Here is a 57671-nt window from a genome sequence, read left to right as displayed (position 1 = left end):
TGCGGGAATGGGCGATTGTGACTGTCGCGTTTTCGTTCATAAGCATGATGGACATCGGTTTACCGACGATATTGCTGCGGCCGATTACCAATGCTTTTTTACCTTCAAGTTCAATGTTGTATTCTTCCAAAATCTTCATGATGCCGTACGGTGTGCAAGGCAAAGCCGATTCATTGCCGAGGAAGAAGTTCCCGACATTCATCGGATGGAAACCATCCACGTCTTTCTCATAACGGATGGCGCGCAAAACTTTTTGTTCATCTATGTGTTTCGGCAAAGGCAACTGGACCAGAATGCCGTGCATGCTGTCATCTTGGTTCTGCTTTTCAACTTCTGCCAGGAGATCTGCTTCGGAAATATCTGCCGCAAGACGAACGACACGCGAATTCATACCCATTGCTGCGGACTGCTTCTCTTTATTGCGGACATAAACTTGACTCGCTTTATCCTCGCCGACCAAAATGACGCAAAGACCCGGGGTTTTCCCTTCTGCTGTCAATGCTGCTACCTGTTCTTTCATCTGATCCTGCATTTTTTTGGCTAAGCCTTTTCCATCCATGATAATCGTTTCCATTAATCAATCTCCTTTTCCTTGGTGTTACCGTCTATTTTAACATATTATCTTTGATTACGGTTAGAAAAGCGGGTCCGGCATGCCCATATTCACCGACGTGAAAAAAAAAGAAAAACCCTTATGCCGAAGCATTAAGGATTTTCCGTTTTAGGAATGAGGTTGGACAATACGCCATTGATGAATTTGCTCGATTGTTCATCGCAATAAAGCTTCGAAATTTCGATTGCTTCATTCAACGCTACCCTTTGAGGTACTTGTTCCGTATCTCCCAACAGCATTTCATAAGCAGCAATCTGCATGATCAAAGCGTCTGCTTTGGCCAATCTGCCCACAGTCCAGTTCTTCAGGTAAGGTTGGATCGCTTCATCGATCGCCGCTTGATTGTCCAACACGCCATGCACTAATGTGACCAAATAAGGATAATCCTGAATTTCGACATCCTCTTCGCTGTTCCATTCCTCTGAATCGCTCAAAACTGCTTGTTTAATGGCTTCTTCAGGGGTCAATTCTTCGTTCGTTTTCAATTGGAAAAGGGCTTGAAGCGCCTTTTCCCGGATTTCTCTTCTGGTTAAATGGGAAGTGCTCACGCATTCTCCCCCAATTCTGTATCTAAATCAAGATAGGCATTATCTTCGGATTTCGGTGCGACAAGGCCGACCACATGGACGTTCACTTGCGACACTTCGAGATTGCTCATGTAAAGGACTTGTTCCTTCACTTTTTCTTGCATATCCAAAGCGACTTTCGGCACGGAGGTCCCGTATTTGATGTAACAGTACACGTCAATCGCCAAACCATTTTCATCGACTGTCAAATGTACACCTTTGTTATGGGCAGTGCGTCCCAATAATTCATTGACGCCGGTCTTGAAAGACCCTTGCATCGCATAAACACCTTCTACTTCATTCGCTGCAATACCCGCGATCACCTCAATCACTTCAGGAGCAATTTCAATCTCTCCCAGCGGAGCCGGACCGTTTGCTAAAGGAATATTTGTTTCTTCCATCATCTGTCATTCTCCTTTCTTGGGAATCATTATGCGCGGGATACGTACGAACCGTCCGTAGTGTTGACGATAAGCATATCATCCGCATTCACGAAGAATGGTACGTTGACCATCAATCCAGTCTCCATTTTAGCCGGTTTTGAACCGCCTGAAGCGGTATCGCCCTTAATCCCTGGCTCAGTTTCCTCCACTCGCAGGATTACTGTATTCGGAAGATCGACACCGATTGTTTCTGTTTCGTACATCAGGATGTTGACTTCCATATTTTCTTTCAGATAGTTCAATTCATATTCGATTTGGCTTGCATTCAATTCAATCTGTTCATAGTTTTCAGTGTCCATGAAGACGTAAGCACCGGCACTCTCGTAAAGAAATTGCATTTTACGGTTCGCGATATGCGCTTTTCCGACTTTTTCACCCGCACGGAAAGTTTTTTCCTGTACAGCTCCTGTGCGAAGATTTTTCAATTTTGAACGGACGAAAGCCGCACCTTTACCTGGCTTTACGTGTTGGAAATCGACAACTTTCCATAACCCTCCATCAATTTCGATCGTTAGGCCTGTCTTAAAATCATTTACTGAAATCATTAATAATTCCTCCTGTGGCAACTCATTTGAAATAAGTTTACCATTAATTTAGTTCGGATTCTATTTTTTTATAAAATAATCAATTCTTTTGGAGAATGTATCAAAATATCGTTGCCACCATCCCTGATAACAAGATCATCTTCAATCCGGACGCCGCCAAGACCGGCGAGATAAATGCCCGGTTCATTTGTAATGACATTTCCTGGCACAAGCACTTTCCCGGCTTTCTGCGATGTATTTGGTCCCTCATGTATCTCCAAACCGATACCGTGCCCATTGGAGTGTCCGAATGCTTCCCCGTACCCTAGTTCCGAAATATAATCGCGTGCGACACTATCGACTTCGATGCCTGTCATGCCGGCTTTGGCCGTTGCATTCACGCGTAATTGAGCGGCCAGAACGATATCGTAGATTTCCTTCAACTTTTCGTGCGGTTGGCCCACTGAAACCGTGCGGGTCATATCCGAAACATAGCCATTGTAATAGCAACCGAAATCCAGCGTCACGAAGTCGCCTTTTTCGATCAACTTCGGACTGGCAACACCATGCGGCATAGCGGAACGCATGCCGCTGGCGACAATCGTTTCGAAAGAAACGCCGCTAGCACCCAATTCGCGCATGTGGAAATCCAGGCGATTGGCGATCTCTATTTCCGAAACCCCCGGACGGATGTGGTCAAGGATGAACATGAAGCCGGCATCCGCAATTTCACAAGCCCGTCTGATGGTCTGAATTTCTGTTTCGTCTTTGACTTCACGCAATTCCTCGATGATGCCTGAAGCAGGAAGCAGATCGCACGTCACCAGGTCTTCCAAATCCTCGACACTGCGGAAAGACATGATGGCGTCTTCGAAGCCTAGAGACGAAAGTCCCTTTTCTTCCACAATCTTTTTCACTTCATCGAATATCGGCCCTTTATTCTGAATAATCTGAAACCCTTGCGCCTGTGAAGCGGCTTGCTGGGTATAACGGAAGTCGGTCACAAAAAAAGCTTCCTCTTGAGTGATGACCGCCAGACCGGTCGTACCCGTAAAATTGGAAACATAACGTAAGTTATATTGACTTGTCACCAGCATTGCATCCATCTTCTTCGCTTTGATGGCGGCCTGCAATTTTGAGACTCTACTCATTTCACATACTTCCTTCCAAAAAAAATAGCCTGTTTGTTTACAAACATACCTATCAAGTATATCAAAAAAGAGCCCGCATAGATAGAGGAAATATCGACCTCGCGCATGACAGCGTCGATCCACAGCAATTCCCCAAACAGCCAGCACGCAAAAACGCACAAACAAGCCGGCAGGTTATCGGCTTGTTTGTGCATCTCGATATAATGCATGGCTTCTCGTTCGTCGTAAAGCACGACTATCCCTGCTTATCACTCCGGAGACAGGATTTCCAACACCAATGTTTCGCTATAGGCATTTTGCAGGGTCACGGTCGCAGTGACTTTTCCGGTCGCATCTGCTACGCAGTGCACGATTCCTTCTTCGAAAGAAAGGACGGCTGGTACGGTCAGATTTTCCGGAGTCGATGCTTCATTTCGATTCTTCAGCCAATAGTCAGTGTAGGCCAACAAAGTTTGCGCTTTGTAGTGGTTTTCCGTCAATCTGTACAGATAGAACTGATTCTCATATACCCGGATAATCCCGAAAAGCATCATTTGTGAAAGGAACAGGTAGAAAATAGTGATCGGCAAAATGGAGCCGCCTTTTCTCCGAGAACGATCACTCTTAAATGGGTACCTTCGGTAAGATGAGATGCGCTCTGCGCATCTGGTTGTCCGAAAGCGTAGCCTGGATAGAAATCCCTTCATTGGTCACCTCATATTTCAGCGCTTTGACATGCAGCAACATCGGATGATAGCCTTCCCCATTTTTGTAACGGAGGACTTTATTGATTCGGAATTCATAGGTGTAGGCAGCCGTATCGGCCGGATTTTTCGATTTGGTGCGGATGGTCGTGCTGGTCTTTTGCACCAGCAACTCATCCTCCAACTCATGCTCGAGTTGAATCAGGAAAAGATGCCATTCCGCCTCCTGGGTCTTCTCCATCTGGATATTCGCAGTGCGGATCACCTCCATGCCTCCCATCATCAGCAGGAGCACCATCGTATTGACTGTCAGTGCAAACGCCGCTTCCAACAAAGTGAATCCGGCTTGCGATTGTTTATGGACTTTCCGCTTGGATTTCTTCGGCACGCACCGTCACCCTTTCTGTCCCATCACCCCCGCTCACTATAAGCTTCGCGGTTTCCGGATTCCAAGTAGCCGTGAAGAGCATCCCTCCGGAAGTCTGACTTCCGATTGGGCTGCCTCCCTTGGCGATGACCTGCATCTGGTCCTGCGCGACCCGCCAATAGGCAACTTCGGTTCCCGCCGCTTTTAAATTCGTGAAAAATTGAACGGAATGTGGAAGCAGCACATAGAGCGAGATGCTGACCATAGCCAAGGCAATCAGACTTTCGAAAAGCATATAACCGCTGTTATCGTTTAGCTTTGTTGACTTCATAACGACCGCTCCCCAATTGGATTGTGATGGAATAACGATGTCGGGCCGTTTCCATGATGATGGTGTTAGGCTGCAGATACCCGCTGCCCCCTTTGATGAACCCGGTGTAGCCTTGAATCACTCTTGATCCTTCAGGCAACAGCAGCTTGCGGTTGATGTAACGATCCGATCCGGCCCCGTCTTTGAAAACAGCGTAATGCGTTGCCCCAATCGGACGCACGACATCCATATTGACGCCGTTCCCGGTGATGATCGCATAACACTGAGCCGTGTGCAGCTCCGTCAGAAAATCGTCCAAAAAAAGATTGAACGCGAATTCATCCGTCGCGGTTTCCAATTGCGGACTCAGCAGTAGAATCATGGATGCGATCATCAGCACCAATAAACTTTCAAACAAAGTGAACCCGTCCTTATGCATCGTTCAACTCGTCATCACGGCGTGTCTTCTGTTACGATTGGTACCACTTCGCCGGCGGTTATCGTCAGTTTGGCGCTCGCTTCGTTCATTTGTTTCGCACTGATGTACCCTTTCGAATTCAATTCAGTGAAACTCGCCGCCTCTGTCCCCGTATCCAATTCGTACATGTTGGCCTGCGTCTGCACGACGACCGCCAGAGCGTCCGTGCCTTTAGTCTCGACGCTTTTCTTCGTGTTCGCCACGTTCGGGATAATCATCAGCATCAGCACAGAGATGATGAATAGAACCAGGACCATTTCCATAAGAGTAAAGGCTTCTTTATTTTTCAGTGTTTTTTTGATCGATTTCATTAATACATTCCTCCTAATGAGCTTAGCATCGGCATCAACAATATTAGATAAATCGCCATCACGATAACGGCCACCATGAGAAATAATATGGGCTGCAGCCAGCCGATTTTCTGTTCGATGTCCGCGATCAGCAGCCGGAAACATTCTTCGCTGTACATACTCAACTTGATCGGCAATTGACTAGTGAGCTCGCCGTGATAGATGATCCAGCCCATCTCCTCTTTGAAGATGGGATAACGCGTGATGATAGTCGTCAGGCTGTCGCCTTGCATCAGCCCTTCCTCCACCAATCCGGATATTTCCTTCATCCAGGCAGTCCCTTCATCGCCGCGCATCAACGAAACGATTTGGTTCAACTGCATACCGTTGCGGAAGAAATAAGCGTATTCGCGACTGAAGAAAAAGGAATAGTAGAGCTGGACCCATTTGCTGAAGAGCGGAATCCTGCAGAACAACAACGACTTTTGAAAAGCTGACTTCTTCTTCAAATAACTTTTTGCCAACAGGAACAAACTGGCGCCTAAGGCTAAATTTCCCAATATGATGAGCGGCAGGTTCTCCAGGTAAATCAAAATGATGCGGACCATCACGCCGGAACCTTGCTCCGAGGGCACCAGCATCGTTTCTAAACTGGGAAGCAGGACCTGCCTGATTGCAATCAGCATCCCGTTCGCGAACACCAGCAAAAACAACGGGTAGATCAAGACTTTTCTGAGCTTATGCAGCTGTTTGTCCTTTTCCGTCAGGAAGTCTGAACAAAACAGCAAAGTTTCCGTCAATTTCCCGTGAAGGAATGAAAGCCGCAGCTGCGAAACCACCTGCTCCGAAAAGCCGCATCCAGCCAATGCGTCCGCAAGATTGATGCCTGTTTCCAGTTTGGCCAGCATGCGCTGGATATCATCCACGCGCTTCGGCTGCATCATCTTCAGAAAAGCAAGCCCTTCGGACAACGAAAAGCCTTCCTTCAGCAATTCACCCAAGCGCCTCAGAAAATAAGCCTGCTCTTTTGCCTGCCAACGTTTTTCAGACGATATTCTCCAGGTAATTCTTTTCCGTAATGTATCCACATGCATAGGCTTTGCGCAATTTATCATTCAGTGTGACAAACCGCTTTCCATCCTCCTTGTTCTGCAGATGATTCTGCAGTTGGTTGCCTGCCAATATTTCGTAGATGGCAGCCGATTTTTCATTTACCTGATAATGGGAACAGTGAATCGTGCACTTACCGCAGCATAACGGACAATATTTTGCAATCAGACGTTGGGAGACGACAGCAAGCAGCGTCTGCTTCATTTGTTCGGAAGAAATCGCCAGTTCCCGCAGCCTTTCCAATACCCCGAACGACTCTTTGGCATGAATCGTTGCGATCACCAAGTGCCCAGTCAATGCGCTTCTCACAACCATTTTGGCTGTTTCCTCATCCCGGATTTCGCCTATGACAAGTATGTCCGGATGATGGCGCAGGCATTGGCGGATGAGCAAGTCGTATGTGATGCCCGCAGCTTCGTTCACTTCCGCCTGCAGAAACAGCGGTTCTTCAATTTCGACCGGATCTTCCATCGTAATGATCTGCAGCGGTTCATCGGCGTATTTCCTGCGCAGCAAATGATAGATGGTGGTCGTTTTTCCGGATCCGGTGGGTCCCGAAAACAGTACCAGCCCGCTCTTGTGGTCCAACAATTCGAGCAACTCAGCCTCCTGGGCCGGGAAAAATGCGTGTAAACCCGGATCTGAACCCGGATTGGCATACAGCATGCGGATCACAAGCGACTCTTGGTAGCGGAAATTGGCGATGGTGGACAGCCTCAGTTCAATTTTTTTGCCGTTCAGCCGGTACCTGACTGCACCGGATTGGGGTTTCCGCCTTTCGCCCACATTCATGTTCGAAAGGAATTTGAAATAAGAAATCAATCGTTCACCCTTTTCGATGGAATACACCGATACTTTCGATAATCCGGTGCTCACGCGGAAAAAGAGTTCATAGTGGTCTTCATAAGGGAGCAGATGGATGTCGGAAACACCCAGCCGCATCGCATCGGCCAACAGGCTCTCTGCTTTTTCTTCCATATCATCACCTCATTTCTATTTTGCCGTCACTTATAGCTTCTGCAAAATCCTCGAGTCCGCTCTTTATCGGACAGGAAACTTAGTATAAAATATGTTATATTGGCGTGAACAGCGGTCTCATACGCAGATACTTGAAGGGACCACTCAATGCAAGGGAGGTGAATTGTTTGAAAAAGAACGTTACTGGATCGATTTTTTTGATTGCAATCGGAACATTTCTGTTCGCGTTGGGCATCAATATGTTTTCCGTTGCGAACCATCTTGGTGAAGGCGGTGTGACCGGCATTAGTTTGTTGGCCTTCTATACGATGGATATCCCGGTAGCCATCACGAGTTTCCTATTGAACGCCATCATCCTTGTCATCGGATTCCGTTTTTTGGAAAAATCGACCATGAGACTGACGCTTTTGGCCACGCTGCTGATGTCGGTGTTTCTCTATCTGACGGCGGCTTGGCGCTATCCTATGGAAACTATCATTTTGGCGCCGCTCTGCTCCGGATTTTTGGTCGGCACAGGACTGGGCCTCGTGATGCAAGCGGGAGGTTCCACGGCCGGGACCGATATCATCGCCTTGATTTTCAATAAATATCTCGGCTGGAGCACCAGTGTCGCACTGGTCATATTGGACCTGTTTGTGGTCGGACCTTCCATCTTCGTAATCGGCCTTGAGAATGTCGTTTTGACTGTCGTGCATCTCTATGTGCAAACGAAAGTGCTGGATTTCATCCTGGAAGGGTTCAATCCGAAGAAACAAGTCCTGATCATCTCGGAGCGGCATCAGGAAATCGCGGAGGCAATCGATAAAAAGATCGGCCGTGGAATGACCTTTTTAGCAGGCGAAGGCTATTACTCCAAAAGCCAGAAGAAGGTCATCCTGATTGTCGTCAACAGACAGCAATTGATGCCGCTGAACCGGATTGTGACAGCCATCGATCCGAAGGCTTTCTTCACCATCAGCGAAGCCCAAAGCGTCATCGGCGAAGGATTCTCTTATCTGATTTCGGATGAGCAGTATCAGCAAAAAATCAACGATTTCATCGACGAACAGTCGGAATGATCACAAAACGACTGCATAACGAAAAAGACCGGAAAGGGACCATTTAAAATGTCCTTGCCGGTCTTTTTCGTTATGAACGCTATCTTATTTGTAAAAATTACCCATTCAAGAAAGCAGAAAAACGACGGTCTTCATGATGTCCATCTTCTCCACTGCGGCGTTGTAGCTCAATCTGGCAATCTTCAGGTTCTGTTCTTCCTCGCGCATAACGGCAAGGTTCTTATCCGAATTGTCTTTGATCCATTCGCCTTTCAAATCCGCTAGGGCGATTTCATGCAGTTCCACTGCTTTCTTCGCTTCCAGCAGCTCGAACCTCAGTAATCCGTACTTCCTTTCCAGGTCCTGCATTTTGACGGGATCCTGTCCCTTCAACAGCTCGATTCTGGTTTTCAACTCTTCCATATCCTTTGCCGCCTCCAATTCCTCAAAAACAGCCGTTCTTCCGATTTATCCCGCCAAATAGTTGCAAATTTCTAATCCAAATTGTTTTGCTTTATCCGGACCGCTTGCTGTAATGAGATTGCCGTCGACTGTCACACCAACCTCAGTATAAATAGCCCCTTTGGCTTCGATAGCCGGAACCTCGGATTCGAAAACAGTCGCATTTTTCTTCTTCAGCAAACCGGCATTCGCTAAGATGACCGGCGCGATGCATATGGCCGCAACCATTTTGCCTTGCCCATGCATCGCCTGTGCCAGCATCCAAGCATGCGGATCGTCGAAGAAAACGCGGCTTCCCTTGCCTCCAACGAACACAACACCATCAAAACTGTTCGTGTCGACATCCTCAACCAACAGATCCGACTGCGCAATTCCGCCATGCACACCGATACAGGTCCCGGTCTTGTGGCTGGCGATCCACATCTCATGTCCGCATTTTGCAACTTCTTCCTGGGTCATGAATAACTCTTCATCGCGGAAATCTTCAGGTGCAATCACAAATATTATTTTTGCCATACTGCTGTTCCCCCATTCGTTGTTTATCCCGATCGGATAATGATAGCTTCTCTTTAAGAGCCTTGTTCGAAAAGTCCTTGGAAAAATCGACTTCGGCTAACTAAATTATACTACAAGGCTCCGAAGAAAGCGATTGCAGGAACGGGGTTGTCGCCCAGCGGACAGGCCGAATCCAAAAAAACCGATTGCCCACCACTGTCTATCGACAAGGTAGGTAACCGGTTTTGATTATCTGAAAAATGTTATTCTTCTTCGTCCAGATCAGCATTGTGGAATACTTCGGAGACATCATCGTCTTCGTCCAGTTTTTCCAGCATCGTTCTGAATTGGATTTCTTTGTCCTCAGCGATTGTCGACAAAGTTTGCGGAACCATCGTGACTTCCGCTTCAGCCAGCACGTAGCCTTCTGCCTTCAAAGCTTCGGAAACGGCATCAAAATCGGTAGGATCTGTGTAGATCTCGAATACTTCATCGCTTGTCTGCAACTCTTCCCCACCAGCTTCCAACACACTCATCAACATCGTGTCTTCATCCACTTCCAAGTCTTCACGCTCAATCGCGATATAGCCTTTGCGGTCGAACATGTAGCTCACTGAACCGGATTCGCCCAAAGCCCCTCCATTTCTGTTGAAAGCGACTCTGATGTTTGTGGCGGTACGGTTGCGGTTATCTGTCAAAGCATGGACCAAGACAGCCACACCGTTCGGGCCGTAACCTTCGTAAGTGATTTCTTCATAGTTTTCGCCTTCTCCAGCAGATGTAGCTTTTTTGATGGCGCGGGTGATGTTGTCGTTCGGCATGTTCGCTGCTTTCGCTTTATCGATCATCAAGCGCAGGCTCGGGTTAGATGAGGGATCCGGACCGCTGTTTTTTGCAGCCATATATATTTCTTTCGATAATCTCTGGAAAATTTTACCTCGTTTTTGATCCGCAGCGCCTTTTGCGCCTTTGATTTTACTCCATTTTGAATGTCCTGACATTCAGATCCCTCTTCTCATCTATTAATTTACTCAATCATTTTATCAAAAGTAACCGCTTATGGCAATTCACTTTCTGCCTTTTCTGGCAGTCAGGAAGAACCAACCGGCGATTATTGCCATAATTACTGCTATGCTTGCCAAAATGACGTCTTCCTTCAACGCAAATGCAGGGGATACAAACGACTGGTGAAATTCATCCGCAGCCGCGTAGCTCACGGAAAGCAACAGCGCCACAACGAAAGGCGTAAAGGCATCCCGCATCTTCCCGGAAAGCCCGCCGTACCAAAGATAAGCCAGGATGGAATAGGAAAGGAACAACCAGATTTTGCTGCCGAAGAATCCCAGAAAGCCGAAGTAGCCCAATGCCTCCATGCTGATAACCTGCTCCCCGTATCGGAAGGTGAACGTTGCGAATAACCCGGAAAGCGGTTGTGCCTGCAGAAGGTTCGCAATGATGTTCGGCAACGCATATAAATCTTGTTGGAAGGTGGCGCGGTAATAGAGGTAACCCATGATCAGAATGGCGCCTACTATGTATGAATTGCTGTTTTTTTCTCGTTGCATATAGTTTTTTTCCTTTCCTGATGAGAATTCCTTATTTATTTTTGACGGAAATGGATATAATGTATTTATGGCATTAAGTTAGACAATTCAGCCTGAGAGGATGAAAAGCATGAAATATAGCCTTACCTGGGATTTGGACTCATTTTTTGAAGGAGGCAGTTCTTCGCCCGCACTTCAAGAAAAGATAAAGGCGATCCAAGATGGATTGAAGGATTTTGAATCCGCAGCAAACGCTTGGGAACCCGAACGCGATAAACCGGAATATCCTGTTTTTCAGGATTTGCTTCATTATGAGGAACTTTACGCAAAAGCTTTGATGCAATGCAACAGTTTCATAACGGGTGTGCAATCAGCCGATGTCTCGGATTTGGATGCAAGCGCAATCCATGCGCGAATAATTCAATTGTACAGCAAATTAACGATTATTCAAACGACTCTGAAGAAAAAAATAACCGCAGTCAAAGCAAGCGATTGGGAGCTGTTGATTGAAAAGCCTGCCTTTTCACCGCTTGCTTTCGCTCTGTCGGAATGGCGCCAACAAGGCCGCCGACTCTTATCAGACAGGGAAGAAGCCTTGCTGGCAACTTTGCGTGTCGATGGTTTCAATGGTTGGAGTGCGCACTATGACACGCTCGTATCCTTCATCAAAATTTCCTTTGAGGAGGTTGACGGAACTTTGAGTGAACTGTCCGCCGGCCAAGCGATAAACCGGATGTATGCCGACCCTGATCCGAGCGTGCGCAAAAAACTATTTGTCGAATGGGAAAAAGCTTGGAGATCCCTTGCGCCTGCATTCGCCGATACACTGAATCACCTGCAAGGATTTCGTTTGGCGGATTTCGAGGCGCACCAGGATGAGGATTTCTTGGCAGAGCCTTTGCGCTACAACCGCATCAAACGCGAGACCTTGGATACGATGTGGCAAGCCATCAGCGCCAACAAACAGCCGTTCCTTTCGTTTTTGGGCCGCAAAGCCGCGCTGATGGGCAAGGATAAGTTGGCTTGGTATGATGTCGATGCCCCTGTTTCGCTCGGCAGTTTCCGATCAAAAACCTTCAGCTTCGACGAAGCAGTCGATTACATCATCGAACACTTTGCCAGTTTCGGTCCCAAATTGGCTGACTTTTCCTTGGATGCCGTCAAGAACCGATGGATTGAAGCCGAAAACCGATCCGGGAAAAGACCTGGCGGCTATTGCGAAGATTATCCGGAATCAAAAGAATCACGGATTTTCATGACCTTTACAGGTTCGGCAAGCGATATGAGCACGTTGGCCCATGAGCTTGGCCATGCCTTCCATTCTCACGTGATGCGCGACCTGCCTGACCTCAACACGCGCTACGCCATGAACGTCGCCGAAACGGCATCGACTTTTGCAGAAACCATCATCAGCGCTGCTACTGTCAAAGAGGCAAACAGCGATGAGGAAAAAATTTCCTTGCTCAATACGAAGCTCGAAAATGCGACGGCCATGTTCCTCAATATCCATGCTCGTTATCTTTTCGAAAAGTCATTCTACACCGAAAGGAAAAACGGTTTTGTCACTGCGGAACGTTTGTCCGGTCTGATGGAGGCTGCCCAGAAGGAGGCTTACCAAGAAACTTTGAGTGACTATCACCCCCTATTCTGGGCGAGCAAACTACACTTCTTCATTGATGATGTGCCATTCTACAATTTCCCTTACACGTTTGGCTTCCTGTTCAGTCTGGGGATTTACGCACAATCGCTGAAGCAGACTGGAAATTTTGAAGAAACCTATATTTCGCTGCTGCGGGATACCGGATCTATGACGACGGAAGACCTGGTGATGAAGCATCTGGGTGCTGATATCACGCAACCGGAGTTCTGGAACCAAGGTTTGGAGATCATGGCGGGAGACGTGGAAGAATTCATGCGTTTGACTGAAAACTATATCTGAAGGCAAAATAAATCCCTACGACCCGAATAACATCGGTCGTGGGGATTTATTTTTATTCAAATGGCTGCCGGCCCGTAAACTTTGATGAAGGAAGGCAGTATCTCGATTTCTAGAGGAAATGAAGGGCCTTTGTCACCGTCGACATTGGTGATCAAACTATCGCCATCTTCAAGAGCGATAGTGGCCTGTTTGAAGGATTTGTAGATGACAGAATCCGAATTTTTGATTTCGCCTCTGATGAGCTTCGGCAATAATTTCACCGAATCCAGCAGGTTAAACTCCTTGAAAACGACCATTCTGATTTTGCCGTCATCGACTTTTGCTTGTGGCATGAAACTTTCGAAGCTGGCGATAGAATTCGTCAGAGAAATCAGAATGAGTGGCGATTCCTGTGTAAAAGTCTCTCCATCCACTGTAATGCGGAAACGATGCATGGTCTGTTTCGCTAATGCTTTTCCTCCTTCTATGAAATAAGCCAGCGGACCATACTTTGTTTTTTCTTCTGCGCTGACCCCTTCGACAGCCTCGGGGATCGCGCCAGCAGCGACATTAGAAACAAAATAGCGATCATTGATCTTGCCGATGTCCAGATCTACCAAGGCTGCATTGTCCAACATTGCGATAGCCTGTTCCGGTTCCAAAGGGATACCAATCGCTCTTGCAAGGTCATTGACGGTGCCTAATGGAACAAACCCGAAAGACACGGTTTTTCCGGCAGCCGCCAACCCATTGATGGTTTCATTGACTGTTCCATCGCCACCCATGCAGAAAACTGCGTCATGGCCGTGGGTTGCCGCTTCATACGCAAACGCTTCGGCATCTCCCTGTTTTTCGGTGTCTTTAACGGTGACCTCTTCAAACATTTCGCTCAACTGCGTCCGCATCAAGTCCAAGTAGCCAGTAGCTTGTTCGCCGCCGGACGACGGATTTACGATCAGTGTACAAATGCCCATCTTATTTTCCCTCGCTTTCTTTAAACGTCCACCGTAAGTTTAGCATGCAACGCCTCCCCAATAAAGCGTGACGCTCTTTTTTCGTCACTGAGCATATTCTTGGCTTTCCGCTTACAAAATGTGTATAATTTCATAACGTTCGAAGTAAACCACATTGAATTAGGGGGAGCAGTATGACAAAAGATTATCGTGTCCTACTCTATTATAAATATACACCGATAGAGGATGCAGAAACATTCGCGCAAGAACATCTAGAATTCTGCAAAGAGATCGGCTTAAAAGGAAGAATTTTGGTCGCACCAGAAGGCATCAACGGGACCGTTTCCGGGACCATTGATCAGACGCAAGCGTACATCGCGCACATGAATGCAGATTTCCGATTCAACGACATCACATACAAAATTGACGAGACGGACGGCCATGCTTTCAAAAAGATGTTTGTCCGCCCTCGTCAGGAAATCGTATCGTTGCACCTTGGCGGAGACGACCTTGATCCAAATGAAATGACTGGCGCATATTTATCTCCGGAAGCGTTTCGCGATGCAATCCTTGACGAAAACACAGTCGTGATCGATGCCCGCAACGACTACGAGTTTGATCTCGGCCACTTCCGAGGGGCTGTCCGTCCGGATATCGCAAACTTCCGTGAATTGCCGCAATGGATTCGCGACAACAAAGAAAAATTTATGGAAAAACGCGTCGTAACCTATTGCACCGGCGGCATCCGCTGCGAAAAATTCTCAGGATGGCTCGTCAAAGAAGGTTTTAAAGATGTCGGCCAACTGCACGGCGGCATCGCTACCTACGGAAAAGACGAAACGGTCAAAGGGGAGCTATGGGATGGAAAAATGTATGTATTTGATGAGCGTATCGGTGTCGATATCAATCGCGTCGAACATGTCGTAGTCGGAAAAGACTGGTTCGACGGTACGCCATGCGAACGCTACGCGAATTGCGCCAATCCAAGTTGCAACCGCAGAATGCTGTGTTCCGAGGAGAATGAACACAAGTATTTGCGCAGCTGCTCGCATGAATGCCGCGTTCACCAGCCAAATTATTATGTGCAGCGCAATCAATTGACGGAGTCTGACGTGGCAGAGCGTTTGGCCGCCATCGGAGAGACATTAGAGAGTTCAACCGCAACAACAGCATAACAGCAATGGAATCAGCCAGGAGACTATTCCTTGCTGATTTTTTGGTTTCCTCGGACTTAGTGATTGTTCATGCTATGTAATAGTCAGGGCAAAGCTTTTTTGTTATACTAATAAGTGACCACCTGAAAAGGAAAGAGGGAATATATGAACAATCCAGATGGAAATAAAGCGGAAAAATGGCTGAAAAAGACCGGGGAATTTTTTAAACGTCTTGGGCAATCGATAAATGGCAGCCTCCAGCGGATTTTTACAAAAGAAAATGCTGCAAAAACAAAGGAAAAAGCCTTGCTTTGGGAGCAAAAGACCCACAAACGTATGGATCAAAGCAAAGTAACTTTTCGGAGAATGAAACGCAAACTGGACACGGAAACAAACATGAAGCCTCTTCTTTCAAAAGGAGCTTTCGGTTTCAATGTTTTTTTTGGTGTTATCCGGAACATTTTAACCGGAATCATACTATTGGGCCTCCTGTTGGGCATATTTGGCGGTGGCGCCGGATTGGGGTACTTTGCCAATTTGATTTCAAAAGAGACTGCCCCAACATACGAAAGCATGGCGGAAGACATCGGTAATGTTGAACTTGTTTCGACTATGTACTACGCAAACACCGAAGCCATTTCAGAAATACGCACCGACTTGGTCAGGACCACTATCGGATCGGAAAGCATCTCTCCGATTATCAAAGAAGCGCTCATCGCAACGGAAGACGAAAATTTTTATGAGCATGACGGGATCGTACCGAAGGCTATCTTAAGGGCATTGGTGACTGAATTGACTGGATTGGGCAGCCAAAGCGGCGGTTCTACCCTGACGCAGCAACTCGTCAAACAGCAGATATTGACGAATGAAGTGACCTTTTCCCGCAAAGCCAATGAGATTTTATTGGCCCTACGGCTCGAAAATTTCTTTACAAAAGATGAAATACTGACTGCTTACCTGAACGTCTCACCTTTTGGACGAAACAGCAGCGGTTCCAATATCGCAGGAATAGAGGAAGCCGCCAACGGAATCTTTGGCGTCCATGCATCCGATGTTTCCTTGGCTCAGGCGGCATTCTTGGTGGGTATCCCGCAGAATCCTTATACCTATACTCCTTTCACGCAATACGGCGAAAGAAAAGAGGATTTGACCGCGGCCCTTAACCGCAAAAACACTGTACTGTTCCGGATGCTCAGCGAAGGCTACATCACTCAAGAAGAATATGATGCTGCAATCGCCTACGACATAACTCAAGATTTCGTAGCTGCCTATGCCACGCAAGAGGACAGGAACAGTTACCTATATCAAGCCGTCGAACGCGAGGCAATCCTGGTACTGATGAAGCAAGCTGCTGCCGGGAATGACCTCACCTTGGAGGATCTGGAAGCAGACACCGAACTGTACAACGAATATTACGCAAATGCGGATAATGCGCTACGTTTATCAGGATATAACGTATACAGCACAATTGATAAAGACATCTATAACGGCATGCAGGAAGTCGCATCCGAATACGGGCAAACCTTGGGAGAAACATTCGTTGATACCTATGTTGATGCAGATGGGGTCACGCAAGAAGTTACTGAGCTTGCCCAAACAGGTAGTGTATTGATCGAGAACCAGACAGGTAAAATCATCGGATTCATCGGAGGCCGTGATTTTTCGGTCAATCAAGTGGACCACGTGTTCAGCACTAACCGCTCACCGGGCTCAACGATCAAGCCGTTGCTGGTCTATGCTCCGGCGATCGAACAAAACCTTATCTACCCTGCTTCGATGGTGCCTGATACAAAAATAAGCATCAAACAGCCCGATGGCACACTATGGGAGCCTACGAACTTCGGCGACACCATTTCCAATACTTACATGACCGCTCGCCAAGCGCTCTACCAATCAAAAAACAACCCCACAATCAAGCTCTATGTCGCCATGAACGACAAAGGTATGAATCCGGGGCAATATCTGGAAAAAATGGGCATCACCTCGATCGACGAATCGGAATACGGCAATCCATCCTTAGCGATCGGAGCCACAAATGATGGCCCTACCGTTTTGGAACAGACCAGTGCCTTCACGACCTTCGCAACCGGAGGCGGGCATGTTTCGCCCTATCTGATCGAAACGATTACGGACAAGCACGGGAATGTCATTTATCAGCACGAGTCCGAAACGACGGAAGTATTCTCGCAAGACACCGCTTATCTGACTTTGGACATTCTGCGCGACGTCATCACCGATGGCACAGGCAGGTCGATCAACAATTATCTGAATTTCAGCGCCGATTGGGCCGGAAAGACCGGAACATCGGAAGCTAACCGTGACATCTGGTTCATCGCCAGCACCCCCACCGTCACGCTCAGCTCTTGGATGGGGTATGACAATTACAAAGGGGAACATGTCTTCTATGACCCTAACAATCAAGGACTACCAACCGGGCGAAATCTGAATTACTGGTCCCAAATCGCCAACAAGATCTATAGCATCAATCCGGGCATCCTCGGAACCGATCAGACACATCAGCAACCGGAAGGGATTGTCGAAAAATCGGTCCTGGCTGAAACAGGAACGTTGGCGGGAACCGTTTCGTTTGCGAACGGATTGTCTGTCACCCTTAACGGAAGCACAAGGACTGATTTGTTCAAAGTTGATGATTTACCAAAAACAATCTCCTACTATTTCTCTCCCGGCGCCACCGATAAAGATCTGGAAGACTTTTGGGACAGCTATTTGGCTGAAGCAACAGCGAGACGTAATGCGGCCGCAGCTTCGTCTGCCCCCGCGGCAAACCGAAATAACGCTACCAATGATGCTGCTGAAGAAGAAGCACCTGCTGATCCGGAGACCGACGATACAACTGAAGAAACAGAAGCGGAAACAGAAACCGGAGCGGAATCCCCGCAGACTGAAGAACCCTCCGCAACTGAGTAATAAGATAGTGGCTGTCCCATTCGGGACAGCTTTTTCATTTGCTGCCCCTACTTATTTGTCCTGTCGAAACAAAGGTGCTTCCAGGCGATCCTTTTCTGCAAGGGACAGAAAAAAGCCCTGCATCCGAAACAGATGCGGGGCTTTTTGGGCTTGATTGTCATTCGGAAGGACCAATTACTTTTTAGGTAATGTTGTTCCTCTGTTGACGATTTTGTAAGGAAGGATGATGGATTTTTCATCAATGTCTTCTTTGTTCATGATTTTAGTCAACAAACGCATCGCAACAGCACCGATATCATACAGCGGCAACATGATGGACGTCAATTTCGGACGCGCCATTTCAGTTATGCGGGAATTGTTGCTGGCAGTGACTTCAAACGCCTCAGGGACGTTGACACCTGCATTAATGATAGCATTCAGCAGGCCGATGGCAAGTTCATCACCAGCTACATATGCTGCATCCACTCCAGCTTCAAGTAATTGTTCAGCCAATAGTTCACCATTTTGAAGAGTCGGCTCACATTCGAAGACAAGAGCCTCATCAAAAGCAATGTTTGCATTGACCAAAGCATTCTTGTATCCCTTCAGGCGATGCTGACCATTGATTGGATTGGAAAGCGATGCTGATACGAAAGCAATATTCTTCTTGCCGTTCGCAATCATGTTCGCTACAACTTCTTCGGTTGCGCCGATGTAATCGATATTGACGCTTCCAACTTGTTGTTCAGGATCGATTGTTCCCGCCAAAACGACCGGCGTTTTGGAACGGGAGAATTCTGCGCGCAACTCATCGGTGATCTTATTGCCCATGTAGATGATGCCATCCACTTGTTTGGCAAGTAAGGTGTTCAATACTTGAATTTCTTTCTGGTCATTCTGATCGGAGTTCGCTAAAATGATATTATATTTGTACATTGTAGCGATATCATCGATTCCGCGTGCCAAAGATGCGAAGAACAAGTTAGTGACATCAGGGACAATAACCCCTACTGTAGTTGTTTTCTTGCTTGCCAAACCACGGGCAACAGCATTCGGTCTGTAATCCAAACGTTCAATGACTTCCAATACCTTTTTCCTTGTGGATGGTTTTACGTTGGGATTACCGTTCACTACGCGGGAAACAGTTGCCATGGAGACATTTGCTTCGCGAGCGACATCGTAAATTGTAATCGTTTGTTTTTCCATTTATGTTGCTCCTTATCTCAATTGTTTTCAATTTTTTATTTTCCATTATTCAACATAATGTTGTAAATATTGATTGTTTTACAAGCTTATAAAGAATTTACCATTGTTTCATGAGATATGCAAGCGTTTTATAAAAGTTTTCATGAAAATTTCACATTGCAAATATCAAAAATCGAACCCTCATTATATGCTATAATACTAAAGAAAGGAAGGTGTCATATTAAAAATGCCTTTAAACTCCGTTATCAATTTAATGAAAAAACAAGATATCGATATCGTATTTCTCAATGATCCTAAAAATGTCTTTTACGTTTCTTCATACAGGAGCGATCCACATGAAAGGATTTTGGCGGCCATTCTATTTAAGGATGCAAAACCCCTGCTGTTTGTCCCTGCGCTGGAAGAAAATGATGCGCGGAATACCGCTGCTGATTTTGATGTGGTCAGCTACACGGATACGCAAGATCCTTGGACTGTACTGGCAACCAGCATAAAGGAGCGTCATTCGCCGCTATCGGACTGGTCCATCGAAAAAGATTTCTTGACTGTTGAACGCATGGAAGCTTTGCGGACACATTTCCCGACAGCAACTTTCGGGCATAACATCAGCGAAACGCTTCAAAAAATGCGCCTGATCAAGACGGAACAAGAGCTGACCTTCATGAAGGAAGCGGGCCAATGGGCTGACGAAGCACTCAAAATAGGCGCCAATACGCTGCGCGAAGGCATCACTGAACTGGAAGTCGTAGCAGAAATTGAATACCAACTGAAAAAAGGAGGCGTAGCCGAAATGAGCTTCACCACCATGGTGTTGTTCGGTGAAAATGCAGCCAGTCCGCACGGCGTTCCCGGCGACACCAAACTCAAGCTAAACCAGTTTGTGCTGTTCGATCTGGGAACCATGCACGAGGGCTATGCCAGTGATGTGACACGCACGCTCTTCTTTGGTGACAGGCCATCTGTGCGCCAACAAGAGCTCTACGATTTGGTGTTGGCAGCCCATGATGCAGCGATGGCTGCAGTTCGCCCTGGCATAACCGCCGGCGAATTGGATGCCGCAGCGCGGAAGATCATTGCGGATGCGGGCTACGGCCGCTACTTCAACCATCGTCTGGGTCACGGTTTGGGTCAAGGCGTGCATGAATACCCATCCATCATGGAAGGCAATGAATTGGCCCTTACGGAAGGCATGTGTTTTTCCATCGAGCCAGGCATCTATATCGAAGGGGATATCGGGGTCAGAGTCGAGGATTGCGGATTTGTGAGTGCGGATGGTTTTGAATCCTTCACGCATACGCCCACTGGCATCGACGCCTATTCAAAACTGATCAATTAGTTGGTTATACTTGCACAACGGAATAACTCGTCAAACAACACAAAAAAACAGGCAGCAAGCCTGTTTTTTTTGTGTTGCTTTTAGATATTTTCCACGTTGTCTTTGACTTCTTCAACTTTTTCTTCCACTGCGGCTTTTTTCTCTTCCGTAACAGCTGCAGCTTCTTCTTTGCCTTCCTCAGCGATGACGGATGCAAATTCTTTCACATCAGTGGCTTTCTCTCTGATCTCGTCCTTCGCTTTCTTTAAATCGTCACCGACATGTTTGGTCGTTTCCGTGAATTGCGTTTTGATGGATGAAGTGGTATCCTTCAAGTTGATTTTAATGTCTTCCGACGTTTCTTTGGCAACATCCATGAACTCATTGCCCTTCTCGACAGCGATGTCTGCATAATCGCGTGCTGTATCAAGCAGATTATTGACTTCCTCAGTGATGTCATCGCGCAATTCTTTGCCTGGTTTTGGCGCAAACAATAGTGCAGTTATAGCTGCCGCTGCCCCACCGATGATTGCCCCTAATACAAATCCGCCTTTATTTTTTGTCATAATATTCATTCTCCTTTTCGTTTATGATTTGGTTGGCTCTTTAGTAAGTTTTGAACTTTGTATCCTTTGTTTCTTTCTTCGCTTGCCGCTGGCGGGCAATTGCCATTGCCGTCCGGCCAAGCTTTCCGACAGTAGAGGAACCCGATGTGCTTTTTACGCCTTTTCCTCCGCCTTTAAGTGATACTGCCAAATTTCTGGTTGATTGGTTCACATCGGAAACGGTCACACCCAAATCGCCGATTGCGGTGAATAAAGGATCTGTCTTGCTGATTTTTCCGTTCAGGTCGTCCACCAACGTGTTGGCTTTATTCAGTAAGCCTTCAACTTCGATTGACAAGTGATCGACATCTTTTGTGATGACCGCCAGGCTTTTATTGGCTTCCTGGGTAACTTTTTCAACTTCGCCTAAGATGTCAGTGACTTTTCTCAATGCCAAGATGATGAAAACCACCAATACCGCAAAAGCTAGTGCAGCAATCAAAGCTGCAATTTCACCATATCCCATTATTTGTACTCACTCCTTCTTAATTCATACTCACATCTGTCAAAGCATTGTACGAATTTTTATAAGATTTATTTCATTTATAATAAAATGATACCATAGACATTTCCGATATGCTATTGAAACCCCTTTAGATAATGTCAAATCGTCTGAATATGGATTTCTCCGCTTTAGACATGCTTTCTTCAAAGAAACGTAATCCTATCTTCATTTTCATAAACCTTGTAATTTGATACAATGGAAACAGCTGTTTTAGAAATGAGGGATATAAATGATTGATGCAAGTATACAAGACAGTGCTCTTGCGCAAGATTTGATAGGGGAAGTGGTGACGAATCCAAACATTTTTGTCAAATGGTGGAACAGCATCGCCTGGGAAGAGATTGTGGGCCTGTTTATTTCGAAAGGCATAACCTTAATTTTTTTGTTGCTCATCTTTTTTGCTTTAAAACGTTTATCCAATTACGTGTTGCACCGGACTTTCGAAAAACAAATATTGACCAAACATATCACGCAGAATCGCGCTACCACCATCTATAAAATAGCGGAGAATGGTTTGCGTTATCTTCTGTTTTTCTTTTTGACCTACGGAGTTCTCTCCATTATGGGTGTTCCGATCGCTACATTGGTTGCCGGTGCCGGTCTTGCGGGTCTGGCTATCGGTCTGGGCGCACAGCAGTTCATCAATGATATCGTCAATGGATTCTTTATTATCCTGGAATCCCAATTTGATGTCGGCGATCATGTTGTCATCGGCGGAATCGACGGCACTGTCGTAAACGTAGGGCTGCGAACGACACAAATCAAGAGTTTTGATGGAACATTGCATTTTTTGCCGAACCATACCATAACGACCATCAGCAATCTGTCCCGAAATGATATGCGAGCAATGATTGATATTCTCTTGTATCCGGATACCGATTTCGAAACCGTCGACCAGGTCATCCATGCCGTCAACGAGCGGATTGTGCCTGAACATCCGGAGATCGTCAAAGGTCCGAATGTTGTCGGCATTACCGATAAAGGGAATGGTCAACTTGCCTATCGGGTGGTTTTTTATACATTGAATGGGCAGCAGTTCACCATTCAAAACCTGTTCCTGGGAAGCTACCGCTCAGCCCTGTTGGAAGCCGGCATCCAAATTCCGGCTATGCCGTACACCGCGCCGAAAGCATAAGCTGCCTAAAAAAGTGCGCACCGCCAAATCATTGGGCGGTGCGCACTTTTTTTTGTTGTGGGGTGGGTGCTGAAGGAGACAGCGGCATCTATCTTTCGGATGCCACTTCTTCCTTCTCCTCGATTTTCTCAAACTTGTAGAGGCGGTGGAGGCCGTGCACCAGGTGATTTACTCTCGTCAGAATTTCTTTGCGCGTGATGATGCCGATAAACTTGCCGTCATCTTCGGTAACGCACAAGAAATTGTGATCGATCAGATAATTCAAGATATCCTCAAGATCCGTCCATGGGCGGATGGTCTGTACATTACGGTCCATCACTTCTTGGACCGTAAGTGTCTCAAGCTTGTCATAGCGGATTGCATCGATTTCGGTAATGGCTTTGATGATCATCGGTATGGAAATCAGACCTTTGATGCGGGACTTCGAATCCAATACGGGAATGACAGAATACTTCACTTGGGACAGTACTAGAAACGCATGGTTCAGGTTATTTGAAGAATGCACATTGGCGACATTTTCTCCATGGATCATCAGATCCCCGCACGCGTCATTGTCCAGTAATAACCCGGCTACTTCGCTACTAATCATTTTTAATTCCTCCTAAAAGGTGTTCATCCGGCGCCTAAGCCGTCAGTGCCACCTTTATTGCATGTGATCAAAGTAATTGAAATTGTTTGTTCAGATCGACCATTTCCTGATGGTGGTCATTGTAATAGGTTACAATGGCCGTTTGATCATTCAACGTGACGATGCAATAAGTCTTTTCAGTCAGTGTGCCTCGTGGTTGACTGATGCTGCCTGGGTTGATGAACAGGATGCCATCCCCCTGTTCCGCTTTGGCAATGTGGGTATGCCCATAAAATACCAGCGAAGCGTTCGCTTGCTGGGCTGCTACTTTCAAACCAGCTACGGAGCCTCTCACAGAATGACGATGCCCGTGAACGACCAGCACATTTTTGTCGCCGGCCTGGAATCGGTATTCGTCGTTCATTTGATAATCATAATCGCAATTCCCCATCACGGTGGACATGACCCCCCAGATCAGATCGGTACTGTTCAATTCCGAATCACCGCAGTGGATAAAATGATCGACCTGATTCGAATATCGCAAAATCAACTCATTGAGAATGTCTTTTTTACCGTGGCTGTCACTGACTGCAAGTATTTTTATCATCTAGTCCGCTTCCTTTTCCAGCCAAGCTGCCCAACTTTTTTCGAGATTTTTCAGGGCATTCGCACGATGGCTGATCTGATTTTTTTCGACATCGCTCAATTCCGCCATCGTCTTGCCTAAGTGAGGCAAATAAAACAAAGGATCATATCCGAAACCATTGTCTCCGCTCGGAAACTCGGCGATTTCACCTGCGATATCCCCTTCGACAACCAGACTCTCCCGATCAGGGTGGGCCAACACCAGCGTACAATGGAAGTGTGCTTTTCGGGACGGGTTCTTCTGGGACCCCAGCATCGCAAGCACCTTCGCATTATTGGCGGCATCGCTTTTCGCTCCACCGGCGAAACGGGCTGAAAACACACCTGGCTGACCATCCAACGCATCGATGCAGATGCCCGAATCGTCCGCCAAGACTGTCATACCCAATAATTCGGCGATTGTCTCAGCTTTCTTCCGTGCATTGGCTTCAAATGTATAGCCGGTTTCCTCAACATCCTCAATCTCCGGATAATCCAACAAAGTCACGACTTCATAGCCTTTTGGTTCAAATAGAACGGCGAAATCTTTGGCTTTTCCCGGATTTTTGGTTGCTATTACGATTTTCTTTTTTTCAGTTGCGTTCATCGTATCCCTCATTTCTCAATCATTCTCAATCAAATGTACCAAGTCAACTTTTTCGATCGTAAAATTGCCCTGTCCGAGCCAGTTTTCTGCAATGTCCGAAAATAGTTTGGGCGAACCAGTCGTATAAAATCGGTATTCGGATGCTTCCTTGTTGTGTGAGCTTTCCGCCAAACGGAAATAATCCAAGAGGGTGCTCACCTCAGATACCGTTTCAGCGCCGGAATCGATAAGGGTTACACAAGGCCCCATCACATTTTGGATGAGCGGTGTCAAAAGCGGATAATGCGTGCACCCCAGAATGAGGGTATCAACAGATTCCTTCAGTAAAGGTTTCAGCGTTTCCGCAACCACTTTTTTGGCGATTGATCCGTTGTATTGGTTGCTCTCCACAAGCGGCACAAATTTGGGGCAGCTCATGCTGATGACCGAAATACCCTTGTCTTTGTCCTTGATGGTTTGTTTATATACGTCGCTGTTGATGGTGCCTTTTGTGCCGATTACGGCAATGCGCTCATTTTTTGAATGTTTGATTGCCGCACGGCTCCCGGGATTGATGACGCCGATCACGGGAATGTCCACGCGGTCGCGGATGACATCCAAGGCAGCTGCAGTCGCTGTGTTGCAGGCGATTACCAGCATTTTGATATCTTTCTTCAGCAGAAACTGTGTCATTTCCCATGTGTATTGAATCACTTCTTCTTTGGGCCTTGGTCCATAGGGGCATCTGGCGGAATCCCCCAGATAATAAATGGATTCATTGGGAAGTTGTTTCATTGCTTGTTTCACGACGGTCAAGCCGCCGACACCAGAGTCAATAAAACCGATTGCTTTTTTGCTCATGCAGTAACTTCCTTTATTTGTTTTCGTATCTCTATTTTACCTTAAGATGCACTGATTTGGTGAAAATGAGGCAAATTTCATCCGAAATCGCTTCGCTTTTACGGAAAATAGGGTCTCTTTTTCCCAAGGCCACTGCCGATTATTGGCCGTTCAAAAATATCTATGCTACAATTGGCTCAATTTCAATAATCAGGAAAAGGAGTGGACACACAGATGAGTTATCAATCAATCGTAACCGTAGTCGACAAAGGAATGATCGACCGCGTATTCGAGAGCGCGCGCTGCGAAGAGTCCTACTGCGGTACCGTCATTGCCGGCCGCGGATCCGGTATGCACGAGAACAAGAAGCTGTTCAATTTGGCATTAGAACCGGAAAAAGAAATCCTGCTGGTGTTGACCCAGGAAGAATATTCCGAAAAAATCATCAGCCAAATCGAGGAAGCGGTAAACATTACTGCACCCGGGAACGGCATCCTTTTTGGGCTGAACATCAATAGAGTACATGGTATCAGGTCATAATCACAAACGAAACTCGTTATATCGCGTAATGCGGTATAACGAGTTTTCATTTTTGGCATGGATGGAGAAGCCTGTTCAGCCATTCAGCAAACGGCGTTGCTCCTCTTCTTTTTTCCAGTCCGAGATATATTTGAAGACCGGAATCAATAGCAGCATCAATCCCAAAGCTTTCTTAGCATTCCACATAAACATCTTCCTTTCAAGTTGTGTATTGGATTTCTTAACCCTATTATGCCTGATGTTGATAAAAAACGCCATTGATAGGCATCGCCTGAAAATAGGCTCTAGTCACTATTTAAAATACGTGTATAATGAAGTGTACAATTAAGGGGGAAAAATCACTTGAATCCTGAAAACGAAAATGCCCGTATTATCGATAACGAACACTTCTCCTATTTATTGATAAGGGATTACCTTCTGGGAAACATTCTTGGTGAACATACCAATGAAATATTGTATTGGGCCGGAAAAGATTTGGCTCGGCAATTCCCATTAAAAAGTCAGGAAGATCTGTATGAAGCGATGATTTATTGCGGTTTCGGACAGCTGGAACTACTCAAAAAAGAAAAAAATGCGCAACAATACCGTCTGGATAGTGATCTGGTCACTGTCCGCACCCAAAACGATCAGGCCTCCTTCCAACTGGAAGCTGGATTTTTGGCGCAACAAATCCAGATGACGACCGGCCTCCCCTGTGAAGCAAAAGCAGAAATCATAGTAGGAAAAGACAAGAAAAAAGAAGTCATCATCACCCTTCTCGTTGAATGAACAGGAACACCCAAAGAAAAAAGAGTTGCCGGATACCCTGAAATACCAGGACGACGGCAACTCTTTCTTATTGTTTAGATATATTTTTCAAGCGTTTCTTCAAGCATTTCTTTTGCATGGTAGCCGACTAATTTTTGTACGACTTGTCCATCTTTTTTTATCAACAACGTTGGGATCCCCATGATGCCGAATTGGCTTGGTGTTTGCGGATTAGCATCCACATCCATTTTGGCGAAGGTCACTTTATCGCCGATTTCTGCATCCAATTCATCGATGATTGGTGATTGCATGCGGCAAGGTCCGCACCAAGTCGCCCAGAAGTCCACTAGCACGACCCCATTTTTTGTTTCTGTCTCAAAATTTGCATCTGTTAATATTTTCACCATTGTGTTTGCTCCCTTCAAATGCTTTCTTTATGTTCCAATTATAGCAGAGGTTTTGCTCAGTACCAATCAATCTGCTCAGCCGCGGAATGTCACGATCGTCGCGCCGTTTCCACCGGCGTTCACCGCTGCATATTCGTAGGACAGCACTTGGGGATGACGCTTCAGCAAATCGCCCACACCTTTGCGGAGAGCGCCTGTGCCTTTTCCATGGACGATCGTTACTTGCGGATAGCCGGCCAATAAAGCGGCATCCAAATACTGATCGACCTCAGACAATGCTTCTTCGTAGCGTTGGCCTCTAAGATCAAGCTGCGTCGCCACGTGACTGGATGAAGCCGATTTGACAGTGGCGATCTGCCTTTGCCTGCTTTGATGCTGCGGCTCCTCTTTGATCAGCCTGAGATCCGATTCCGGCAGCTTCATCTTCATGATCCCCATCTGCACGACCCATTCGGCATTGCCTTTCTTTTCCACGAGTGTGCCGCGCTGGCCATACGTCTCCGTCATGACTTCATCGCCGGGTTTGAACATTTTTTTCTCTTTTTCTTTACGCAACACTTTGTTTTTGACCAAAGACTCCTCTTGACGCAGATCGGTGAATTGCTTGCGCAGATCGATCAGTTCGTGTTCTTTGATGCTGCCGGAATTCCCCATGTTCAGCTGCATTTCGCGGATTTCCTGCAATAGCAATTCCGCTTCTTCTTTCGCCGTGTCGACCAACTTGTTGGCCTCTTTTTTGGCATCTTCGATGGCTTTTTCCTTATTGGTTTCCAGCTTTTCGTTGGCGCGCTTCAGATCGGCCAACAGCTTATCGGATTCTTCCAACTGCGTTTGGAGTTGCAGGGATTCTTTTTCGGTGACGCGTCGCTTCTGTTCCAGATCCGCAATCATCTCGTTCAGGTTTTGGCTGTCCACATCAATGAAACTGCGCGCCTGATTGATGATGTTTGGGTTGAGCCCGAGTCGTTTCGAGATATCGAAGGCATTGCTTCGGCCGGGAACGCCTATCTGCAGACGGTAAGTCGGAGCCAACGTCTCTCCGTTGAATTCCATGCTGGCATTAATCGTTCCGGAGCGATTGTAACCGTAGGCCTTCAGTTCAGGGTAATGCGTGGTGGCCATGACATAGCTGCCGATGCCGCCGATGTAGTCCAAAATCGAAATAGCCAACGAGGCACCCTCTTGGGGGTCGGTACCGGAACCCAACTCATCCAAGAGCACGAGACTTTTGTCATCGATCTGATTAAGGATCGAGACGATATTCGTCATATGTGAAGAGAACGTACTCAGGCTCTGTTCGATTGACTGTTCGTCGCCGATGTCAGCAAAAATCTCCGTGAAAATGCCGATTTGGCTGTCCTCATCCGCCGGTATCTGAAGACCGGATTGGCCCATCATCTGGATGATCCCAAGTGTCTTCAGCATGATCGTCTTTCCGCCGGTATTCGGACCGGTAATAACGATCGCTTGGTACGCTTCGCCGAGGATCAAGTCGTTCGCGACGACATCATTCTGGTCGATAAGCGGGTGTCTGGCTTTCCAAATGGCGATATGATTCTCCTTGCTGATGATCGGGCGTGTCGCTTTCAGGGAATCAGCATAACGCGCTTTTGCGTTGATGAAATCCAGAGTCGCCAGCACTTCACTGTTCCCGTATAATTCCTGCGTAAATGGCTCGATTTCCATCGATAATTCATACAAGATCCGCTCGATTTCCGCTTTCTCCTGTGCCGCCAGCTGGCGCAAATGATTATTCAGATCCAGGATGGCTTGTGGTTCGATATAAAGCGTCTGACCCGTTGAGCTTTGGTCGTGGACAATCCCACCGAACTGATTACGGTATTCGATCTTGACCGGAATCACAAAACGGTCATTACGGATCGTGATGATGGCATCACTGAGGTAGGACGCTTTGTTGCCTCTGATGATATCATCCAGTTTGGTCCGGATATTCTGTTCGCCCTGCTTGATTCCTGTACGGATCCCCTTCAATGCAGGTGAGGCATCGTTCTGGATTGTGCCGTCCTCGTAAATGGTTGCTTGGATCTTTCTTGTGATTTCAGGTAATACGACCAGCCTGTCCACCAGTTCATCCAGGACAAAGAAGGTAATCTCGTTGTCATCGAACCATTGGAAGAATTGGATAATTTCTCTTGTAGTCGACAAAACCCGACCGATTTCGGCGATTTCTTTTCCGTTCAAGGTTCCGCCTATCTCCAGTCGCTTCAGATGGCTGCGGATGGACTTCAGCCTCGGCATCGGAATCCCACCCTTCAGGCGCAAAACTTTTCTTCCGTCTTCCGTTTCATCTTGCAAAGCAACGACTTTTTCTGGATCAGTTTCGGGCCGCAATGCCTGAATCTCATCTTTTCCTTGGTCGGTTGCGGCAAAATTCTGGAGTTGTTGTTTTATTTTTTCGAACTCTAATGTTTTACTTATTTTATTATTCATCTGATTCTCCTAAAAAGTGCTTCTCCAAAAAAACGGGACGATATAGTACACTATACAGTCCCTTCCGTTAAATTAACATTCTGTTACTGAATGATGCCGATCCACCAGTCATAGATCAACCGTGAGAAATATGGCGTTTCGGATACCATCCAAGCCGCAAGATCGCTTTCGACATAAAGTTGTTGGATGAAATCCAGCGGAATCATCGATGCGAGGGTCAGCAAAAGGAAGATTCCGATGTATTGCATCAGGAATCCGAGTATACCGCCGCCCAGCTCATTCAGCTGTTTGATGATCGGGAAGAACGCCAAAGAGTTCAGCATGCTCCCGATAAATCTCGTGACAAGCCAACCTGCGAACAACAACAGAATGAATGCTAATCCATTATAAAACGCCTGATCCAGGACAAAGGACACCTGTTCAGAGTAAAATATCAGTTCTTTGCCGAACTCTACGGATGGGTACGGGACCAACAGATCGATTTTTTCCGCAACGACGGCATAGTATTCTCTAGCGACCACGAAAGAAATGAAATATCCTACGGTGTAGACAACCTGCAGAATAAGCCCTCTTCTGACGCCAGTATAGATGCCCCACAATAATGAGAGCACTATTATCAACGTAAGCATTTTTTCACCTGATTTCTACAGTCTTTTTTCTACTTTTTCCCATCGTGTTCTTGATTTTTAGTGTAAGGCGGAATGGCATTCTCAGCATTCCTGTTGACACCCAAAGCCGAACGCACTTGCGTCCTGTGTTGAGCCCGTTTCAACGCTGCTTCGGAAGCAGTTGTCGTCTTCGTCAATTTTGAATTGGATTTTCTGGCCGGCAGGTCGTTGGCTTCACGGGCAGCTTGCTGCAATTCACTGATTGTCGCTGGCATAGAAGTCACGGTTTGGCTCTCGTTATCGCGCTTTTTCCCAGCAAAGTTAGTCAATGCCTTCTTTGTTGGAGCATTCCCGCTCATCTTTTCAGCAAACTGGACCTTTTCAGGCCTTTCGACGACTGTTGCTTCGGTTTCGCTTGCTTTTTTAGGTGCTTTCTCTTCCGCCAGAGGAACGGCATCTATTTTTTGTTCGACGTCGGCAACCGTTTGAGTGTGTGGCGCCTCGACTAAAGACATCTCTGCCTCGGCCTGTTCTGTTTCCTGAGTGGAAGCAGGTTCTGTAACGCTTCTGTTTTCCTGCAAAGCTTTCTCAAGCTCTGCCACCTTCAATAGTAACTCTTCCATCTCCAACTGTTTCGTGATCTGATCGGAAATGGCATTCACGGCCACGAGAATGCCGCGCTCCTCCCGTCCAAGCGCCGGGGCTGCCTGTTTGATCTGTTCCAACTGCGCATTGACCAATTCCGATACCGCAGTCAAATGCTCAGGTGCTTTATTTCCCACAATCGTATAGGTCTTCCCTGCTATGATTGTTTTGAATCTTCTTTTGTTTTCCGTCATATTCAAAGACCTCCATTAAAAAACTGTCTAATATATTTTAACATAAATCTTGCAGATTGCAGTATAAACCTCTTCCTGTTCGCAAACCTTCCATTTTGTCGAAAATAGCAGTTATTTTCCATCACATTTCACCATCAAGAATTGCCTCTCCTGTGATAGAATAAGGGATGCTACGATTAAGAAGTTGTACAGAAAAATTAAATAGAGCAAGGATGAGAATATGTCGAATGTCGTTTTGAAATCAACGACGAGCCAACTTAAAAAGATGGCCGTCTTTTATCAAGATTATGCTGTCAAACCAGTGCCCCACAGCCTTTTCACAGCCAAAAAGAACCAAACCACCATCACTGGTTATAATTCCGGAAAAGTGCTGTTCCAAGGCCAAAACGCCGAAAGCGAAGCGGCGCAGTGGCAATCCGCCAGCGAGAAGAATGGGAATTCAAAACCCACTGTCGCAAAAAACGGCGTTAACAAAGAGGCTCCGAGCAAAACCGGGCTCCCAGCAGGCTTTCCCGGCTGGTCCGTCATCGGCAGCGACGAAGTCGGTAACGGCAGCTATTTCGGCCCATTGACGGTCTGCGCTGTCTACGCGTCTGCCGAACAATTGCCCTTGCTGAAAAATATGGGCGTCCAGGACTCAAAAGCACTGACCGATGCCCGCATCATTACGATTGCAAAGCAATTATTGCAGTGTGTCCCTCACAGCGTCATCAACTTGATGCCCGAAAAATACAATGAAGTCCAGCCGACGATGTCCCAAGGCAAAATGAAGGCGTTGCTCCATAATCAAGTCCTCGATCAGCTTTTGAAGAAAATAGCTCCGGAAAAACCCAAAGCGATCTTGGTCGATCAGTTCGAATTGCCTTCGACGTATTTCAAGCATATTTCTGACCAAAAGGTGCAAGTGAAGGAGAACATTCATTTTCAAACAAAAGGCGAATCCCATCATCTGGCGGTGGCGGCGGCTTCCATCATCGCCCGCTACTACTTTCTGAAGACATTGGCTGACATGACCGCAGCCTCCGGTTATCCGATCCCTTCAGGCGCCGGCGCCAACGTCGACCTGATTGCTGCCGAAATGTACCGTGAAGGCGGCTTGGAACTGTTGGACAAATACACGAAGCTTCACTTTGCCAATACCCAAAAAGCCATCCGACTGGCGAACAGATAGTAAAAAAACGATTCACCTAAGAAAAGGCGAATCGTTTTTTTGTTGTTCAGTAAAATGAGGCAAGCTGGTTCCCTTAACGGATTGCTGCTCCGCATTCGGTTTCCAAAGCTGCGACCAATTTGGTGAAGGCCTTGTTGATGTCTTCATCGACAAGCGTCGCTTCAGGGTTCAGGAATGCCATGGAATAAGCAACCGACTTCTTGCCGTCCTCGATTCCTTTGCCTTGATAGATGTCGAACAGATGGACATCCTTCAAGAATTTCCCTCCGTTTTCCTTGATGGTCTTGACGATCTGCTGGTGTGTGACGGTTTCATCCACCAATAAAGCTACATCGCGAGTCACGCCGGGGAATCTAGGGATTGGCTGCTGTGTGATCACTTCCTTCGGTGCGGCGATGATTGCTTCAAAATCGATTTCGAAGGCATAGGTTTCCTTCAGGTCATAGGCATTTGCCGTTGCCGGATGAACCTGGCCGACATAACCGATATAGGTATCGCCCAGATAGACGGCAGCCGTTCTGCCTGGATGCATCCATTTCAGGTCTTTGGCAGCTTCAAAACGGATCTGATCGTTCAGGCCCATCGTCTCGAAATACCCGTCCAATACTCCTTTAGCATGATAAAAGTTGACGGATTCAGCAGCCATTTGCCAATCTTTTTGGTAGGCCATTCCTGTCATCACGCCGGCCAAACGCTCCGCTTCGATCGGCAAAACGCGATCAGCTGACGGGAAGAAGACGCGACCGATTTCGTAAAACTGGATATCCGTGTTCTTGCGGGCAACGTTGTAAGCGGCATTGTCCAGCAGCGTGCTCAATAAGTTCATCCGCAGCGTGCTGCGGTCTTCGCTCATCGGCCAAGCCAAACGGATGCCTTCCTTGTCTTCGACTGCGTATTCCCGCGCTTTTTCGGCGGTAGTCAGGACATAGCTGATGTTCTGGGTCAGTCCCGCACCTTCCATGAATCTTCTGGTGATGCGCATCGTGTGTTGTTTAGGCGTCAATGCAGTTGGCAAAGCCGGTGTGATCGGCAATGTTTCCGGAAGGTTGTCGTAGCCGTAGATGCGTGCGACTTCTTCCAGGATGTCCGCATAAATGGAAATATCCCATCTTCTCGGCGGTACAGCAACCGTGAAGGTTTCGCCGTCAAACGTCGAGGCAAAGCCCAACTGGTTGAAGATTGCAGTCACTTCGTCGCTGGAAATGGCAGTCCCTAACGAACGGTTGATTTTTTCCAAAGTGATGACCACTTCCGTGTCCTTCACTTCCACAGTATCGACGGAAGCCGTACCGGCAACGACAGTGCCTCCAGCCAACTCATGGATCAGTTCAGCCGCATGTTGTCCGGCTGTGCGGATCGTCGCTACGTTGATGCCTTTTTCAAAACGGGAACTCGATTCACTGCGCAAGTTGAACTTCCCTGCTGTTTTGCGGATCAAAACCGGATTGAACAATGCCGCTTCCAAAGCGACAGTCACGGTTTCATCGGTGATTTCCGAATCCAGACCGCCCATGACGCCCGCCATTGCAATCGGCGCAATGCCGTTCGTGATGACAATGTTATCCGTGTCGAGCGTTCTTTCGACTCCATCCAACGTCGTCATCATTTCGTTCGCTTTGGCACGACGGACGACGATTTCCTTTGAACCGATTTGGTCGTAGTCGAACGCATGCAAAGGCTGGCCGTATTCCAACAGGATATAATTCGTGATGTCGACTACGTTGTTGATCGGGCGGATGCCGCCGTTCATCAATTTGTTCTGAAGCCAAAGCGGGCTTTCCGCGATTTTTACATCTTTGATCACCTGGATATGGTAGGCAGGCGCATCGTTCGTGTCCTCAACGGCAACTTTGATGTAATCCGCAACGGAACCTGTCTTTTCGGAGACAGGAGCCTCCGGGAATTTTAGCGTTTTGTTGTAGATGGCTGCGACTTCATAGGCGGATCCGCGCATGCTCAAAGCATCGGCACGGTTCGGTGTGATATCGATGTCCAGGATCGCATCATCCAGTTCCAACAAGTCAACTACTTCCGTTCCGGGAACCGCTTCAGCAGGCAGTACAAAAATTCCGTCCGCATATTTTTTTGAAACCACACTCTCAGAGTAGCCCAATTCAGCCAACGAACAGATCATTCCATTCGATTCTTGGCCGCGCATCTTGCCCTTTTTGATTTTTGCATTGCCGGTGATCCGTGCGCCATGCAAAGCCACGATGATTTTCTGGCCGGCAGCCACATTTGGCGCGCCGCAGACAATCTGGATCGGTTCCTCAGCCCCGATATTCACTTGGCAGACATGCAGATGGTCCGAATCAGGATGGTCGACCACGGACAACGTTTCACCGACAACGATTTTGGACAAGCCATTGCCAGGATATACGACGTCGTCCACCTCGATACCCGTGCGGGACATTTTTTCAGCCAATTCTTCAGGTGTTACATCAGATAAATCTAAATACTCTTTTAACCATTTATAGGAAACTTTCATTATGTTACTCCTTTACATCGAATTGACTTAAGAATCGGATATCATTTTGGTAGAAGTGACGGATGTCATCAACACCATATTTCAACATCGCTACACGTTCTTGCCCAAGTCCGAAAGCAAAACCGGAATATTTCGTTGAGTCAATCCCAGACATTTCCAGAACATTGGGATGGACAATACCTGAACCCAAGATTTCAATCCAACCGGTTTGCTTGCAGACATTGCAACCGGACCCGCCGCATTTGAAACAGCTGACATCGACTTCGACAGATGGTTCCGTGAACGGGAAGTAGCTTGGACGTAAACGAATTTCGCGTTCTTCTCCGAACAATTTTTTGGCGAATACGGCAAGCGTGCCTTTCAGATCAGCCAAAGTGATGTTCTCGCCGATGACCAATCCTTCAATCTGATGGAATTGGTGTGAATGGGTCGCGTCATCGCTGTCGCGGCGGTAAACTTTCCCCGGGCTGATCATCTTCAATGGTCCTTTGGAAAAGTCGTGTTTCTCCATCGTGCGCGCTTGTACCGGCGACGTATGCGTACGCAACAACAATTCATCGGTGATGTAGAAAGTGTCCTGCATATCGCGGGCCGGATGATCCTTAGGAAGATTCATCTTTTCAAAATTGTAGCTGTCCTGTTCCACCTCTGGACCATCCACGATTTTGTACCCCATTCCCAAAAACAAATCCTCGATTTCTTCGTTGATCTGCGTCAAGACGTGTGTCGTGCCTTGCGCGATCTTCCTGCCAGGCAAGGTGACATCAATCGTTTCGGCCGCGATTTCGGCCTCCATTTTTTTGATTTCCAGCGCATCTTTTTTGGCTTGGATGGCGGCTTCGATGTCGTCGCGCAGTTCATTCGCCAACGTTCCGATGACGGGGCGCTCTTCAGGGCTTAAATCCTTCATCCCTCTCAAAGCTTCTGTGATCGGCCCTTTTTTCCCTAAATAGGAAATGCGGACTTGATTCAATGCCTGCAGATCCTCTGCAGATTCGACTTGCTGTAAGGCATCTATACGTAATGTTTCTAATTTCGCTTTTAATTCCATGTTCTGTCCCCTTTTCATAAAAAATGCAAAAAAATCCCATCCCTGGTAAGGGACGAGATTTTCGTGGTACCACCCTTGTTTCGCTGCAAGCAACGACACTTCATTTGTTTAACGGTAATAAACCGGAACTTTATTCATTGCACGGGGCAAATCCCAAAGTCAGCTCGGGGAGTGAAAAAACACAATCGGCTTCTATAAAGGCTCGCAGTCAATGGCCAATATTCCCTGAAAAAAGCTGCAGATCGTGAAGGTTCCCTTCAACGCTTTTCATATTCATTTTACTTACTTTGCCAGTTTACCCGGAAATGCCGTTTCCGTCAAGTTCAGATTCAGACCCAAGCATCCGACCAATTTTGGATTTCCAGCATAACATTGTTCAAAGCTTTCCCTTTTTCGGACAACCCGTACATCACTTTGATTGCCGCTGCAGGATTTTCGGTTCTTACCACAATTTTTTCATCTTCCAGCTCTTTTAAGCGTTCAACTAATACTCGATCACTGACATTAGGTATCTGCACGGCCAATTCCTTGAATCGTTTATCTCCATCCATCAAGACTTCGATGATTAAGCCGGTCCATTTTTTCCCTAAAATAGAGAATGTTTTTTCAAACTTTGGACAAATACATTTTTTTACTTCCAGCATTTCATTCACAGCCTTCACCTCTTTGACCTATTATAAACACCCTCATTTCCCCTGTCAAAGGGAATGTGCCTTTTGTCACAAAATGTTTACAAAAAATAAGCATCCTGTTTCGCAATCTGCACTGACTGAAGAAGTCCCTCAGAAAAATGCTTATAGCCGCCGCTTCATTCCATCCGAATAAGAAAATAATCACGAATGATGTGCGTGAAGAATTCGCCAGCCAGCTTGCAAGCGTACAAAAAGTTCATGTCTGTTTCCTATAATAGGATAGGAATTTCACAAAGGCAACACTTTTTCACGTTTAATTGAAAATATAGCGTTTTTTTTATGCTTTTCTTCAGCCAACGAAGTGATAAAGCAGTATTCCTGCTGCAACTGCGACATTCAGAGACTCGGCTTCGCCGAAAATCGGGATATACAGATTCTGATCCGTCAATGCCAATATTTTTTTTGAAACGCCATTCCCTTCGTTGCCGAGCACCAACGCTACCGCATCGGTCGGGGCAACGGTCCGGTAATCGACGGCCGCTTCATTCAGTTCGGTACCGTAGACCGGGATCCCGCTGCTCTTCAATTCGGGGATCAACTCTTGCAGATCGCCACGATAAATAGGCAGATGGAAATGGCTTCCTTGCATGGAACGCAGCACTTTGTCATTGTAGAGATCCACCGATCCCTCCCCTAAAATGACCCCTGTATACCCGGCAGCATCCGCTGTTCGGATAATGGTGCCGACATTTCCTGGATCCTGAACCTGATCCAAAAGAATATATTTGCCTTTGTATTCCGAAATCGGAACGGCTTCAGGAATCTGAACGATTGCAACGACTCCCTGGGGCGTCTCCGTCTGAGCCAGGCTGGCAAGGATTTCCTGAGAAACGACGATGATGTTCCTTTCCTCAATCAGCAAATCCGACTGTTGGTGAAAAGCTTCTGTCATCACGACTTCTTGGATGTTCGCATCTGCTTTGATGGCCTCCTTCAAAAGATGCGTCCCTTCGATCAGATATGCTCCCACCTCTTTCCGGCCTTTAGCGGTCTGAAGTTTTTTCCATTGTTTAACTTTTTGATTTTTCATCGATACTATCTTTTCCATTTTGTAACTCCTCAGTTCAACTTATTCCTTATTATACTCCATTTACTACTGCCTTTTCATCCAACGGCAGAAAAAAAGAGACTGGGGACTCCCAATCTCTTCAAAATTTATATATATATTACCCACCGATATAATTAAGCGGATCAACTAGTCCACCATTTTCTTGAACTTCAAAATGGAGATGAACCCCAGTTGAATCCCCTGTTGTACCCATTATTCCAATTTGTTGTCCTTGACTGACGGTTTGTCCAGGCGCGACCATTAACCCTGGTTGCATGTGGGCATATAAAGTTTTAACGTTTACGCCATTGATTGTGCCGTGGTTGATGACGACATAATAGCCATAGCTTGCATGATAAGTAGCTGTCTCCACTGTACCGGATTGCGCTGCTGAAATCGCTCCGCTGCCTGCAATATCTTGCCCTCTATGCAATTCATAGCCACCAGTTATTGGTGAAAGACGATATCCGTACGGCGATGAATAGTATCCACTGGCTGGTTTTATGAAACCACTAGAGTTCACAGTATAACTACTGGATGCAGTCGTAGTCGGTGCTGCTGATGCAGTCAGATTATTAGCTGCCGTTTCTGCTGCGGCTGCTTCCGCCGCTGCGATGGCTGCTGCTTCTGCCTCGGCTACTGCGATGGCTTCAGCAGTAATGCGGGCTTGTTCAGCCGCCATGTCATTACTGATTGTTTCTGTTTGTGCAGCCAAGTCAGCTCTTGTTGATTCCAAGCCATTTTTCTCGGCTTCAGTCAATTCGTAGTTCTCGATGACTTGCGCGATTTGGACGTCGATCTCAGCTTTTTGGGCTACGACATTATTTTTTGAAATCAGAATGTCTTGTCTCAATGCTTCAGCAGCAAGTTTTTCTTCTTCAACAGCCACTTTGCTGTCTTCAACTTTTTGCTGATCCGCTTCCTGTTGTTCAACAATATCCTTATTGGCAGTCACAATCTTTGAAACGACCGTGATTTTTCCGACTAGGTCAGAAAAATTCTCTGAAGACAACAGCATTGAAGCTATATCCGTAACGCCCGCATCCGTTTGGATATAACGAGCCTGCGTATTTAATTTTTCGGTTCTTTGGTCGATGACCACTTGTAATGCTTCGATTTCAGCTTGCAATTCCAAAATTTTTGATTCGATGTCCGCTAATTTTTGCTCTTGAGCGGCTAATCGGTTCATCAATTCATCCAATTGCGATTGAAGTTCATTTACTTTTGTTTCCAAATTTGATTTTTCGGATTCCAAAGTATTCAATGAATTTGATTTTTCTTCAATCTGCGATTGAATCGTATTCGTTTCTAATTGCAAAGCATCTTTTTGTTGTTGCAACTCTTCCAATGTAGCCGCTTGAGCAGTAAATCCACCTGCAATCGGACTAAGCAATAAGATTGATGCGAACAACGCTATATGTTTTTTTCCCAATTATACTTCTCCTCCTGTTTCTTCTACGAGATGAAGTATATCAAAGTTAAAATACCATTACATGATAGAAATATGACAATTGTGTTTCAATTTGTTACGACAGTCGAAAATCCTGAAATGTTGTTCATATTTGCACAATTCTTTGCGAAGACAGCCATCATTTGATTGTTCGCGCTTACAGCGATATACTTAACCTGTACCAAGCAGCACCTCCGCCATCGCTCTTCAGGAAAGAAAGGAGCAAAAAGCATGAAAATCGATCAAAAAGATTTACACAAACCAGGAACGGATAATCTTCCTCCTGGCGTCTACAAAGAAGTCGGCCCTAGAGGTGGCAAAATTACCGGCAGCAAAGAAGTCCACATCGTCGAAGGGCACAGACTTCCGCCTACAAACAAAGCCGGAAACAAATGGATCAAAAAAGACTGATTATTCGCTTGTAACTGATCACTCGAACGATTCAGAGCGGAGGAATCTTGGATTTCACTTCAGAAAAGGACCGTGCTGCAGGAGCCGCACAGTCCTTTTCTTGTCTGATGCATTATTTTGCCAACAGTTCTTTGATGATTTTGGAGACCAACGCTTTATCGGCTTTGCCATCCAGTACCTGCATGGCAAATTTCATCGCATCCTTCAACGGCATCTCGGCTATGCCGTTTTCGGCCAAAAAGAAACGGACTTCTCTTTCATCCATCATTTTAGGAACATAAGCCTCCAAAATGGCCAATTTTTTCTGAGTCTCTTCAATCAGGTCCGTGCGGTCGACTTGTTTCGCGTACTCGATGGCTTCGTTGTTTTTCTTGATGTCCTTCAGAAAAACATGGATTTCCTCTGCTTCGGTCATCTCGCGTTTTTTGTCGATCAAGAAAGAATCGTACTCCGTTTTGATCAAGCGCAGGACATCTGCCTTCAATGTGTCTTTGTCTTTTCTAGCTTGGATGAAGTCTTTGTTCACTTTTTCTTTCAATGACATGATTACAGGTCTCCCTTCGATTCTTTGGTATGGGCTGTTTTAATATTTTTTACTGCAATGGTCAGCCTTCACCCCTCATTTTAAGGAAAAGAAGCGCAATTGGCAAATCTCTGCTACCAGTTCTTAACATCAGTTAGACTGCAAATCTGAAAAGCATAATGACAACAACTGCTGTATATGGCGTTGAGCAAACATAAGCAGTAAAATTAAGACGAACGAGCTTAGCGTCGTGAAGTACTCCAATTCATTCATTTATTCGTGGAAGAGGGCTTAAGTATGTCTTATTTTTGGACTTTTGAATCAGATTTGCCAAGCGGGATGGGCGTGGAAACATTTAGCTCATCTCATATTATTGTCCTTGTTCTATCTGCAATCATCATCTATTCGACAATCCATATCTATCGCAAGCAGGCTGATTTGGGCCAAAGAAATATAAAAATGACGATAGCCGCCTTACTGATTATGCTATATTTTTCGCGCTGGATTTGGTGTGCCTTTTTCGGTAATTTTTCTTTCTTTTTGAGCAATTTGCTTCCTCTTCACCTTTGCAGCGCATCGGCAATAATGGGGTCAGCAGCCGTTTATTCAAACAATCGGCTGCTGAAAGAATTCATGTATGGACTTAGTTTACCGGGCGGATTGGTTGCCATGGCAAACCCTAATCTGGGGACTTACCCTCTCTTCAGTTTCAATTTTGTGGAATATGCACTGACTCACCTGCTGCTGATTCTGCTCCCTTTGCTCTTTGTGTTCGGTGGTGGATTTCGCCCTGATTTCAAAAGCTTGCCGCATTCCATTTATCTGGCAGCGCCTTTCATCGGAGTAGCTTTCTGGGTCAACCAAATGATCGGCAGCAATTATATGTTCCTGAACCGTATAGAAAAAGGGACGGTGCTTGTGCTTTTCGACATGTGGCTGGGAACACCCGGTTACCTGATGGCGGTCCTCGGATCCATCTTCATCGTCTGGGCGATTCTTTACACGCCATGGGAAATTCCCAGAAGACGGAATTTTTCGGGAAGATAAATCGGACTCAGGTGGATATATTAAAAAACAGAAATGCTGATTGAACAGCATTTCTGTTTTTTTTTTTTTTTGCTATAAAACTGAAACAGTTTGTTTATTTCAGCAATTCGTACATAGCGTCCGCGTAGATGGCGGTCGCGCGGAAAAGATCATCCAGAGCGATGAATTCGTTCGCCTGGTGCATCGTATCGACGCTGTCCGGGAACATCGCGCCATAGGCAACGCCGCGTTCCAACAGGCGCCCGTAGGTTCCGCCGCCGATGGATTGTTCATGCCCTTTCAGGCCGGTATGTTTTTCGTAGACAGCCAACAACGTTTTGACCAACGGGTCGTCAGCCGGCACGTAATGCGGCAATTTGCCGTGTCCGCCTTTTGCGATCGTCACGCCATAGGAGGCCAAAGCCGCTTCCAACTTGATTTCGATGCCTTCTTCAGAAACGCCTTGCGGATAACGGAAATTCATTGCCACTTCGCCACCCGTTGTCGGTGTGAAGGTGAAAATGCCGGCATTCATGGTCAATTCACCCATGACCGAGTCCGTATAAGCCAAGTTCAATTTCTGTGCATCATGCTGCAGATGGATACGTTCCGCGATCAATTCGAGGAATGTAGCCGCTTGTCCGCCGAAGTTGAATTTGTTCAGGAAAGTGGCAAGATACGTGCCCGCGTTCACGCCCGCAGCCGGATTCATGCCATGAGCGGCTTTTCCGATCAATTCAATTGTAACTTGTTCCCCTTCCACAGAAATCGTCCCTTTGACCGGATTGTTTTCAAGGAATGCAGCGAATGCCTGCTCAATTCTGTCGGCCTCCGGGCTGCTGAATACGGCAGTCGCATCCTGAGGGACCATGTTTTCGCGCAGGCCTGCATCAAAGCTCAACAACTCGTTCTTGCCGCCTTTATTGTCGCCTCGGAATTGGACCATGAAAGTCTGCATGCCTTTTTCGCCATTGATGATCGGGAATTCGGCATCCGGAGAAAAGCCGAAATCCGGAATCCGTTCGTTTTCGAGATAGTGATCCATGCATTTCCAGCCGCTCTCTTCATCCGTTCCGATGATGACACGGACCTTTTTGGATATTGGCAATTTCAAGTCACGGATGATCTTCAATGCATAATAGGCAGCCATCGTTGGCCCCTTGTCATCGCTGGATCCGCGGGCGTAGATGCGGTCATCGATGATGACCGGCACGAAAGGATCTGTATCCCAGCCAGTTCCGGTAGGCACAACATCGACATGGCCGAATACGCCCATCAATTCTTCACCTTCGCCAAATTCGATGTGTCCGGCCAGATTACCGACATTTTTCGTAGTGAAGCCGTCCCGTTCACCGATAGCCAAGAAGGCCTCCAGAGCTTCTTTAGGGCCGGGTCCGACAGGAGCATCAGGTGTTATTTTCGAATCGTCCCGCACACTGTCGATCCGCAATAATGTGAATAAATCCTCCAGCAGTTCTGTTTTTCTGACTTCCACTTCTTTTTTCCAATTGATTTCCATACGCGCACATCCTAACTTAAAATATCATGCTATCATCATATCATTTTTGGCAAAATAACCAAATAAAAGCTTGGTATTTAGGCCCAACAATCCGCAAAATCTTAACCTTTTTTAATCGACTCCGGCAGATGTTCCCGCAATGCCGCAAGTTCTTCATCACGCAGCGGACGGTAATCGCCTTTTTCCAATTGCTCGTCCAAATGCAAGGGCCCCATTGTCAACCTTTTTAGGAAAGTGACCTCTTTTCCGCAGGCCAGCACCATTCGTTTCACTTGATGGAACTTTCCTTCTTTGATCGTGATTTCTACTTCTGAGCAATCTTTTTCTTCATCATAGCGCAGAAGCTCCAATTTTGCCGGCAGACAACGGTAGCCATCTTCCAGTATCAGACCTTCAGCAAAGGCTTTTTGGTCCTCTTCCGTCATCCGACCGGCAACTTCCGCGAAGTAGATCTTGTCCACATGCCGTTTCGGCGAAAGCAAGAAATGCGCCAATTGGCCATCGTTCGTCAACAGCAGCAGGCCTTCCGTGTCCTTGTCCAGCCGGCCGACTGGAAAGAGTTCCTGCTGATGCAGTTCGAAAGCCAGCAGGTCGATGACCGTCTTTTGATGATTGTCCTCGGTAGCACTGAGGACGCCCTGCGGCTTATGCATCATCAGGTAAATGTATTCCTGATAGCTGACAGGATCGCCACCGACAAGAATGGTGTCCTTTTCGCTGTCCACCTTGGCTTCGGGTTTCGTTTCAATTTCCCCATTGACCGTCACCAATTTCTTTTTCAATAACACTTTGACTTCTTTTCTGGATCCGAATCCGGAATTCGACAGCAGTTTATCCAAACGCATATTTTTTCTCCCTTATAAACCAAAAAGCACCCACTAAGGCTGCTTTTCGGTTTCTTTTAAATTTGTTGTAGGCACACTTTTTATTCATAAGTGCATCACCATTGGTGTATTACACAACCCTTATGAGTTTCACTATCCAACAAAATGTCTAGCGTTTCAAGCCTGCCTCTCGGAAATTAGATAAATCTGACCCTTTGCGCTCTACGATGCTCATTTGCATGGGACTCTAAGGGATTCATCCCATAGAGTCCCAGTATAAGGTGACCGTAGGGAACGTTGCGAGGCCAGATTTCCTAAATTTCTTTCAAGGCAGAACGGGCTTGAACCGCTTTTCTTATTTGATGCGCATTTTTCTGCGCAGGCCGTTCGCTTTGGCGCCCAAAATGTCATCAGCGATGCGCAATTTCAGGGTCAGGAACAAGTAGACGAAGCCTCCGACTGCCGCTACGATGGCGACAACCACAAGTGCCGTCAACTTGCGATCAATCGGAATGACAAGCATGCTGGCTTTCAAGGCGATGAACGCGCCGCCCGTCATGACCAAGGCGACTGCCAAAATTTTCCCGGTTTTTCTCAACGTGTCAACCAGCCCGAAATGGGTCAGGTGATAGATTTTCCATCCGCTCAAGAGTACCGTCACGATGAATCCAATCGTCGTCGCAACCAATGCGCCTGCCGTATCGAACAAAGCCAACATCGGATACTGCATGACCACTTTAACCGCTAGTCCAACCAACAGATAGGAGATCATTGTCTTATGTCGGCTCAAAGACTGCAAAATCGATCCGAGAACCGTGAACAGTCCCAAAACGATGCTCATTAAAGCCGATACCGCCAATAGCGTAGGACCTACCGGATGAAGCGGATAGAACACGTTGTAGATTGGTTCCGAAACGACCATCATCCCCAATGATGCCGGAAGCATGATGAAAGCGAAAAGTTGGATGATCTCCCTCACCTGGCTCTGCAGCACACGGAAGTTTCCTTTCGTGAACTCGGCGGCAATCAGAGGCACCGCGGCTGTGGCCATCCCGACCGCCAATGAAACGATGATCATGATAAGTTTGTCGGCGTTGAAACTGAACAGTCCGAAAAGATCCTCGATTTCCTTACCTGTGTAGCTCGTCAGGTTCTCCATCATTGGTTTGAACGTCACCTGATCGATCAGCTTGGCGAAAGTGATGCCTGAGCCAATCAGGATGAACGGGATCGATTCCTGAAGCATGCTCTTGATGGCCGCAGTCGTCTGAATGTTGCTGGAAGGTTCACTGTTGGCGATCAATGGCTGATATTCGGCCATTTTCTTTTTGTAATAAAAAAGCAGGATGATGGTTGCAACGATCGCTCCCACCAACGCAGCGAAAGTGGAATGCGCAACAGCTGTGGCGATGCTGCCATCCATAAGTTGCATCACAATGTAGGTGGCGCCCAGAATGTAGATTACCCTGCCGACCTGTTCGAACACTTGCGAAATCGCTGAGGGCACCATATCCTGATAGCCCTGGAAAAAACCGCGCATCAAGCTCATACCTGGTACCAACAATAAAGCTGGTGCCAAGGCCCGGATTACCAATGCTCCGTCTTCAGGTGAAGCGGCCGGGCTGTTCTCAGCGATCATCGGTGCCAATCCATACATCAATGCGGCACTGACGGCGCCCGTCAAAATCATGAAGAACATGCTCTTCTTGAAGATGTCGATCCCGGTGCGGTATTGATTTTTTGCATTGTATTGGGCCACCTGCTTGGACATCGCTGCAGGGAAGCCTGCTATCCCGATCGAAAGGAACAGCTGATAAGGTGTGTAGCCGATCGAGTAAAGGGCATTGGCCGTGTTGGCCGCATCCGTCGAGCCCATCAAGGCGTTCCATGGGATGATGTAGAGTGCGCCGATCAATCGGGAAAAAATGCTCCCGAATGTCATCCAAAAAGTCCCTTGCACCATCTTATTGTTGGTTGTTTCATTTTCTTCGTTAACTTTTCTATCTGTTGACATTTGCAACCCGCTTTCTTCCCGATGAATGAAAGATAATAATACCATCACTCAAGTATTTTACCAAAAATCCGTTTTTTTTCAATCTATGGCAGTCTTATTTTGCAAAATCCTAACAATTCGGAATATTCCCTGACATTTCCAAGCTAAATGTCCCATTTAATTGCATGCGTTTTCATATCATCACCTAAACGTTTATGGTAAAATGTAAGTGTGAAAAAGAACTAAGCTAATCCCTTTTTTTGCCAAAATCACATTCACCGGCACTTGGCTTTCAACGCTGTCACGTCAAACGAGTCGCATAGTCTGCAATAGAAAAGAGGAATAAAAATGAACACCTCAAGAAGGGGGTTCAGACATTTATTCGGATTCTTCCTTTCGCTCCTGCTTTTCTTCACCTTTTCGGCAACACCTGCTTTGGCTGCTACCTCGCAGATCATATACCAAGGCTCCACATCCAATAAGGTTGTTGCCTTAACGTTTGATGATGGATCGGACGGATATTATATCCAATCAATTCTGAACACATTATCAGCCAATAATGTAAAAGCCACTTTCTTCCTCACTGGTCAAGGTGCTGAAAATCATCCGCAAGCAATCAAGAACATTGTCGCAGCTGGTCATGATATCGGAAATCATTCCTACAATCATCCGGACTTCACAACGGTATCGACGACCGAGATGACAAATCAAATCAATCGCACCGAAACAATCATCGCAAACCTCACCGGCAAGAGCACAAAACCTTTCTTCCGTGCTCCTTTCGGATCCTATAACAGTACCGTCTTGCAAACAGTCGGAAACGCCGGATATAGTTACACTTTCCAGTGGACAATCGACTCGCTCGACTGGACAGGCAATTCATCCACTGATATCTACAACCGTGTCATCAACAATGTCGTGCCGGGAGCCATCGTATTGATGCATGCCGGTTACGGTGCCAACGGAACGAACGCCGCTTTGCCTAACATGATCAATCAGTTGCGGGCCATGGGCTACTCGTTTGTGACCCTCTCTCAGCTTATGAACACTACTAGCACTCCGGGAACCGGTTCAGGAACCAGCTATACCGTCCAAGCGGGGGACACCCTTTATGCGATCGCCTTGCGTTATGGTGTGACGGTCCAAGCGATTGTTAACGCCAATGGCTTGACCAATGCCAACCTGATCCGCGTTGGACAAATGTTGACGATTCCGGGAACAGGCACGCCCACGACTCCTACAACGCCGACAAACGGAACATCCTATACTGTCAAAGCCGGGGATACCCTGTACGCCATCGCCTTGCGGTATGGTGTGACGGTCCAAGCAATCGTTAATGCAAATGGCATGACCAATGCCAACCTGATACGCGTCGGCCAAGTGTTGACGATACCTGGCACCGGAACGCCTACAACACCTACGACTCCTACAACGCCCACAACCGGGACCAGTTACACAGTCAAAGCCGGGGATACCCTGTATGCCATCGCCTTGCAGTACGGGGTCACGGTCCAACAGATCGTTACCGCCAATAACATCGCTAACGCGAATCTGATCAGTATCGGCCAAGTGTTGACGATACCTGGCACCGGAACGCCGACGACTCCAACGACACCTACAACCGGAACGTCCTATACAGTCAAAGCCGGGGATACTTTATATGCCATCGCGCTCCGCTATGGCGTAACCATCACGCAGCTCGTGAACGCAAATGGCATAACCAATCCGAATCTTATCCGTGTCGGTCAAGTGTTGATCATCCCTTAAGTATGGCCTCAGAAGCCTATTTAAAAGAACACAAATAATTAAAGAGAACGCACACCCCGTCAGCGTTGGGGTGTGCGTTCTCTTTATTTTTTCGGATTAGTTTGCTACAATATTGATCAATTTCCCTGGGATGGCGATGGTTTTTCTGATGGTTTTGCCTTCGATGCCATCTTTGATGACACTGTTTTCCAATGCCAATGCGATCATGTCATCATTGGAAATATCAGAAGGAACCATTTCTTTTGTTTTCACTTTACCGTTGATCTGGAAAACGACTTCGATTTCGTCTTCGACAAGGAAAGATTCATCATAAGTTGGCCATGCAACATAGGAAATGCCTTCCGGTTTGCCCAGCTTCGCCCAAAGCTCTTCACCGAAGTGAGGCGCAACTGGCGCTAGCAATTGAACAAAGCCAGTGACGTATTCGAACGGCAATGCATCCACTTTGTAGGCTTCATTGATGAAGATCATCATCTGTGAGATTGCTGTATTGAAGTGCAGATTATCGTAATCTTCGGTTACCTTCTTGACTGTCTGATGGTAAACCTTGTCCAATTCATGCGTGTTGATGGTTGTGATGCGGTCCCGCATCTTGTCATTTTCATCCAAAAGCAGACGCCAAATGCGATCCAAGAATTTGCGGCTGCCTTCGATGCCGCCTTCACTCCATGTCGATGATGCATCCAACGGTCCCATGAACATTTCGTACATGCGGAGTGTATCTGCGCCATATCTTTCCACGATGTCATCCGGGTTGACGACATTCCCTTTGGATTTGGACATTTTTTCATTGTTTTCGCCCAAGATCATGCCTTGGTTGTACAACTTTTGGAACGGCTCTTTCGTCGGAACGATGCCGATATCGTAAAGGAATTTATGCCAGAAGCGCGCATACAGCAGATGAAGCACCGCATGTTCAGCACCACCGATGTATAGATCGACGTTCTGCCAATAGTCCAGTCTTTCGTTTGAAGCAAGATCATTGCGGTTATGCGGATCCATGAAGCGCAGGAAGTACCATGAACTGCCTGCCCATTGCGGCATTGTATTGGTTTCGCGTCTGCCTTTCATGCCGGTAATAGGATCGACTACATTGACCCATTCAGCGATGACGGCAAGCGGGGATTCCCCAGTGCCGCTCGGTTTCACTTGATCGGTTTTCGGCAACAGTAACGGCAGTTCATTCTCAGGAACCGTTGTCGATGTGCCGTCTTCCCAATGGATGACCGGAATCGGTTCGCCCCAATATCGCTGTCTCGAGAACAACCAATCGCGCAGACGATAGGAAATAACTTTTTCGCCCAATCCGTTTTCGGATAGCCATTCGTTCATTTTCGCAATCCCTGTCGCTTTATCCAGACCGTTCAGGAAATCGGAGTTGATGTGCAAACCATCTTCCGTATAGGCTTCCTCTTCGACGTTTCCGCCTTCAAGGACCGGGATGATTTCCAATTCGAATTTTTTGGCAAATTCATAATCGCGGGTGTCATGGGCAGGAACGGCCATGATGGCGCCGGTTCCGTATGTCGCCAAAACATAATCGGCAATCCAAATCGGGATTTCTTTGCCGTTCACCGGATTGATTGCATAAGCGCCAGTGAATACTCCTGACTTCTCTTTTGCAAGCTCAGTACGGTCAAGATCGCTCTTCAGTGAAATGGAATCGATATAAGCTTCGACGGCTTCGGCCTGTTGCCCGGACATGATTTCCTTCACCAATGGCAATTCAGGTGCCATAACCGCATAGGTAGCACCGTACAACGTGTCCGGTCTGGTCGTGAAGACCGTGAAGTCTTTATTCGTGTCTTTGATTTTGAAAGTGACGTTCGAACCTTCTGAACGTCCAATCCAGTTCCGTTGCATTTCTTTGATGCTTTCAGGCCAATCCACCAATTCCAGATCGTCCAGCAGGCGTTCTGCATAGGCAGTGATTTTCAGCATCCACTGTCTCATAGGTTTGCGGTAGACCGGATGGCCGCCACGTTCGCTTACGCCATCGACAACTTCTTCGTTGGCAAGTACAGTGCCGAGCGCCGGACACCAGTTGACGGAAACTTCCGCCTCATAGGCCAAACCTTGTTCATACAATTTTGTGAAGATCCATTGCGTCCATTTGTAGTAGCTCGGATCTGTCGTATTGATTTCGCGGCTCCAGTCATAACTGAATCCCAATGATTGGATCTGGCGTTTGAAGGTCTTGATGTTAAGCTCGGTAAAATCAGCCGGATCGTTACCGGTGTCCAACGCATATTGCTCAGCCGGCAATCCGAAAGCATCCCAACCCATCGGATGCAATACGTTAAATCCTTGCGCGCGTTTTGCGCGGGCAACGATATCCGTCGCCGTGTAGCCTTCCGGATGGCCTACATGCAATCCTTGGCCGGATGGGTAAGGGAACATATCCAATACATAATATTTCGGTTTCCCGCCCTCTTCGGTCGTTTTGAAAGTGCGGTTGTCTGCCCAATATTTTTGCCATTTTTTCTCGATCGTTTTATGCGTATAGCCCATTTCCAGCAACACCCTTTTCTTTTCATTCATCCAAACAGGTAATGGTCCATAAAAAAAGCCCTATAGGCAGCATCCATCACTGGTTCTGCCTATAGGACGAGTTTTTTCGTGGTACCACCTATATTGAATGTCTTTGCATTCCTTATCATGCCTATAACGCAGCGATGCGGTTTCGCTTACTTTTTCTTTCGGCGGAACAACTCAAAGGCGAGTTCAGGAGGCTCTTTGTGCATTTTCACCACCCATGCACTCTCTTCAAAAAAGCTGTTCCCTACTATTCCTTCTCTATGTCTTTTTCAGTTATGAATTGATTCATCTGCTATTTTAACAAATAAAACTCATTTCATCAAGACTTGATGCCTACCTAAGTCAATCCTTTTTGAGATTAGAAGCTGATTACTTGACCGATATAAATGATGTTGGACGTAATATCATTCGCTTCAATCAAAGCCGCTAAGCTAACGCCTTTTTTCTTGGCGATGCTGTACAAAGTATCGCCTTTTTGGACAGTGTACGTATTAGCGGATGCCGCAGGAGCACTTGTAGTTGGTGCTGAAACCTGCGCTGAAGTTGTCGCTGCAGCCACTTTCAAAGATTGGTTCACAAAAATGATATCCGTGTTCAGGTTGTTCCAAGTCTTCAGGTCCGCAACCGAAACGCCATTTGCGGATGCGATTTTATAGAGCGTATCCCCTTTTTGGACTGTGTACACTTTGTTCGTGACAGTCGGAACGGAAGGTGTTGTTACAGTAGGCGTCGTTACACCGGTCGAAGTATTCCCGGTCGTAACCGTGGCCTTCACTTTCAATGATTGCCCCGGATAAATATAATCGGAACTCAGGTTGTTCAGTGTTTTCAGTCCTGCAACTGTCAGGCCGTTCGCATTCGCGATTTTCCAGAGCGTATCGCCGGATGCCACGGTGATTGTGCTCGTCGTCGTGGACGTTGACGGCGCTGTTGTCGTCGGCTGTGTAACGGTCGGTGCTGTGACTGTTGCACTCTTAAGCGTCAACACTTGGCCTGGCAAAATGACATCAGAGCTAAGACTGTTCAATGCTTTCAGGGCCGCTACACTCAAACCGTTGGCGCTCGCGATTTTCCAAAGCGTATCGCCGGACGCTACCGTGGTCGTGCTTGCTGTAGAAGGCGTTGTCGGCGTTGTTGGTGTCGTCGGTTGCGTCACACTCGGTGTTGTCGTAGTTGGTTTTAGCAACAATGTTTGGCCTGGAACGATGACGTCACTCGTCAGATTGTTCAGGGATTTCAGTTCGGATACGCTCAATCCGTTCGCATTCGCGAGTTTCCAAAGCGTGTCGCCAGATGCTACCGTTACTTTACCGGTTGTTGATCCTGGTGTCACGGTTGGAGTTGTCGGTGTGGTTGGTGTTACCGTAGCCGCACTCTTCAAAAGCAAGACTTGACCCGTCAGAATCGCATCACTAGTCAAGTTATTCAATGTTTTTAAATCTGCAACCGTCATGCCGTTCGCGGTCGCAAGTTTCCAAAGAGTATCTCCGGACACGACAACGACGCTGCTGCCGTTCGATGGCGTTGTTGTTGGTGTGGATGGTGTTGTCACTCCAGGTGTCACATTAGTGGTGCCATTGATGTAGTTCACCGGATTGACGACGGTCCCGTTTTCCTGCACTTCGAAATGCAGATGCACTCCTGTCGAGCTGCCGGTAGTTCCCATCACGCCGATTTTTTGCCCTTGGCTGACGGTCTGTCCTACAGATACCGAAAGCCCGGATTGCATATGCGCATACAGCGTTTTGATGGTCACGCCATTTATTTTGCCGTGGTTGATGACGACGTAGTTGCCGTAGCTGTAATGATAAGTAGCGACTTCCACAACGCCTGCTTGTGACGCGGATATATTGCCGCTGCCTGCAAGATCAATGCCCCTGTGGAATTCCAACGCACCATTGATGGGCGACGTACGGTATCCGAAAGGAGATGAAATGTATCCGCTGGCTGGTTTAATGAAAGCTCCTGTGACAGTGGTTCCCGCAGTGCCCGTATTCGTACCGGTAGTTGGTGTGGTAGTGCCTGTCGAAGTGCTGGTTGTTTTTAAAAGCTGACCTGGATAGATTGCATCGGACGTCAGACTGTTTGCGTTCTTCAATGCAGCGACGGTCATGCTGTTAGCGTTCGCGATCGACCACAGTGTGTCGCCTGATTTAACGGTATAGGATTGGGTAGTCGTTTGCCCCGTATTGCTGTTTGATCCGTTTTCGGTTGTACCCGGTGTAGTCGTTGTCGCTTTGCCCAACAATAACTTCTGGCCTACGTAAATGGTATCGCCCGTCAGCGTGTTCAAGCTTTTCAACTCACTGACTGTCAAGTCTTTTGCGTTCGCGATTTTGTAAAGGGTGTCGCCAGCGACTACTGTATAAGACGCAGTTGTCGTGTCTGACGGTGTTTCAGTTGGTGTGGTTGGTGAAGTTGTTTCTTCATCCACTTCCTCCGCAGGTGTCTCATCCTCGACTACGACACTTTCAGGCAGCACCAGTCGATCGCCTACATAAATCATATTGGAATTCAATTTATTTAGCGTCAACAAATCGACCAAAGAAATCCCATATTTTTTAGCGATAGCATATAACGTGTCGCCGGATTGGACAACATGGACTGCAGCCCCCGCTTGGACCGGAGTATCCGGTGTTGTTGGTGTTTCAGGTGTTTCGGCGTCTTCTGTATTTTCAGCAGGTGCACCCGGTGTCTCTTGTTCTGTAGTATCTTCGTCTGTACTCCCCGGAAGCTCTACAGTCGGAAGTTCAGGTGATTCAGTCGGCTTTTCGAAGTCGACATTGCCAGCATCCGGTTCTTCAACTTCATCTTCAACGACAGGTTGATAGTTGTCATATTGATCCAACCCATACTGCGCAATGATCCTGTTCAATTTGGTGCTGTAGGCTGTGTCTGTCGCATAACGGCCGGTCAAGTAAGTCGTTGCGTCCTGATAACTGGCTGCATTGCTCTTCCAAGCACCCGCATAATAAGTCGGATTCCAGCTGGTCCCGTTGGACAAAAGATTTGCATAGTCCTGCAGGGATTCCGCATAGGAAGGATACTTTCTGAATTCAGCGTTGATTGGATAGTAATTCTGCCCACCACTGTCTTCCAATGTACCCATGTTGACGGATTCTCCGTCATAATTCCCTTTGATTCCGAACAAGTTATAGTTAGGAGCCGTCGATAAAGCACTTGTACCCCAGCCACTTTCCAAAATGGCTTGGGCCATCATCACGGAGGCATATAAATCATTTTGGGCGGCTATTACGGTCGCGGACGGGATAATCTGATTCAAAAAGGGATTTGTGGAATATACTTTTGTATCCGTTGTTCCAAGTGTAGTCGACTGTGCTGCCAAAACCAGTTGGACTGGCTTAACGACAGTTGTCATAAAGAACGACGTACTCAATACCGCTACGCTTCGTTTCAGTCTTTTATTCGTGGTGATAAAAGAATTGATCAATTGTTCTTTTTTCTTTTGGGTAATGCGTTCGTTTCTGGATAACACCAAAATATACCACTCCCTTTATTAAAATACTGCCGTTTTGGCAGTGAAAAACATCTGAATTTCTAAAATGATGGAGCATAATTTAAATTTCTTTTAAGAAAATTATCCAACATACCTATTATATGTTTGTTTCCCAAATTTTTGAATGGCTTTCATAACCATATTTAATATTTAACAATTGAAATAAAACTGTAACAATCCTTTCCATTGCTTAAAAGTAAGCCCTTTTCTTCTTTGGCCTATCATTAAATGTAACACACACGGTCAAATAGTCTACTGATAGGCCAAAAATCATGATAAAATGGATGGTGAGGTGAAAGTATTGACAAATCAATTTTTATACAGTGACACAAATAAACGTTACCATACATGGAATTACCATCTGCAACAACACTTTGGCGAAAAAATTTTCAAAGTCGCTATCGACGGCGGTTTTGATTGCCCGAACCGTGACGGCACTGTCGCACACGGCGGTTGCACCTTCTGCACTGTTTCCGGGTCCGGCGATTTTGCTCAAGACCGGATCGACCCGCTGCCTGTCCAATTGCGCAAAGGCATCGATATGATGCACAAAAAATGGCCGAATGTAAAGAGTTACATTGCCTATTTCCAGAACTTCACCAATACGCACGCTCCGGTGGATACTCTGCGCCATCGTTATGAGCAAGTTGTCAATGAGGAAGGCGTGGTCGGTATCATGATCGCGACACGTCCAGATTGCCTGCCGCCGGAAACGATCGCATATTTGGCGGAACTGAACAAGCGTTACTATATTTGGGTGGAATTGGGACTCCAGACCATCCATGAAGAAACAAGCAAAATCATCAACCGTGCACATTCCTATGACACCTATTTGAAAGCAGTCGAAGAACTTCGTGCGCATAATATCCCAGTATGCACCCATCTCATCAATGGGCTTCCTGGAGAAACCCATGATATGATGATGGAAAGCGTCAACCGTGTCATGCTGGATTCGGATATCCAAGGCATCAAGATTCATTTGCTTCATTTGATGAAAAATACCAAAATGCTTCGGGATTATCATCAAGGCAGGCTAAGGTTATTGGAGAAAGACGAATATGTTGAACTCGTATGCAATCAACTGGAAGTCATTCCGCAAGAAATCGTCATCCACCGCATCACAGGTGACGCACCGCGAGACACCCTTGTCGGTCCGATGTGGAGCCTCAAAAAGTGGGAAGTGCTGAACGCAATCGACCATGAACTGGAACGTCGCAATACCTATCAAGGAATCTACAATATCAGGAATAAGGGTGAGGAACATGTTGTTGTCCGCAGTGGACTTCAGTCATAAACTACTTAAAGAAACAGTCAGTAAGGGAGATCTCGTCATCGATGCCACTGTCGGAAACGGGAGTGACACGGTCCTCTTGGCTACGTTGGTCGGAGCGGCAGGAAAAGTGATCGGTTTTGACATCCAGGAACAAGCCATCGAAAACACGAAACAAAAGCTATTGTTGGCTGGCTTGATAGATCAGGTCACCCTGCTTCACCAAGGACACGAAACACTCGCGGATGTTTTGGACGATCATGCTGATGTCGGCGGTGCCATCTTCAACTTGGGCTTCCTGCATGGAGCCGACAAAACTGTCATCACCCGAAAGGATACGACCATCACGGCGGTCAGCGCTTTGTTGCCTAGGCTGCGGATCGGCAGCTACATCCTTTTGGTCGTATACAGTGGGCATCCGGGCGGCATGGTGGAGAAAAAGGCACTGCTTGATTACATCAGCGGTTTGAATCAAGCATCATTCAAGGTCCTGTACTACGGCTTCATCAATCAGATGAATGAGCCCCCGATTTTGATTGCCATCGAGAAAAAGAAAACGCCGTATATGAAATAGAAATAAGCACAAAAAAACTGCAAACGAGTTGCAGTTTTTTGTGCTTATTATTATTTGCCAGCTTGGACATATGAAAGCAAAGCTTCAGTTTTGTCCGTCTTCTCCCAAGTGAAGTCAGCATCGGCACGGCCGAAATGCCCGTACGCTGCTGTTTTTTTGAAGATTGGACGACGCAGATCCAACATTTGGATGATACCCGCTGGTGTCAAATTGAAGTTTTTGCGTACAGCTTCAATCAAAGTAGCTTCTGGATATTCGCTTGTACCGAACGTGTCGATCGCAATCGATACGGGTTCAGCAACGCCTATCGCATATGCCAATTGGATTTCGCATTTTGTAGCTAACCCAGCCGCAACAATGTTCTTAGCGATGTAACGGGCCGCATAACTTGCGGAACGGTCAACTTTTGTAGCATCCTTACCTGAGAAAGCTCCGCCACCATGACGCGCATACCCACCGTAAGTATCAACAATGATTTTTCTTCCAGTCAGACCGGAATCACCTTTAGGTCCGCCGATAACGAAGCGTCCTGTAGGATTGATGAAGTATTTAGTGTCAGCATCCAATAATGAATCATCGATGACCGCATGGATGACATGCTCCAAAATATCTTTTTTCAATTGTTCCAACGTGACATTTTCATCATGTTGCGTGCTCAAAACGATTGTATCCACACGTTTCGGTTTGCCGTTCTCATCGTATTCCACGGTAACTTGCGTTTTCCCGTCCGGTCTTAAGTATTCCAAAGTACCGTCTTTGCGGACTTCAGATAGACGTTTCGCTAGCTTATGACTAAGCGAGATAGGTAAAGGCATCAATTCTTCCGTTTCGTTGATCGCAAAACCGAACATTAAACCTTGGTCTCCTGCCCCGATTTCATTGTAATCCGTAGTCACTAGCTCTCTGCGTTCCAATGATTCGTTGACGCCGATTGCGATATCGTCGGATTGTTCGTCCAAAGATACCATTACAGCCAAATTATCCGCATCAAAACCAAATTTACCACGTGTATAACCAATTTCAGTTACAGTATCGCGGACAATCTGTTGGATGTTTACGTATGCGCTTGTCGTGATTTCACCAAAGACAACTACCAATCCTGTTGTGACAATCGTTTCGCAAGCAACACGCGCATATGGATCAGCAGCCAACAGTGTATCCAAAATTGCATCGCTGATCTGATCAGCGATTTTATCCGGATGACCTTCCGTTACTGACTCTGAAGTAAATAATCTTTTTTCTACCATTTTTCATTCCCCCATTTTTTGGTTACAAGGCGTCTTCACATATTGTGAATCCTATCGGGATATTGCAATTAGCCTCTGAAAAGCAACATACCTAATATACGCTATCATCATCAAAAAAGCAACAAAAAATAAGAGAATTTCATTTTTGTGCCATGGATTGTGCCATGGATCGTGCGCGCAAAAATACGCAGCGAAACTTTTTTGGGCGCTTATGACTCTTAAGTAGCTTGACATCACAATGACGTTAACCTATGATGAATTTGCGCAATATGTATGAGATGATACACTAACTGTACCCATTAATGAAGAAGGAAGAGATTATGCTGACAATCAAGAGACAATTCATGCACCTGATGAACCACACCTTTTTGGCGATGCTGACAGCCCCTTTGACGCTGCTTCATTTCGGAGCATGGAGAGGAATGACATTCAACGGACCCAACTATCTGCTGCTTTTCATGCTTTATCTATTTCTGATGTTAACCCATGCCCTCGAACGGCTCCTTTCAAAGAGTGAACAAGCCGGCACCAAACCTCCCTATAGAATGATACTGTTTTTCGTGATCCTTTCGATCGGATCTTTGACCATCATTTTCTCTTTATCGAATGTGATCCTGGCTGCCCTTCTTTTGCTGTATTTTGTTTACTCGATCTTACAATTTTATCCGTACAGTATGACAAACACTTTTTACGAGATACTGCTGAGACCGTTCTTTAAAATATTGATTCTCTCATCTGTATCCTTTTTTTCGCAAGCAAACTTTATCCCACTTCAGCTGCAATACGAATTGCTTCCGTTGATCCTGTTCCATATCTTTTGTTTGATACAGATTCAAATCAAAAATACCACAGGCAGCGATCGCCCAATGACTTATTATCAACAACTGCTTCTGAAGCACTCAAAATTTCTGAAAATGACTTCCTTCATGCTAGCCTATGCCACAGCAATCTTTCAAATATTTAATCTCAGCAGCTCGCTATGGGCCATCAGCTTATTCGGATTGTCCACACTACTGGTCTTTCCTTTATTCAAAAAAAGATTTCAAGCCGCCCTCAGAATTGAACATTATCTGTCCAACTACAGTTTTCTTTTCACGCTGGGTTATTCCATACTATTCTTGGTCTAACAGAAACAGGCAGCTGCACCAGTCGAATTGACGGGTGCAGCTGCCTGTTTACGTGTAAGAAAAAAGCACTCAAAAGAGTGCTTTGCAATGATGATCCGTACGGGAATCGAACCCGTGTTACCGCCGTGAAAGGGCGGTGTCTTAACCGCTTGACCAACGGACCATAAAGATAGTACAAATGGGCCTAAATGGACTCGAACCATCGACCTCACGCTTATCAGGCGTGCGCTCTAACCAGCTGAGCTATAGGCCCTTCAAAAGCGCATGACGCGAATCGGATTCGCGATAGTAGATCCTTCATTCAACTGAAATAAGAATCAATTGCGGGGACAGGACTTGAACCTGTGACCTCCGGGTTATGAGCCCGGCGAGCTGCCAACTGCTCCACCCCGCGATAATTTTATTATGACCTAAAGGTCATGACAATGATCCGTACGGGAATCGAACCCGTGTTACCGCCGTGAAAGGGCGGTGTC

The 57671-nt window shown here is 46.7% G+C and carries 55 protein-coding genes, 3 tRNA genes, 1 riboswitch and 1 other annotated feature (1 of these 60 running past the window's edge); of the genes, 15 read left to right on the top strand and 43 right to left on the bottom strand.

Going from position 1 to position 57671, the window contains the following annotated elements; translation table 11 throughout:
• From folD to comGA, 12 genes are all read right to left on the bottom strand, one after another.
• A protein-coding gene (folD, locus tag C7R56_RS03080) for a bifunctional methylenetetrahydrofolate dehydrogenase/methenyltetrahydrofolate cyclohydrolase FolD (RefSeq protein WP_107995144.1) crosses the window boundary here: on the bottom strand, positions 1 to 574 show its 5' portion. The gene continues 266 nt to the left of window position 1, outside the view; 574 of the gene's 840 nt are visible here — the first part of the coding sequence; its start codon is at positions 572 to 574; its stop codon lies off the left edge, out of view.
• 131 nt (positions 575 to 705) lie between these two features.
• A complete protein-coding gene (gene nusB, locus C7R56_RS03075; protein WP_107995143.1) occupies positions 706 to 1161 on the bottom strand; it encodes a transcription antitermination factor NusB in 456 nt (151 codons plus the stop codon).
• Positions 1158 to 1583 (bottom strand): Asp23/Gls24 family envelope stress response protein, encoded by a 426-nt coding sequence (locus C7R56_RS03070; protein ID WP_086984690.1) that lies wholly within the window; start codon positions 1581 to 1583, stop codon positions 1158 to 1160. Before C7R56_RS03070 ends, nusB begins: the two co-directional genes overlap by 4 nt.
• Before the next feature lie 26 nt (positions 1584 to 1609).
• Complete coding sequence (gene efp, locus C7R56_RS03065; protein WP_086984689.1) at positions 1610 to 2167, bottom strand: elongation factor P; 558 nt, start codon at positions 2165 to 2167, stop codon at positions 1610 to 1612.
• Between the two features lie 68 nt (positions 2168 to 2235).
• Complete coding sequence (locus tag C7R56_RS03060; RefSeq protein WP_107995142.1) at positions 2236 to 3297, bottom strand: M24 family metallopeptidase; 1062 nt, start codon at positions 3295 to 3297, stop codon at positions 2236 to 2238.
• Positions 3298 to 3545: 248 nt separating this feature from the next.
• A complete protein-coding gene (locus tag C7R56_RS03050) occupies positions 3546 to 3866 on the bottom strand; it encodes a hypothetical protein (RefSeq protein WP_107995140.1) in 321 nt (106 codons plus the stop codon).
• Between the two features lie 34 nt (positions 3867 to 3900).
• Positions 3901 to 4368: a competence type IV pilus minor pilin ComGF gene (gene comGF / locus C7R56_RS03045; protein ID WP_107995139.1), complete on the bottom strand. Its 468-nt coding sequence runs from the start codon at positions 4366 to 4368 to the stop codon at positions 3901 to 3903.
• A complete protein-coding gene (locus tag C7R56_RS03040; RefSeq protein WP_107995138.1) occupies positions 4337 to 4678 on the bottom strand; it encodes a hypothetical protein in 342 nt (113 codons plus the stop codon). Before C7R56_RS03040 ends, comGF begins: the two co-directional genes overlap by 32 nt.
• On the bottom strand, positions 4653 to 5096 hold the full coding sequence (locus C7R56_RS03035) for a prepilin-type N-terminal cleavage/methylation domain-containing protein (protein WP_107995137.1): 444 nt from the start codon (positions 5094 to 5096) through the stop codon (positions 4653 to 4655). The genes C7R56_RS03040 and C7R56_RS03035 overlap by 26 nt, the downstream gene beginning before the upstream one ends.
• A gap of 14 nt (positions 5097 to 5110) precedes the next feature.
• Positions 5111 to 5446 carry a competence type IV pilus major pilin ComGC gene (gene comGC / locus C7R56_RS03030; RefSeq protein ID WP_107995136.1) on the bottom strand — a complete coding sequence of 112 codons (336 nt, stop codon included), beginning with the start codon at positions 5444 to 5446 and terminating at the stop codon, positions 5111 to 5113.
• Positions 5446 to 6519 carry a competence type IV pilus assembly protein ComGB gene (gene comGB / locus C7R56_RS03025; protein WP_268811287.1) on the bottom strand — a complete coding sequence of 358 codons (1074 nt, stop codon included), beginning with the start codon at positions 6517 to 6519 and terminating at the stop codon, positions 5446 to 5448. The genes comGC and comGB overlap by 1 nt, the downstream gene beginning before the upstream one ends.
• A complete protein-coding gene (gene comGA, locus C7R56_RS03020) occupies positions 6470 to 7513 on the bottom strand; it encodes a competence type IV pilus ATPase ComGA (RefSeq protein WP_107995134.1) in 1044 nt (347 codons plus the stop codon). The genes comGB and comGA overlap by 50 nt, the downstream gene beginning before the upstream one ends.
• Positions 7514 to 7680: 167 nt before the next feature.
• Between comGA and C7R56_RS03015 the strand changes: the two genes are divergently transcribed.
• Positions 7681 to 8571 (top strand): YitT family protein, encoded by an 891-nt coding sequence (locus C7R56_RS03015; protein WP_107995133.1) that lies wholly within the window; start codon positions 7681 to 7683, stop codon positions 8569 to 8571.
• Positions 8572 to 8676: 105 nt separating this feature from the next.
• On the opposite strand, the gene C7R56_RS03010 is transcribed toward C7R56_RS03015, so the two are convergent.
• The 4 genes from C7R56_RS03010 to C7R56_RS02995 form a co-directional block, all read right to left on the bottom strand.
• On the bottom strand, positions 8677 to 8973 hold the full coding sequence (locus C7R56_RS03010) for a hypothetical protein (protein WP_107995132.1): 297 nt from the start codon (positions 8971 to 8973) through the stop codon (positions 8677 to 8679).
• A 45-nt stretch (positions 8974 to 9018) separates the two neighbouring features.
• Positions 9019 to 9528: a DJ-1/PfpI family protein gene (locus C7R56_RS03005; protein WP_107995131.1), complete on the bottom strand. Its 510-nt coding sequence runs from the start codon at positions 9526 to 9528 to the stop codon at positions 9019 to 9021.
• Between the two features lie 242 nt (positions 9529 to 9770).
• Positions 9771 to 10508: a YebC/PmpR family DNA-binding transcriptional regulator gene (locus C7R56_RS03000; RefSeq protein WP_107995130.1), complete on the bottom strand. Its 738-nt coding sequence runs from the start codon at positions 10506 to 10508 to the stop codon at positions 9771 to 9773.
• 66 nt (positions 10509 to 10574) lie between these two features.
• Complete coding sequence (locus tag C7R56_RS02995; RefSeq protein WP_107995129.1) at positions 10575 to 11072, bottom strand: VanZ family protein; 498 nt, start codon at positions 11070 to 11072, stop codon at positions 10575 to 10577.
• A 109-nt stretch (positions 11073 to 11181) separates the two neighbouring features.
• Here C7R56_RS02995 and C7R56_RS02990 point away from each other — a divergent pair, with 109 nt between their 5' ends.
• Positions 11182 to 12990 (top strand): M3 family oligoendopeptidase, encoded by a 1809-nt coding sequence (locus C7R56_RS02990; protein WP_107995128.1) that lies wholly within the window; start codon positions 11182 to 11184, stop codon positions 12988 to 12990.
• Between the two features lie 56 nt (positions 12991 to 13046).
• On the opposite strand, the gene C7R56_RS02985 is transcribed toward C7R56_RS02990, so the two are convergent.
• Positions 13047 to 13943 carry a diacylglycerol/lipid kinase family protein gene (locus C7R56_RS02985; RefSeq protein WP_107995127.1) on the bottom strand — a complete coding sequence of 299 codons (897 nt, stop codon included), beginning with the start codon at positions 13941 to 13943 and terminating at the stop codon, positions 13047 to 13049.
• 173 nt (positions 13944 to 14116) lie between these two features.
• Here C7R56_RS02985 and trhO point away from each other — a divergent pair, with 173 nt between their 5' ends.
• Together trhO and C7R56_RS02975 are read left to right on the top strand one after the other, a co-directional pair.
• Positions 14117 to 15097, top strand: a complete 981-nt coding sequence (gene trhO, locus C7R56_RS02980) for an oxygen-dependent tRNA uridine(34) hydroxylase TrhO (protein ID WP_107995126.1) — start codon at positions 14117 to 14119, stop codon at positions 15095 to 15097.
• Between the two features lie 144 nt (positions 15098 to 15241).
• Complete coding sequence (locus tag C7R56_RS02975; RefSeq protein ID WP_107995125.1) at positions 15242 to 18004, top strand: transglycosylase domain-containing protein; 2763 nt, start codon at positions 15242 to 15244, stop codon at positions 18002 to 18004.
• Positions 18005 to 18178: 174 nt separating this feature from the next.
• Here the strand turns inward: C7R56_RS02975 and ccpA are convergent, their stop codons facing one another.
• Positions 18179 to 19189 (bottom strand): catabolite control protein A, encoded by a 1011-nt coding sequence (gene ccpA / locus C7R56_RS02970; RefSeq protein WP_107995124.1) that lies wholly within the window; start codon positions 19187 to 19189, stop codon positions 18179 to 18181.
• Between the two features lie 226 nt (positions 19190 to 19415).
• Here ccpA and C7R56_RS02965 point away from each other — a divergent pair, with 226 nt between their 5' ends.
• Positions 19416 to 20525 (top strand): M24 family metallopeptidase, encoded by a 1110-nt coding sequence (locus C7R56_RS02965; RefSeq protein ID WP_107995123.1) that lies wholly within the window; start codon positions 19416 to 19418, stop codon positions 20523 to 20525.
• A gap of 80 nt (positions 20526 to 20605) precedes the next feature.
• Here the strand turns inward: C7R56_RS02965 and C7R56_RS02960 are convergent, their stop codons facing one another.
• The gene (locus C7R56_RS02960; protein WP_159072135.1) at positions 20606 to 21070 is read right to left on the bottom strand and encodes a YtxH domain-containing protein; all 465 of its coding nucleotides are present in this window, start codon (positions 21068 to 21070) and stop codon (positions 20606 to 20608) included.
• Between the two features lie 40 nt (positions 21071 to 21110).
• Complete coding sequence (locus tag C7R56_RS02955; protein ID WP_086988093.1) at positions 21111 to 21575, bottom strand: DUF948 domain-containing protein; 465 nt, start codon at positions 21573 to 21575, stop codon at positions 21111 to 21113.
• A gap of 268 nt (positions 21576 to 21843) precedes the next feature.
• Between C7R56_RS02955 and C7R56_RS02950 the strand changes: the two genes are divergently transcribed.
• On the top strand, positions 21844 to 22749 hold the full coding sequence (locus tag C7R56_RS02950; protein ID WP_107995121.1) for a mechanosensitive ion channel family protein: 906 nt from the start codon (positions 21844 to 21846) through the stop codon (positions 22747 to 22749).
• A gap of 88 nt (positions 22750 to 22837) precedes the next feature.
• Here the strand turns inward: C7R56_RS02950 and cbpB are convergent, their stop codons facing one another.
• From cbpB to racE, 4 genes are all read right to left on the bottom strand, one after another.
• Complete coding sequence (cbpB, locus tag C7R56_RS02945) at positions 22838 to 23338, bottom strand: cyclic-di-AMP-binding protein CbpB (RefSeq protein ID WP_107995120.1); 501 nt, start codon at positions 23336 to 23338, stop codon at positions 22838 to 22840.
• Positions 23339 to 23405: 67 nt separating this feature from the next.
• Positions 23406 to 23924, bottom strand: coding sequence for a metallophosphoesterase (locus C7R56_RS02940; RefSeq protein WP_107995119.1), 519 nt, complete (start codon positions 23922 to 23924; stop codon positions 23406 to 23408).
• Entirely contained in the window at positions 23925 to 24548 is a 624-nt protein-coding gene (locus C7R56_RS02935; protein ID WP_234402561.1) for an XTP/dITP diphosphatase, read from the bottom strand.
• 15 nt (positions 24549 to 24563) lie between these two features.
• Positions 24564 to 25388: a glutamate racemase gene (gene racE, locus C7R56_RS02930; RefSeq protein ID WP_107995117.1), complete on the bottom strand. Its 825-nt coding sequence runs from the start codon at positions 25386 to 25388 to the stop codon at positions 24564 to 24566.
• 213 nt (positions 25389 to 25601) lie between these two features.
• Here racE and C7R56_RS02925 point away from each other — a divergent pair, with 213 nt between their 5' ends.
• Both C7R56_RS02925 and C7R56_RS02920 read left to right on the top strand, forming a co-directional pair.
• Complete coding sequence (locus tag C7R56_RS02925; RefSeq protein ID WP_107995116.1) at positions 25602 to 25907, top strand: transcriptional regulator; 306 nt, start codon at positions 25602 to 25604, stop codon at positions 25905 to 25907.
• A 342-nt stretch (positions 25908 to 26249) separates the two neighbouring features.
• Positions 26250 to 26675 (top strand): YslB family protein, encoded by a 426-nt coding sequence (locus C7R56_RS02920; RefSeq protein ID WP_107995115.1) that lies wholly within the window; start codon positions 26250 to 26252, stop codon positions 26673 to 26675.
• A gap of 74 nt (positions 26676 to 26749) precedes the next feature.
• Here the strand turns inward: C7R56_RS02920 and trxA are convergent, their stop codons facing one another.
• The 4 genes from trxA to C7R56_RS02900 form a co-directional block, all read right to left on the bottom strand.
• Positions 26750 to 27061 (bottom strand): thioredoxin, encoded by a 312-nt coding sequence (gene trxA / locus C7R56_RS02915; RefSeq protein WP_107995114.1) that lies wholly within the window; start codon positions 27059 to 27061, stop codon positions 26750 to 26752.
• Between the two features lie 75 nt (positions 27062 to 27136).
• Complete coding sequence (locus tag C7R56_RS02910; RefSeq protein WP_107995113.1) at positions 27137 to 29512, bottom strand: endonuclease MutS2; 2376 nt, start codon at positions 29510 to 29512, stop codon at positions 27137 to 27139.
• Positions 29513 to 29595: 83 nt separating this feature from the next.
• On the bottom strand, positions 29596 to 30141 hold the full coding sequence (locus C7R56_RS02905) for a CvpA family protein (protein ID WP_107995112.1): 546 nt from the start codon (positions 30139 to 30141) through the stop codon (positions 29596 to 29598).
• Between the two features lie 29 nt (positions 30142 to 30170).
• Positions 30171 to 30959, bottom strand: coding sequence for a cell division protein ZapA (locus C7R56_RS02900; protein ID WP_107995111.1), 789 nt, complete (start codon positions 30957 to 30959; stop codon positions 30171 to 30173).
• A gap of 220 nt (positions 30960 to 31179) precedes the next feature.
• On the opposite strand from C7R56_RS02900, the gene rnhC reads away from it, so the two are divergent.
• Positions 31180 to 32130: a ribonuclease HIII gene (rnhC, locus tag C7R56_RS02895; protein WP_107995110.1), complete on the top strand. Its 951-nt coding sequence runs from the start codon at positions 31180 to 31182 to the stop codon at positions 32128 to 32130.
• Positions 32131 to 32203: 73 nt separating this feature from the next.
• Here the strand turns inward: rnhC and pheT are convergent, their stop codons facing one another.
• The 5 genes from pheT to C7R56_RS02870 form a co-directional block, all read right to left on the bottom strand.
• Entirely contained in the window at positions 32204 to 34618 is a 2415-nt protein-coding gene (gene pheT / locus C7R56_RS02890; protein WP_107995109.1) for a phenylalanine--tRNA ligase subunit beta, read from the bottom strand.
• 4 nt (positions 34619 to 34622) lie between these two features.
• Entirely contained in the window at positions 34623 to 35669 is a 1047-nt protein-coding gene (pheS, locus tag C7R56_RS02885) for a phenylalanine--tRNA ligase subunit alpha (protein WP_107995108.1), read from the bottom strand.
• A gap of 329 nt (positions 35670 to 35998) precedes the next feature.
• The gene (locus C7R56_RS02880; RefSeq protein ID WP_086986970.1) at positions 35999 to 36313 is read right to left on the bottom strand and encodes a winged helix-turn-helix transcriptional regulator; all 315 of its coding nucleotides are present in this window, start codon (positions 36311 to 36313) and stop codon (positions 35999 to 36001) included.
• Positions 36314 to 36650: 337 nt separating this feature from the next.
• Positions 36651 to 37409, bottom strand: coding sequence for a TrmH family RNA methyltransferase (locus C7R56_RS02875; RefSeq protein WP_107995107.1), 759 nt, complete (start codon positions 37407 to 37409; stop codon positions 36651 to 36653).
• Between the two features lie 118 nt (positions 37410 to 37527).
• Positions 37528 to 38841, bottom strand: coding sequence for a murein hydrolase activator EnvC family protein (locus C7R56_RS02870; RefSeq protein ID WP_107995106.1), 1314 nt, complete (start codon positions 38839 to 38841; stop codon positions 37528 to 37530).
• A gap of 249 nt (positions 38842 to 39090) precedes the next feature.
• On the opposite strand from C7R56_RS02870, the gene C7R56_RS02865 reads away from it, so the two are divergent.
• Complete coding sequence (locus tag C7R56_RS02865) at positions 39091 to 39270, top strand: YjzC family protein (protein WP_086941280.1); 180 nt, start codon at positions 39091 to 39093, stop codon at positions 39268 to 39270.
• Between the two features lie 112 nt (positions 39271 to 39382).
• Here the strand turns inward: C7R56_RS02865 and C7R56_RS02860 are convergent, their stop codons facing one another.
• Positions 39383 to 39814 (bottom strand): GatB/YqeY domain-containing protein, encoded by a 432-nt coding sequence (locus C7R56_RS02860; RefSeq protein WP_107995105.1) that lies wholly within the window; start codon positions 39812 to 39814, stop codon positions 39383 to 39385.
• Positions 39815 to 40090: 276 nt separating this feature from the next.
• On the opposite strand from C7R56_RS02860, the gene C7R56_RS02855 reads away from it, so the two are divergent.
• Positions 40091 to 40840 (top strand): YwaF family protein, encoded by a 750-nt coding sequence (locus C7R56_RS02855; protein ID WP_107995104.1) that lies wholly within the window; start codon positions 40091 to 40093, stop codon positions 40838 to 40840.
• 94 nt (positions 40841 to 40934) lie between these two features.
• On the opposite strand, the gene pepV is transcribed toward C7R56_RS02855, so the two are convergent.
• The 3 genes from pepV to C7R56_RS02840 all read right to left on the bottom strand — a co-directional run bounded on the left by pepV (position 40935) and on the right by C7R56_RS02840 (position 45176).
• Positions 40935 to 42338: a dipeptidase PepV gene (gene pepV / locus C7R56_RS02850; protein ID WP_107995103.1), complete on the bottom strand. Its 1404-nt coding sequence runs from the start codon at positions 42336 to 42338 to the stop codon at positions 40935 to 40937.
• Positions 42339 to 42439: 101 nt separating this feature from the next.
• The gene (locus tag C7R56_RS02845) at positions 42440 to 43183 is read right to left on the bottom strand and encodes a pseudouridine synthase (RefSeq protein ID WP_107995102.1); all 744 of its coding nucleotides are present in this window, start codon (positions 43181 to 43183) and stop codon (positions 42440 to 42442) included.
• Between the two features lie 334 nt (positions 43184 to 43517).
• Positions 43518 to 45176 carry a putative polysaccharide biosynthesis protein gene (locus C7R56_RS02840; protein WP_159072134.1) on the bottom strand — a complete coding sequence of 553 codons (1659 nt, stop codon included), beginning with the start codon at positions 45174 to 45176 and terminating at the stop codon, positions 43518 to 43520.
• Positions 45177 to 45503: 327 nt separating this feature from the next.
• On the opposite strand from C7R56_RS02840, the gene C7R56_RS02835 reads away from it, so the two are divergent.
• Positions 45504 to 46922: a LysM peptidoglycan-binding domain-containing protein gene (locus C7R56_RS02835; RefSeq protein WP_107995100.1), complete on the top strand. Its 1419-nt coding sequence runs from the start codon at positions 45504 to 45506 to the stop codon at positions 46920 to 46922.
• A gap of 96 nt (positions 46923 to 47018) precedes the next feature.
• Here the strand turns inward: C7R56_RS02835 and leuS are convergent, their stop codons facing one another.
• Together leuS and C7R56_RS02825 are read right to left on the bottom strand one after the other, a co-directional pair.
• A complete protein-coding gene (gene leuS, locus C7R56_RS02830; RefSeq protein WP_107995099.1) occupies positions 47019 to 49433 on the bottom strand; it encodes a leucine--tRNA ligase in 2415 nt (804 codons plus the stop codon).
• A gap of 89 nt (positions 49434 to 49522) precedes the next feature.
• Positions 49523 to 49730: a binding site (T-box leader), on the bottom strand.
• 88 nt (positions 49731 to 49818) lie between these two features.
• Positions 49819 to 52956, bottom strand: a complete 3138-nt coding sequence (locus C7R56_RS02825) for a LysM peptidoglycan-binding domain-containing protein (protein WP_327229074.1) — start codon at positions 52954 to 52956, stop codon at positions 49819 to 49821.
• 322 nt (positions 52957 to 53278) lie between these two features.
• Between C7R56_RS02825 and C7R56_RS02820 the strand changes: the two genes are divergently transcribed.
• A complete protein-coding gene (locus tag C7R56_RS02820; protein ID WP_234402560.1) occupies positions 53279 to 54271 on the top strand; it encodes a TIGR01212 family radical SAM protein in 993 nt (330 codons plus the stop codon).
• Positions 54240 to 54821 carry a class I SAM-dependent methyltransferase gene (locus tag C7R56_RS02815; RefSeq protein ID WP_107995096.1) on the top strand — a complete coding sequence of 194 codons (582 nt, stop codon included), beginning with the start codon at positions 54240 to 54242 and terminating at the stop codon, positions 54819 to 54821. Before C7R56_RS02820 ends, C7R56_RS02815 begins: the two co-directional genes overlap by 32 nt.
• Before the next feature lie 50 nt (positions 54822 to 54871).
• On the opposite strand, the gene metK is transcribed toward C7R56_RS02815, so the two are convergent.
• Positions 54872 to 56068: a methionine adenosyltransferase gene (gene metK / locus C7R56_RS02810; RefSeq protein ID WP_107995095.1), complete on the bottom strand. Its 1197-nt coding sequence runs from the start codon at positions 56066 to 56068 to the stop codon at positions 54872 to 54874.
• Positions 56066 to 56141, bottom strand: a riboswitch (SMK box riboswitch). It overlaps the preceding gene by 3 nt.
• A 247-nt stretch (positions 56142 to 56388) precedes the next feature.
• On the opposite strand from metK, the gene C7R56_RS02805 reads away from it, so the two are divergent.
• Complete coding sequence (locus C7R56_RS02805; protein WP_107995094.1) at positions 56389 to 57195, top strand: hypothetical protein; 807 nt, start codon at positions 56389 to 56391, stop codon at positions 57193 to 57195.
• A gap of 91 nt (positions 57196 to 57286) precedes the next feature.
• Here the strand turns inward: C7R56_RS02805 and C7R56_RS02800 are convergent.
• The 3 genes from C7R56_RS02800 to C7R56_RS02790 form a co-directional block, all read right to left on the bottom strand.
• Positions 57287 to 57358: transfer RNA gene (locus C7R56_RS02800), tRNA-Glu, on the bottom strand.
• A 16-nt stretch (positions 57359 to 57374) separates the two neighbouring features.
• Positions 57375 to 57448 (bottom strand) — tRNA-Ile (locus C7R56_RS02795).
• A gap of 68 nt (positions 57449 to 57516) precedes the next feature.
• A tRNA-Met gene (locus tag C7R56_RS02790) sits at positions 57517 to 57589 on the bottom strand.
• Positions 57590 to 57671 lie beyond the last annotated feature (82 nt).

The organism is Trichococcus paludicola, assembly GCF_003052295.1.
GTDB lineage: Bacteria > Bacillota > Bacilli > Lactobacillales > Aerococcaceae > Trichococcus > Trichococcus paludicola.
The sequence above is the reverse complement of the archived record's forward strand: the minus strand, read 5'-3'. Positions and strand labels throughout refer to the sequence as shown.

What these genes read in the sequence shown, in the direction of transcription:
- C7R56_RS03070 (WP_086984690.1), bottom strand. Translation starts at nt 1,583, where the DNA reads ATGATGGAAGAAACAAATATTCCTTTAGCAAACGGTCCGGCTCCGCTG.
- efp (WP_086984689.1), bottom strand. Translation starts at nt 2,167, where the DNA reads ATGATTTCAGTAAATGATTTTAAGACAGGCCTAACGATCGAAATTGAT.
- C7R56_RS03060 (WP_107995142.1), bottom strand. Translation starts at nt 3,297, where the DNA reads ATGAGTAGAGTCTCAAAATTGCAGGCCGCCATCAAAGCGAAGAAGATG.
- C7R56_RS03040 (WP_107995138.1), bottom strand. Translation starts at nt 4,678, where the DNA reads ATGAAGTCAACAAAGCTAAACGATAACAGCGGTTATATGCTTTTCGAA.
- C7R56_RS03035 (WP_107995137.1), bottom strand. Translation starts at nt 5,096, where the DNA reads ATGCATAAGGACGGGTTCACTTTGTTTGAAAGTTTATTGGTGCTGATG.
- comGC (WP_107995136.1), bottom strand. Translation starts at nt 5,446, where the DNA reads ATGAAATCGATCAAAAAAACACTGAAAAATAAAGAAGCCTTTACTCTT.
- comGB (WP_268811287.1), bottom strand. Translation starts at nt 6,519, where the DNA reads ATGCATGTGGATACATTACGGAAAAGAATTACCTGGAGAATATCGTCT.
- comGA (WP_107995134.1), bottom strand. Translation starts at nt 7,513, where the DNA reads ATGGAAGAAAAAGCAGAGAGCCTGTTGGCCGATGCGATGCGGCTGGGT.
- C7R56_RS03010 (WP_107995132.1), bottom strand. Translation starts at nt 8,973, where the DNA reads ATGGAAGAGTTGAAAACCAGAATCGAGCTGTTGAAGGGACAGGATCCC.
- C7R56_RS03005 (WP_107995131.1), bottom strand. Translation starts at nt 9,528, where the DNA reads ATGGCAAAAATAATATTTGTGATTGCACCTGAAGATTTCCGCGATGAA.
- C7R56_RS03000 (WP_107995130.1), bottom strand. Translation starts at nt 10,508, where the DNA reads ATGTCAGGACATTCAAAATGGAGTAAAATCAAAGGCGCAAAAGGCGCT.
- C7R56_RS02995 (WP_107995129.1), bottom strand. Translation starts at nt 11,072, where the DNA reads ATGCAACGAGAAAAAAACAGCAATTCATACATAGTAGGCGCCATTCTG.
- C7R56_RS02990 (WP_107995128.1), top strand. Translation starts at nt 11,182, where the DNA reads ATGAAATATAGCCTTACCTGGGATTTGGACTCATTTTTTGAAGGAGGC.
- C7R56_RS02985 (WP_107995127.1), bottom strand. Translation starts at nt 13,943, where the DNA reads ATGGGCATTTGTACACTGATCGTAAATCCGTCGTCCGGCGGCGAACAA.
- trhO (WP_107995126.1), top strand. Translation starts at nt 14,117, where the DNA reads ATGACAAAAGATTATCGTGTCCTACTCTATTATAAATATACACCGATA.
- C7R56_RS02975 (WP_107995125.1), top strand. Translation starts at nt 15,242, where the DNA reads ATGAACAATCCAGATGGAAATAAAGCGGAAAAATGGCTGAAAAAGACC.
- ccpA (WP_107995124.1), bottom strand. Translation starts at nt 19,189, where the DNA reads ATGGAAAAACAAACGATTACAATTTACGATGTCGCTCGCGAAGCAAAT.
- C7R56_RS02965 (WP_107995123.1), top strand. Translation starts at nt 19,416, where the DNA reads ATGCCTTTAAACTCCGTTATCAATTTAATGAAAAAACAAGATATCGAT.
- C7R56_RS02960 (WP_159072135.1), bottom strand. Translation starts at nt 21,070, where the DNA reads ATGACAAAAAATAAAGGCGGATTTGTATTAGGGGCAATCATCGGTGGG.
- C7R56_RS02955 (WP_086988093.1), bottom strand. Translation starts at nt 21,575, where the DNA reads ATGGGATATGGTGAAATTGCAGCTTTGATTGCTGCACTAGCTTTTGCG.
- C7R56_RS02950 (WP_107995121.1), top strand. Translation starts at nt 21,844, where the DNA reads ATGATTGATGCAAGTATACAAGACAGTGCTCTTGCGCAAGATTTGATA.
- cbpB (WP_107995120.1), bottom strand. Translation starts at nt 23,338, where the DNA reads ATGATTAGTAGCGAAGTAGCCGGGTTATTACTGGACAATGACGCGTGC.
- C7R56_RS02940 (WP_107995119.1), bottom strand. Translation starts at nt 23,924, where the DNA reads ATGATAAAAATACTTGCAGTCAGTGACAGCCACGGTAAAAAAGACATT.
- C7R56_RS02935 (WP_234402561.1), bottom strand. Translation starts at nt 24,548, where the DNA reads ATGAACGCAACTGAAAAAAAGAAAATCGTAATAGCAACCAAAAATCCG.
- racE (WP_107995117.1), bottom strand. Translation starts at nt 25,388, where the DNA reads ATGAGCAAAAAAGCAATCGGTTTTATTGACTCTGGTGTCGGCGGCTTG.
- C7R56_RS02925 (WP_107995116.1), top strand. Translation starts at nt 25,602, where the DNA reads ATGAGTTATCAATCAATCGTAACCGTAGTCGACAAAGGAATGATCGAC.
- trxA (WP_107995114.1), bottom strand. Translation starts at nt 27,061, where the DNA reads ATGGTGAAAATATTAACAGATGCAAATTTTGAGACAGAAACAAAAAAT.
- C7R56_RS02910 (WP_107995113.1), bottom strand. Translation starts at nt 29,512, where the DNA reads ATGAATAATAAAATAAGTAAAACATTAGAGTTCGAAAAAATAAAACAA.
- C7R56_RS02905 (WP_107995112.1), bottom strand. Translation starts at nt 30,141, where the DNA reads ATGCTTACGTTGATAATAGTGCTCTCATTATTGTGGGGCATCTATACT.
- C7R56_RS02900 (WP_107995111.1), bottom strand. Translation starts at nt 30,959, where the DNA reads ATGACGGAAAACAAAAGAAGATTCAAAACAATCATAGCAGGGAAGACC.
- rnhC (WP_107995110.1), top strand. Translation starts at nt 31,180, where the DNA reads ATGTCGAATGTCGTTTTGAAATCAACGACGAGCCAACTTAAAAAGATG.
- pheT (WP_107995109.1), bottom strand. Translation starts at nt 34,618, where the DNA reads ATGAAAGTTTCCTATAAATGGTTAAAAGAGTATTTAGATTTATCTGAT.
- pheS (WP_107995108.1), bottom strand. Translation starts at nt 35,669, where the DNA reads ATGGAATTAAAAGCGAAATTAGAAACATTACGTATAGATGCCTTACAG.
- C7R56_RS02880 (WP_086986970.1), bottom strand. Translation starts at nt 36,313, where the DNA reads ATGCTGGAAGTAAAAAAATGTATTTGTCCAAAGTTTGAAAAAACATTC.
- C7R56_RS02875 (WP_107995107.1), bottom strand. Translation starts at nt 37,409, where the DNA reads ATGGAAAAGATAGTATCGATGAAAAATCAAAAAGTTAAACAATGGAAA.
- C7R56_RS02865 (WP_086941280.1), top strand. Translation starts at nt 39,091, where the DNA reads ATGAAAATCGATCAAAAAGATTTACACAAACCAGGAACGGATAATCTT.
- C7R56_RS02860 (WP_107995105.1), bottom strand. Translation starts at nt 39,814, where the DNA reads ATGTCATTGAAAGAAAAAGTGAACAAAGACTTCATCCAAGCTAGAAAA.
- C7R56_RS02855 (WP_107995104.1), top strand. Translation starts at nt 40,091, where the DNA reads ATGTCTTATTTTTGGACTTTTGAATCAGATTTGCCAAGCGGGATGGGC.
- pepV (WP_107995103.1), bottom strand. Translation starts at nt 42,338, where the DNA reads ATGGAAATCAATTGGAAAAAAGAAGTGGAAGTCAGAAAAACAGAACTG.
- C7R56_RS02845 (WP_107995102.1), bottom strand. Translation starts at nt 43,183, where the DNA reads ATGCGTTTGGATAAACTGCTGTCGAATTCCGGATTCGGATCCAGAAAA.
- C7R56_RS02840 (WP_159072134.1), bottom strand. Translation starts at nt 45,176, where the DNA reads ATGTCAACAGATAGAAAAGTTAACGAAGAAAATGAAACAACCAACAAT.
- C7R56_RS02835 (WP_107995100.1), top strand. Translation starts at nt 45,504, where the DNA reads ATGAACACCTCAAGAAGGGGGTTCAGACATTTATTCGGATTCTTCCTT.
- leuS (WP_107995099.1), bottom strand. Translation starts at nt 49,433, where the DNA reads ATGGGCTATACGCATAAAACGATCGAGAAAAAATGGCAAAAATATTGG.
- C7R56_RS02815 (WP_107995096.1), top strand. Translation starts at nt 54,240, where the DNA reads ATGTTGTTGTCCGCAGTGGACTTCAGTCATAAACTACTTAAAGAAACA.
- metK (WP_107995095.1), bottom strand. Translation starts at nt 56,068, where the DNA reads ATGGTAGAAAAAAGATTATTTACTTCAGAGTCAGTAACGGAAGGTCAT.
- C7R56_RS02805 (WP_107995094.1), top strand. Translation starts at nt 56,389, where the DNA reads ATGCTGACAATCAAGAGACAATTCATGCACCTGATGAACCACACCTTT.